At 53.9% G+C, this 57256-nt stretch carries 50 protein-coding genes, 4 tRNA genes, 2 rRNA genes and 3 pseudogenes (3 of these 59 cut by a window edge); 12 read left to right on the top strand and 47 right to left on the bottom strand.

Features of this window, described 5'->3' with window-relative positions; all coding sequences use genetic code 11:
• From CWI35_RS18380 to CWI35_RS17795, 8 genes and pseudogenes are all read right to left on the bottom strand, one after another.
• On the bottom strand, nucleotides 1–37 hold the 5' end (the start) of the coding sequence (locus CWI35_RS18380; protein WP_011231615.1) for a hypothetical protein. It extends 101 nt beyond the left edge of the window; 37 of the gene's 138 nt are visible here — the first part of the coding sequence; its start codon is at nucleotides 35–37; its stop codon lies off the left edge, out of view.
• Between the two features lie 101 nt (nucleotides 38–138).
• Complete coding sequence (locus CWI35_RS17825) at nucleotides 139–504, bottom strand: VOC family protein (protein WP_014196160.1); 366 nt, start codon at nucleotides 502–504, stop codon at nucleotides 139–141.
• On the bottom strand, nucleotides 501–1283 hold the full coding sequence (locus CWI35_RS17820) for a YhfC family intramembrane metalloprotease (protein WP_119877973.1): 783 nt from the start codon (nucleotides 1281–1283) through the stop codon (nucleotides 501–503). Before CWI35_RS17820 ends, CWI35_RS17825 begins: the two co-directional genes overlap by 4 nt.
• A 22-nt stretch (nucleotides 1284–1305) precedes the next feature.
• A pseudogene (locus CWI35_RS17815) lies at nucleotides 1306–1530 on the bottom strand (SdpI family protein); the annotation flags it as partial.
• Nucleotides 1531–1663: 133 nt separating this feature from the next.
• Complete coding sequence (locus tag CWI35_RS17810) at nucleotides 1664–2782, bottom strand: RNA-guided endonuclease InsQ/TnpB family protein (protein WP_119877972.1); 1119 nt, start codon at nucleotides 2780–2782, stop codon at nucleotides 1664–1666.
• Nucleotides 2783–2858: 76 nt separating this feature from the next.
• Nucleotides 2859–3620 (bottom strand): annotated as a pseudogene (locus CWI35_RS17805) (carboxyl transferase domain-containing protein); the annotation flags it as partial.
• A gap of 58 nt (nucleotides 3621–3678) precedes the next feature.
• Nucleotides 3679–5346, bottom strand: a complete 1668-nt coding sequence (locus CWI35_RS17800; RefSeq protein ID WP_429895607.1) for a class I adenylate-forming enzyme family protein — start codon at nucleotides 5344–5346, stop codon at nucleotides 3679–3681.
• A gap of 237 nt (nucleotides 5347–5583) precedes the next feature.
• Nucleotides 5584–6099, bottom strand: a complete 516-nt coding sequence (locus CWI35_RS17795; protein WP_011231622.1) for a DoxX family protein — start codon at nucleotides 6097–6099, stop codon at nucleotides 5584–5586.
• 474 nt (nucleotides 6100–6573) lie between these two features.
• Here CWI35_RS17795 and hpaB point away from each other — a divergent pair, with 474 nt between their 5' ends.
• Nucleotides 6574–8019, top strand: coding sequence for a 4-hydroxyphenylacetate 3-monooxygenase, oxygenase component (gene hpaB, locus CWI35_RS17790; protein WP_119877971.1), 1446 nt, complete (start codon nucleotides 6574–6576; stop codon nucleotides 8017–8019).
• A gap of 145 nt (nucleotides 8020–8164) precedes the next feature.
• Here the strand turns inward: hpaB and CWI35_RS17785 are convergent, their stop codons facing one another.
• Entirely contained in the window at nucleotides 8165–9601 is a 1437-nt protein-coding gene (locus CWI35_RS17785) for a sodium/proline symporter (protein WP_014196165.1), read from the bottom strand.
• A 349-nt stretch (nucleotides 9602–9950) separates the two neighbouring features.
• Here CWI35_RS17785 and CWI35_RS17780 point away from each other — a divergent pair, with 349 nt between their 5' ends.
• Nucleotides 9951–11192, top strand: coding sequence for an aminopeptidase (locus CWI35_RS17780; protein ID WP_119877970.1), 1242 nt, complete (start codon nucleotides 9951–9953; stop codon nucleotides 11190–11192).
• Nucleotides 11193–11295: 103 nt separating this feature from the next.
• Here the strand turns inward: CWI35_RS17780 and CWI35_RS17775 are convergent, their stop codons facing one another.
• The 9 genes and pseudogenes from CWI35_RS17775 to CWI35_RS17730 form a co-directional block, all read right to left on the bottom strand.
• Nucleotides 11296–14109: a tetratricopeptide repeat protein gene (locus CWI35_RS17775; RefSeq protein ID WP_062898746.1), complete on the bottom strand. Its 2814-nt coding sequence runs from the start codon at nucleotides 14107–14109 to the stop codon at nucleotides 11296–11298.
• 233 nt (nucleotides 14110–14342) lie between these two features.
• Entirely contained in the window at nucleotides 14343–14627 is a 285-nt protein-coding gene (locus CWI35_RS17770; protein ID WP_014196167.1) for a hypothetical protein, read from the bottom strand.
• A 335-nt stretch (nucleotides 14628–14962) separates the two neighbouring features.
• A pseudogene (locus CWI35_RS17765) lies at nucleotides 14963–15600 on the bottom strand (LysE family translocator).
• 557 nt (nucleotides 15601–16157) lie between these two features.
• Nucleotides 16158–16234 (bottom strand) — tRNA-Arg (locus CWI35_RS17755).
• A gap of 316 nt (nucleotides 16235–16550) precedes the next feature.
• A tRNA-Gly gene (locus CWI35_RS17750) sits at nucleotides 16551–16621 on the bottom strand.
• Nucleotides 16622–16723: 102 nt separating this feature from the next.
• A tRNA-Arg gene (locus tag CWI35_RS17745) sits at nucleotides 16724–16797 on the bottom strand.
• Between the two features lie 10 nt (nucleotides 16798–16807).
• Nucleotides 16808–16879, bottom strand: a tRNA-Gly gene (locus tag CWI35_RS17740).
• A 56-nt stretch (nucleotides 16880–16935) separates the two neighbouring features.
• Nucleotides 16936–19864, bottom strand: a 23S ribosomal RNA gene (locus CWI35_RS17735).
• Between the two features lie 397 nt (nucleotides 19865–20261).
• A 16S ribosomal RNA gene (locus CWI35_RS17730) occupies nucleotides 20262–21819 on the bottom strand.
• Together the 16S and 23S rRNA genes with 4 tRNA genes alongside form the textbook arrangement of a ribosomal RNA operon.
• A gap of 707 nt (nucleotides 21820–22526) precedes the next feature.
• Here CWI35_RS17730 and CWI35_RS17725 point away from each other — a divergent pair.
• Nucleotides 22527–22817, top strand: a complete 291-nt coding sequence (locus CWI35_RS17725; protein WP_011231630.1) for a hypothetical protein — start codon at nucleotides 22527–22529, stop codon at nucleotides 22815–22817.
• Nucleotides 22818–22881: 64 nt separating this feature from the next.
• Complete coding sequence (locus CWI35_RS17720; protein WP_011231631.1) at nucleotides 22882–23325, top strand: Hsp20/alpha crystallin family protein; 444 nt, start codon at nucleotides 22882–22884, stop codon at nucleotides 23323–23325.
• Between the two features lie 16 nt (nucleotides 23326–23341).
• On the opposite strand, the gene CWI35_RS17715 is transcribed toward CWI35_RS17720, so the two are convergent.
• From CWI35_RS17715 to CWI35_RS17700, 4 genes are read right to left on the bottom strand one after another with little or no spacing between them, the layout of a single operon-like run.
• Nucleotides 23342–24364: a LacI family DNA-binding transcriptional regulator gene (locus CWI35_RS17715; RefSeq protein WP_042382431.1), complete on the bottom strand. Its 1023-nt coding sequence runs from the start codon at nucleotides 24362–24364 to the stop codon at nucleotides 23342–23344.
• Between the two features lie 56 nt (nucleotides 24365–24420).
• Nucleotides 24421–25947 (bottom strand): UDP-glucose--hexose-1-phosphate uridylyltransferase, encoded by a 1527-nt coding sequence (gene galT / locus CWI35_RS17710; RefSeq protein WP_119877969.1) that lies wholly within the window; start codon nucleotides 25945–25947, stop codon nucleotides 24421–24423.
• Nucleotides 25948–25949: 2 nt separating this feature from the next.
• Entirely contained in the window at nucleotides 25950–26936 is a 987-nt protein-coding gene (gene galE, locus CWI35_RS17705; protein WP_011231634.1) for a UDP-glucose 4-epimerase GalE, read from the bottom strand.
• On the bottom strand, nucleotides 26933–28117 hold the full coding sequence (locus CWI35_RS17700) for a galactokinase (RefSeq protein ID WP_119877968.1): 1185 nt from the start codon (nucleotides 28115–28117) through the stop codon (nucleotides 26933–26935). The genes galE and CWI35_RS17700 overlap by 4 nt, the downstream gene beginning before the upstream one ends.
• A gap of 200 nt (nucleotides 28118–28317) precedes the next feature.
• Between CWI35_RS17700 and CWI35_RS17695 the strand changes: the two genes are divergently transcribed.
• Nucleotides 28318–29100 carry an EcsC family protein gene (locus CWI35_RS17695; protein ID WP_119877967.1) on the top strand — a complete coding sequence of 261 codons (783 nt, stop codon included), beginning with the start codon at nucleotides 28318–28320 and terminating at the stop codon, nucleotides 29098–29100.
• A gap of 58 nt (nucleotides 29101–29158) precedes the next feature.
• On the opposite strand, the gene CWI35_RS17690 is transcribed toward CWI35_RS17695, so the two are convergent.
• The 7 genes from CWI35_RS17690 to CWI35_RS18730 form a co-directional block, all read right to left on the bottom strand.
• Nucleotides 29159–31348, bottom strand: a complete 2190-nt coding sequence (locus CWI35_RS17690; protein WP_119877966.1) for an alpha-galactosidase — start codon at nucleotides 31346–31348, stop codon at nucleotides 29159–29161.
• 111 nt (nucleotides 31349–31459) lie between these two features.
• On the bottom strand, nucleotides 31460–33118 hold the full coding sequence (locus CWI35_RS17685; protein ID WP_023634029.1) for a glycerol-3-phosphate dehydrogenase/oxidase: 1659 nt from the start codon (nucleotides 33116–33118) through the stop codon (nucleotides 31460–31462).
• Between the two features lie 158 nt (nucleotides 33119–33276).
• Complete coding sequence (locus CWI35_RS17680) at nucleotides 33277–33831, bottom strand: glycerol-3-phosphate responsive antiterminator (RefSeq protein WP_013144936.1); 555 nt, start codon at nucleotides 33829–33831, stop codon at nucleotides 33277–33279.
• Nucleotides 33832–33846: 15 nt separating this feature from the next.
• Nucleotides 33847–34002, bottom strand: coding sequence for a hypothetical protein (locus CWI35_RS18375; protein WP_162924034.1), 156 nt, complete (start codon nucleotides 34000–34002; stop codon nucleotides 33847–33849).
• Nucleotides 34003–34019: 17 nt separating this feature from the next.
• Nucleotides 34020–35417: a HAMP domain-containing sensor histidine kinase gene (locus CWI35_RS17675; protein ID WP_119877965.1), complete on the bottom strand. Its 1398-nt coding sequence runs from the start codon at nucleotides 35415–35417 to the stop codon at nucleotides 34020–34022.
• Nucleotides 35414–36088, bottom strand: a complete 675-nt coding sequence (locus CWI35_RS17670; RefSeq protein ID WP_011231642.1) for a response regulator transcription factor — start codon at nucleotides 36086–36088, stop codon at nucleotides 35414–35416. The genes CWI35_RS17675 and CWI35_RS17670 overlap by 4 nt, the downstream gene beginning before the upstream one ends.
• Nucleotides 36089–36255: 167 nt before the next feature.
• On the bottom strand, nucleotides 36256–36378 hold the full coding sequence (locus tag CWI35_RS18730; protein WP_011231643.1) for a hypothetical protein: 123 nt from the start codon (nucleotides 36376–36378) through the stop codon (nucleotides 36256–36258).
• A gap of 230 nt (nucleotides 36379–36608) precedes the next feature.
• Between CWI35_RS18730 and CWI35_RS17665 the strand changes: the two genes are divergently transcribed.
• Nucleotides 36609–37073 carry an Hsp20/alpha crystallin family protein gene (locus tag CWI35_RS17665; RefSeq protein ID WP_119877964.1) on the top strand — a complete coding sequence of 155 codons (465 nt, stop codon included), beginning with the start codon at nucleotides 36609–36611 and terminating at the stop codon, nucleotides 37071–37073.
• Between the two features lie 115 nt (nucleotides 37074–37188).
• Here CWI35_RS17665 and CWI35_RS18370 read toward each other — a convergent pair whose 3' ends face one another.
• Nucleotides 37189–37350: a hypothetical protein gene (locus tag CWI35_RS18370; protein ID WP_162924033.1), complete on the bottom strand. Its 162-nt coding sequence runs from the start codon at nucleotides 37348–37350 to the stop codon at nucleotides 37189–37191.
• A gap of 83 nt (nucleotides 37351–37433) precedes the next feature.
• Here CWI35_RS18370 and CWI35_RS17660 point away from each other — a divergent pair, with 83 nt between their 5' ends.
• Together CWI35_RS17660 and CWI35_RS17655 are read left to right on the top strand one after the other, a co-directional pair.
• On the top strand, nucleotides 37434–37619 hold the full coding sequence (locus CWI35_RS17660; protein ID WP_011231645.1) for a hypothetical protein: 186 nt from the start codon (nucleotides 37434–37436) through the stop codon (nucleotides 37617–37619).
• Nucleotides 37619–37873: a sigma-G-dependent sporulation-specific acid-soluble spore protein CsgA gene (locus CWI35_RS17655; RefSeq protein ID WP_011231646.1), complete on the top strand. Its 255-nt coding sequence runs from the start codon at nucleotides 37619–37621 to the stop codon at nucleotides 37871–37873. Before CWI35_RS17660 ends, CWI35_RS17655 begins: the two co-directional genes overlap by 1 nt.
• 83 nt (nucleotides 37874–37956) lie before the next feature.
• On the opposite strand, the gene CWI35_RS17650 is transcribed toward CWI35_RS17655, so the two are convergent.
• Nucleotides 37957–38304: a YppG family protein gene (locus CWI35_RS17650; RefSeq protein ID WP_011231647.1), complete on the bottom strand. Its 348-nt coding sequence runs from the start codon at nucleotides 38302–38304 to the stop codon at nucleotides 37957–37959.
• 285 nt (nucleotides 38305–38589) lie between these two features.
• On the opposite strand from CWI35_RS17650, the gene CWI35_RS17645 reads away from it, so the two are divergent.
• Nucleotides 38590–38790: a YppF family protein gene (locus CWI35_RS17645; RefSeq protein ID WP_011231648.1), complete on the top strand. Its 201-nt coding sequence runs from the start codon at nucleotides 38590–38592 to the stop codon at nucleotides 38788–38790.
• Between the two features lie 119 nt (nucleotides 38791–38909).
• Nucleotides 38910–39080 carry a hypothetical protein gene (locus CWI35_RS18365; RefSeq protein WP_013144930.1) on the top strand — a complete coding sequence of 57 codons (171 nt, stop codon included), beginning with the start codon at nucleotides 38910–38912 and terminating at the stop codon, nucleotides 39078–39080.
• An 81-nt stretch (nucleotides 39081–39161) separates the two neighbouring features.
• Here CWI35_RS18365 and CWI35_RS17640 read toward each other — a convergent pair whose 3' ends face one another.
• Both CWI35_RS17640 and CWI35_RS17635 read right to left on the bottom strand, forming a co-directional pair.
• Nucleotides 39162–39545, bottom strand: coding sequence for a YppE family protein (locus tag CWI35_RS17640; protein ID WP_015375251.1), 384 nt, complete (start codon nucleotides 39543–39545; stop codon nucleotides 39162–39164).
• A gap of 116 nt (nucleotides 39546–39661) precedes the next feature.
• On the bottom strand, nucleotides 39662–39904 hold the full coding sequence (locus CWI35_RS17635; protein ID WP_013144928.1) for a hypothetical protein: 243 nt from the start codon (nucleotides 39902–39904) through the stop codon (nucleotides 39662–39664).
• A 224-nt stretch (nucleotides 39905–40128) separates the two neighbouring features.
• Here CWI35_RS17635 and recU point away from each other — a divergent pair, with 224 nt between their 5' ends.
• Together recU and CWI35_RS17625 are read left to right on the top strand one after the other, a co-directional pair.
• Nucleotides 40129–40731 carry a Holliday junction resolvase RecU gene (recU, locus tag CWI35_RS17630; protein WP_011231652.1) on the top strand — a complete coding sequence of 201 codons (603 nt, stop codon included), beginning with the start codon at nucleotides 40129–40131 and terminating at the stop codon, nucleotides 40729–40731.
• A gap of 33 nt (nucleotides 40732–40764) precedes the next feature.
• On the top strand, nucleotides 40765–43455 hold the full coding sequence (locus tag CWI35_RS17625) for a penicillin-binding protein 1A (protein ID WP_119877963.1): 2691 nt from the start codon (nucleotides 40765–40767) through the stop codon (nucleotides 43453–43455).
• Between the two features lie 103 nt (nucleotides 43456–43558).
• Here CWI35_RS17625 and nth read toward each other — a convergent pair whose 3' ends face one another.
• A complete protein-coding gene (nth, locus tag CWI35_RS17620; RefSeq protein WP_011231654.1) occupies nucleotides 43559–44230 on the bottom strand; it encodes an endonuclease III in 672 nt (223 codons plus the stop codon).
• Between the two features lie 103 nt (nucleotides 44231–44333).
• Nucleotides 44334–45035, bottom strand: coding sequence for a DnaD domain-containing protein (locus CWI35_RS17615; RefSeq protein ID WP_011231655.1), 702 nt, complete (start codon nucleotides 45033–45035; stop codon nucleotides 44334–44336).
• Between the two features lie 67 nt (nucleotides 45036–45102).
• A complete protein-coding gene (asnS, locus tag CWI35_RS17610) occupies nucleotides 45103–46431 on the bottom strand; it encodes an asparagine--tRNA ligase (RefSeq protein WP_020278328.1) in 1329 nt (442 codons plus the stop codon).
• Nucleotides 46432–46624: 193 nt separating this feature from the next.
• The gene (locus CWI35_RS17605; RefSeq protein ID WP_020278326.1) at nucleotides 46625–47806 is read right to left on the bottom strand and encodes a pyridoxal phosphate-dependent aminotransferase; all 1182 of its coding nucleotides are present in this window, start codon (nucleotides 47804–47806) and stop codon (nucleotides 46625–46627) included.
• Nucleotides 47807–47827: 21 nt separating this feature from the next.
• Nucleotides 47828–48304 (bottom strand): cell wall elongation regulator TseB-like domain-containing protein, encoded by a 477-nt coding sequence (locus CWI35_RS17600; protein WP_069304381.1) that lies wholly within the window; start codon nucleotides 48302–48304, stop codon nucleotides 47828–47830.
• 5 nt (nucleotides 48305–48309) lie between these two features.
• Nucleotides 48310–48480 (bottom strand): YpmA family protein, encoded by a 171-nt coding sequence (locus CWI35_RS17595; protein ID WP_011231659.1) that lies wholly within the window; start codon nucleotides 48478–48480, stop codon nucleotides 48310–48312.
• A gap of 336 nt (nucleotides 48481–48816) precedes the next feature.
• Nucleotides 48817–51546 (bottom strand): ATP-dependent DNA helicase DinG, encoded by a 2730-nt coding sequence (gene dinG, locus CWI35_RS17585; RefSeq protein ID WP_096224995.1) that lies wholly within the window; start codon nucleotides 51544–51546, stop codon nucleotides 48817–48819.
• 47 nt (nucleotides 51547–51593) lie between these two features.
• The gene (gene panD / locus CWI35_RS17580; RefSeq protein WP_013144919.1) at nucleotides 51594–51977 is read right to left on the bottom strand and encodes an aspartate 1-decarboxylase; all 384 of its coding nucleotides are present in this window, start codon (nucleotides 51975–51977) and stop codon (nucleotides 51594–51596) included.
• Nucleotides 51959–52861 carry a pantoate--beta-alanine ligase gene (panC, locus tag CWI35_RS17575; RefSeq protein ID WP_014196191.1) on the bottom strand — a complete coding sequence of 301 codons (903 nt, stop codon included), beginning with the start codon at nucleotides 52859–52861 and terminating at the stop codon, nucleotides 51959–51961. The genes panD and panC overlap by 19 nt, the downstream gene beginning before the upstream one ends.
• Nucleotides 52858–53697, bottom strand: a complete 840-nt coding sequence (gene panB / locus CWI35_RS17570) for a 3-methyl-2-oxobutanoate hydroxymethyltransferase (RefSeq protein WP_011231664.1) — start codon at nucleotides 53695–53697, stop codon at nucleotides 52858–52860. Before panB ends, panC begins: the two co-directional genes overlap by 4 nt.
• A 266-nt stretch (nucleotides 53698–53963) precedes the next feature.
• A complete protein-coding gene (locus CWI35_RS17560) occupies nucleotides 53964–54953 on the bottom strand; it encodes a bifunctional biotin--[acetyl-CoA-carboxylase] synthetase/biotin operon repressor (RefSeq protein ID WP_014196192.1) in 990 nt (329 codons plus the stop codon).
• Nucleotides 54911–56125: a CCA tRNA nucleotidyltransferase gene (locus CWI35_RS17555; protein ID WP_014196193.1), complete on the bottom strand. Its 1215-nt coding sequence runs from the start codon at nucleotides 56123–56125 to the stop codon at nucleotides 54911–54913. Before CWI35_RS17555 ends, CWI35_RS17560 begins: the two co-directional genes overlap by 43 nt.
• Nucleotides 56122–57256, bottom strand: the 3' portion of a protein-coding gene (bshA, locus tag CWI35_RS17550; protein ID WP_011231667.1) for an N-acetyl-alpha-D-glucosaminyl L-malate synthase BshA. Its footprint extends 2 nt past the window's final position; the window shows 1135 of its 1137 coding nt (coding positions 3–1137); the start codon is cut by the window's right edge — 1 of its three bases falls inside, at nucleotide 57256; it ends in the stop codon at nucleotides 56122–56124. Before bshA ends, CWI35_RS17555 begins: the two co-directional genes overlap by 4 nt.
• Nucleotides 57255–57256, bottom strand: partial view of a bacillithiol biosynthesis deacetylase BshB1 gene (gene bshB1, locus CWI35_RS17545; RefSeq protein WP_014196194.1) — a 2-nt sliver only. Its footprint extends 709 nt past the window's final position; only 2 of the gene's 711 nt are visible here; the start codon falls outside the window, past its right edge; only part of the stop codon is in view: it crosses the right edge, with 2 bases visible at nucleotides 57255–57256. The genes bshA and bshB1 overlap by 4 nt, the downstream gene beginning before the upstream one ends.

Below are 57256 nucleotides of genomic sequence, written 5' to 3'. Positions count from 1 at the left end.
ATTTGTCGTTGCGCTTGTTGTTCGCTTTTCTCTCCATCTCGATTCCTCCTTCGTCTCTAGCATGCCCTGAATGACAAGAGGTTACTATCGCGAAGGAGCAAAAGAGCACTGCCCGATCGGACGGCTTATGAAACGATCTTATCCTTTTTCTAACAACTCGATCCGATTGTGAAACGGATCGCGAAAGGAAAACCGCTTCACCCCTGGGATCGGTTTTTCGTCTTGCGTCACGACGCCTTGTGATTCCAAATAGCGGCGCGCGGCTTCGACATCTTCCACTTCAAACGCCGGGTGGCTTTTGCTGTTGTAGCCGTCGCGGTTTTCTGCTCCGATATGGAGCTCGATATCGCCGACTTTGTACCAAAGTCCACCGTTTCCTTTCAGCGATTCCGGCTTTTCGATTTCTTGAAAACCAAGCACACCGGTGTAAAAGGCGCGCGCTTCGTCTTCGGCGCCAAACGGAATGCAAATTTGCACATGGTCAAGCCGTTTTACACGAATCATCGTTCCTCTCCCCCCTGTCCGAATGCCGGTTTGATCCGGCGGATGAACGAAACCGCAGCAACCGCCCAAATGAGCAGCACTCCCTCGACCACCCAAATGTTTTTGACCACTTTCGCTTGATAAAGCGCGGGCAAGACGTCCATCGCCGTGTGAAGCAAAATCGCGTACAGGACATAACGGAACTGCCGCTGGCGCACGCCGAGCAAAACGAGGAGCGACAGCGCCACGTGCACCGCCAAAGCAAACAGCCGTTCCAAGCCGCCTAACACGTACATCGCAAACGGCGTGTGCAACACTTGCTCCTTGATCAGCTCCGCCTGTCCTGCCGGAAGCGATGGGGCGATCGTTTTGTCGAATGATCCGGATTGAATCAGGCTCGCAAGCAAGATGACGTTGACCGCGCCAACCACCCCGAGCAATACCGCTTCCGTCCCGCCGTGCCCAAGCCCGAATGATAAACCATCGCCATATCCGCGATGTTGCTTTAGCAGCCAACGGAACCCGACATAGCGGCCAAGTTCTTCAAACACGCCAGCGGCAAGCGCCGCGTACAGGACAAAGAGCCAAACGCTGCCTGTTCCTTTTAACGCCGGCCGGCCCGGTTCGAGCACAGCGATGTGCAGCGCTTTTTCCAATACTTGTGAGAAAACGAGAAACACAACTGCCCCGACGCCGAGCGCTTTCCATGAAAGCCATCCTTTTTTTCTTCCGTACCATGCGAGACCAACTGGAACAAACAATGAAATGGCGAGCTGCACCGCCGCACCGATCACTCCCACGTCCTCTCCCCCTCCCGCTTATTTAGGAACGGTTGCGCTGTTCTTGCTGCTCATAAAGAAACGATCGAACGATGAGATACAAATTGCCGACAACGATGATGACGACAAACAAAACAGCCCTCATCTCTCCGCGCCAAAACGCGGTGAGCATCGACAAAATCCCCATCGCGGTAAATACTTTGCCGCCAAGACGGTGCGTTTTATGCCAAACCGTCTCACTCGCTAATGTCCACGGTGTGCGAATGCCAGTCAACTACCCCCACTTCGCTAACGCTTGAAGTGGGGGCTTGCAACTCCCCAGAAGTGCGAGCGGACTTCGTCCTCCTTCCTTGACTTGGGGTTGCATTAGGGGCCGGTTGACAACTACCCAACGACGCAGGTCATGCCTGTGTCGTTCCTTCAACGATGTACTCTATTCCTTTTCGTTGAAGGTTCATAGCACCAATGCGGTCATCGTTTGAGGTGTATCCGCATGTTCGGCAACAAAAGGTGTGTGTACGCTTGTTTCGATTGGCTTTTTCCGTATGACCACACTTTGGACATGTCAAAGAGGTGTAATGCGGAGCAACCACCATCACTTTTGACCCATGCAAACGTGCCTTATACTCTAACATTTGACGGAACTGATAGAACGCCCACGATACGGTTTCATATCGGTCATGGATACGTACACGTTCTGTTTTTTCACGAATGCCTGTTAAATCTTCTAATACAAAAAGGGTACGTTCTCCATATTGACGAACGAGTGCCTTCGTGACAGCATGGTTCACATCCGTCATCCAACGGTTTTCTCGTTGTCCGATTGTTTTCAACTTCCGACGCGCAGAAGCCGTCCCTTTTTGCTGGAGGGTTTTTCGCATTCGTTTGTACTTGGCACGCATATGCTTGATTTTTCGTCCGTTAAAAAAGATAGTTTTCCCTTGCGAATCATAAGCTACTGCAAGAAAGTTAACCCCTACATCGACACCGACCACTTGGCGAATGTTGTGTTCATCTACGGTTGGAATTGTTTTGGTCATGGGGATGTGCAAAAAGAATTTGTTATGCTTGTAGACGAGTTTGGCTGTGCCAAACGTCCATGAGCCATCAAAATATGGTTCCATGCCTTTTGGTTCGAATGACACTTTGATTCGTCCTTCTAGCGTATTGACAGAAAATAACCCTTGAACAATGGAGTAATCTCGATTCCAAACGAGATCATATTCAGGCTTTTTAAAGCGAACCAATGTCCATTCGTGACCATTGCTTTTTAGGGAGCGGTATCTAGCGATCACCGTTTTAATCACAGATTGCGCCATTTGCGAACGCAAAGCGTAGTTTGATCGAAGTAGACGATAGGTCATGTCGTGTAACTTGGCTTGTGCAAGCACTTTTGTGTCAAAAATCACAACAGACACAGCGTTGCACGCTTGTCGATAAGCGGAAAGGGTGGCTTTCAATACTTCTGCTTGTTCCGCTGTTGGGTAAATTTTTATTTTGGCTGTTAACGTCATGTCCATTTGTCTCACCTCTCTTTCACTAAAAGTGATACAAAAACACAAAAAAAGCGATTCCTCCCCCACTTACTCCCTTTGGTCGTTGAAGTGGGGGTCTCCTCGCCAAAGACGATGAAAAAAACCTTTTTAGTTGCTCGATGCATTCTGCCTCTGTCTCGCCATCGGCGTCAATTTGCCCTGTATACTGGTAATGAATGTCTACGCCCCCAAGCTCTTCTGGAGAAACGCGCTGCCCGTTGGCCAATTCAAGCATGCGCGGCCCAGCGATCGCCATGCATGTCCCCTTCAGCTGCGTGACAAAGTCGCAGCTGACCGCCGTCCATGTCGGCCCACCGTAGCTGTCCCCCAAAATCGCCGCCATCGTCGGCACTTTCCGGTGGTGGGTGAGCAGCTCGCGTGGAAACAATTTGTCGCTGATCCCGTCCGACCCCATCCCGTCCGGCATGCGCAACCCGCCGCCTTCATGGAGGAAAAACATCGGCAAGCCATTGCGCACAGCCAACGCATGCATTTGCCGCGACTTGCGCAAATGAACGCTCCCCTCCGTTCCAGCAAGCACCGTTTTATCCCCGGCGATGATGACCGCCGGGCGGCCATTCACTTTACCGATGCCGGCGACGAGCCCGTCTCCATACGTCGTTTCTTCCAAACCGGGTTGGTCGGACGCGTTCAGCTGTCCGAACTCGACAAAAGTTTTGGCATCCACAAGCAGGTCGATCCGCTCTCTGGCCGTCAGGAGCCCTTTCGCGTGCTGCTTGGCGATTTTCTCTTCTCCGCCGCCTAGCGCGGCGCGCGCTTTTTTCGCCATCAGTTCGTCTGTTAATTGCCGCAAATGTTTCATCGCGATCCCCCTTTGGCAGAAAAAGGCGGGGCGGCCCGCATCAAACCCCGCCGCTATGTTATTCTCTTGGCAGCAGCTTTCGCAATACTTTGCCTGACGGCGTCGCCGGCAATTCATCAATGAACTCGATATAACGCGGATACTTGAACGCCGCCATATGCGTTTTCGCCCATTCGATCAAGTCAGACGGCGCCACCCTTCCTTTGTACGAATCATGGAGAACGACAAACGCTTTCGGCACTTCCCCTTTCATCGGGTCAGGCACGCCGATGACCGCACATTGCTTGACGGCCGGATGTTCGTTCAACAGTGCCTCGACGTCTTCCGGAAAGACGCTGTAGCCGGACACTTTAATCATTTCTTTCAACCGCCCTTGGAAATACAAATAGCCGTCTTCATCGACATACCCGATATCGCCAGTGTACACCCACCCATCTTTCAGCGTCTCGCTCGTCGCGTCATCGCGGCGGAAGTAGCCTTGAAAAACCCCCGGATTTTTGACGACAATTTCCCCCGACTGTCCGGGCCCAAGCTCCCGTTTCGTTTCCGGATCGATGATGCGAATGTCCGTCTCATACGTCGGGATGCCGCACGAGCCAAATTTCACACGGTCATCCGGCATAAACGTGTCACACGTATGCGTCTCGCTCAGCCCGTAGGCGGCTTCGTACAACAGGCAGCCGCCGGTCGCTTCCGCCCACCGCTCGACAAGGTCTTTCGTCACCGGCAGACCGAAGCTCGTCGCCAAGTTGCGTTTTAAACTTGACAAGTCGGCAGAGGTGGTTGACAGCACTTGCAAAATGGCCGCATTCATCGGCGCGATGCTGTACCATGCCGTGACTTTGTACGTTTCGATGGCTTTGATCGTCGCCATCGGATCAAAGCGGGTAAACAGCACGCATGGATGTCCCGTGTACACCGGCGTATTCAGTCCCATCACCATGCCGGCAATATGGCAAAGCGGGGAATGGGCCATAAGCTGTTCGCGTTTTTCCGTCAGCCGGTTCGCTTGGGCGGATGCGGCCGTCTTAAATAGCGCATTGCCATAGGTGAGCATCGCTCCTTTCGGCCGACCGGTCGTACCCGATGTAAAAATGATCAACCCGACATCGTTCCATAAGTCAATAGAAGCGGTCTCATCAAGCGGCGGATAGGCGGCGATGATGGCCGCAAAATCGTCCGCGGCGCTCATCGCCTCTTTCGGTTGCACAAGCTCGGCGCAAAGCGGGATGCCCCCTGCCGGATCGGCATAATCGCCGTAGTGGCACGTTACGATAAACGACAGAGGCGCTGTTTGTTGTTCAGCTTGTTGAATGCGGGATAATCCTTCTTCCCCAGCGATGATGCCGACAAGCGGCACTTCAGCGAAAAAATAGGCGAGCTCCGATTCCCGGTACATCGGGTTGAGCGGGACGACGACGCCGCCTAACTGCTGGATGGCGAAGTGGGCGATGATGTATTGCGGACAGTTTTGCATGTACAAGGCGACATAGCTCCCTTTCCTCACCCCTTTTTCCCGCAAATAGCGGGCAAACCGGCGGACGTGATCCAGCAATGTTCCCCAAGTGACCACCTTGTTGTAGAAGATGTACGCCGGCTCGTTTCCCTCGCGTTCGCCGCGATGGCGCAAATAATGATAGAGCGGCTGTTCGCCGAGCACGTAGCGGAGCTCCTTCGGCAGCCCGCTCGGCCAATACGGGGGCGTTTGGTTCACCTGTTTCACCATCCTTCGACAGAATACTGAATAGTCAGTATTTTTCGCTTAGAAAACGCTTTCTCCCAATTGTTCATGTCCTCTGCTTCATCCATATGAAATAATTTCGCCGTCATTCGCCGATTTCCTTTTTTGAACGACCCATCATTTTCACCGCCATGGCAAACGGCCGCCCCCTTCCACGTTGGAGAAGGAGCAGCCGTTAGGAAAAGGAGGAAAGCCGGAGCAGCTTACGCGGCTTGACGGCGGTCATTTATGCGCTGCGGCCGGGCGATGTGGACGATGCGTTTTATCCGTCCACCAATGGCGGAGATATGGCAGCACCCAATGATCGAAACCGTAGCGTCCGGCATTGGCTCCGGCGACGAGGATGAAGACGGTGAGCAGCACCATTTGCGGGTTCGTGCTCGTCGTGCCCGAGAACATGAAGGCGAAGTTCATGACAGCTCCCATGAGTGCGGCAAAAGTCGTAAACAATCCGAGAATGAGCGCGATCCCGACGAGAAATTCACCCCATGGCACGAGGAAGTTGAACAATCCGACATTCGGCAGTGCTACGTTTTCGATAAAGCCCGCCCACCAGCTTTGCACAGCCGGGTGTTCGCCCGTGGCATTCGCCAGCGCCCCTTTTAAAAATCCTGAGGCATCAAAACCGTTCGTCAGTTTTTCCCACCCCGCCGTCATCCATTCATACCCTAAATACAACCTTAACACCACCATCAACGCCGACGCCGTGATGTGTTCGCGCAACCATTTGACAACCATTTTGTTCCTCCCCTTTCATTTTGGAAGATCTTCCTTACACTTTTATCGTACTCCTTTTTCCGCTAAATGAAATGGATTTGTTCACTATTTCACAATATGTTCGAAAAGTTGTGGCGAAATGGCGAATTGCTGCTGCTCGCAAAATATAAACGACCCCCGCGTTTCATGAGGGGGCAACAGCGGCCGTCGAAGCAGTACGGGTGGACGTTGAACGGCTGGCCATTCCGTACCGTTCATTGCCCGCTGCCAGTTACGTCACCGTCAGTGTTAGAGCCGCCATAACCATCCCGTAGCCGGATGAACACGCTAAGACGCTTTTTTTCCCTTGCCAATCAGGCGCTTTACCGAGCTAAACAAAACGGGCGCAACCGAGTAGAAGTGGCCTGCTTTGTTCATGAGCGAATCTCCTCCCCTTTTTCTTAGGTGTGCATACAATGGCCATAAACGGTTTGGCGGAAAAAGGGGATGATAATGATGGCCATTATTCGCGGAGACCAATATATCGAGCGAATCGACAACCTTCAATCCAATATATGGATTAACGGCCAACAGGTGAGAGGAAAGTTGTCGGAACACCCGGCTTTTGCCAGCGTGATGCGAAGCCAAGCCCGCTTATATGACGCCCAGCACAATCCAAACAAACAGCCGGTGCTGACGTTCCGCACATCGACGGGGGAACTGGCCGGCGCGGCGTTTTTGCGGCCGACGACAAAAGACGATCTCGAACACCGGCGCCTGGCGTTCCAAGAATGGGCGCGCTTGACAGCGGGGATGATGGGTCGATCTCCCGACTACATGAACACCGCCGTGATGGCGCTCGCTTCCGCGGCCGACTTTTTCGGACAGCAGCACCCGTCCTACGCCGAACATATCGAACGCCTCTATGAGCGGGCGATCAACAACGACTTGTCGTTTACCCATACGTTTGTCAATCCGCAAGTGAACCGTTCCCTCGGCTATATGGAAGAAGACGGCGAGCCGATCGCCGCCAAAGTGATCCGCGAAACGACAGACGGACTCGTCATCAAAGGCGCGCGCCTGCTCGCCAACCAAGGCGGCATGACTGACGAACTTCTCGTTTTGCCAGCCGGCGGGACGCTTCTTGGCGATGAATACATGTACGCGTTTTCGATTCCGAGCAACACGCCGGGGTTGAAGTTCATCTGCCGCCCTTCTTTTGCTGCTGGCGCCTCTTCGTTTGACGCCCCGCTCAGCGCGCACTTTGATGAAATCGACGCCATTGTTGTATTTGACGATGTGCTCGTTCCATGGGATCGGGTATTTTTCTACAAAGACGCATGGGTGGCCAAAGAACTAGATGAAGAAACCCATTTGGCGATCATGCTGCTGCACCAAGTGCTGGCGCGGCGCATCGTGAAAACCAAGTTTTTCCTTGGAACGGTGGAGCTGCTCAGCGAGGCCATCCAAATTGGCGGATACCAGCATGTGCAAGAAAAAATCGGGGAAATCGCCGCCGCCCTTGAAGCGCTTCGGGCGATGCTTCTCGCTGCCGAGCTCCAAGCGAAACCGGACCGGCGCGGCACCATGGTGCCCGATCCTGCCCCGCTTTACGCCGCTGCCTTTTTATACCCGCGCTTGTACCCGCGTTTTGTCGACATCGTTCAGCTGCTTGGCGCCAGCGGGCTTGTTTGTCTGCCAACGGAAGCGGATTTCTCCTCTCCGCTCCGCCCGGATTTGGAGCGGTATTTGCAGGCAGCGACGCTTCCGGCCGAACAGCGGGTGCAGCTATTCCGCTTCGCCTGGGATTTGGCGATGAGCGCCTTCGGGACGCGGCAGACGCTGTACGAACGGTTTTTCTTCGGCGATCCTGCCCGGTTTGCGACAACCTTTTACCATCGTTACGACCGGGAGGCATGCGCCCAAATGGTGCGACGGTTTTTGGACAGCGAACAACGTTGACAAAACGGCAACCAACACAGCACCAGGCCGGCATAAACGCCCGCCTTTTCTTCAAAGAGGCTGGATATCATCAAGCGTTCCGTCTAGAAAAAAGGTGTCCCGCCTCTTTCGGGACACCCTCATGCTAACGCATTGACGTGATCGATCACATCGTCCGCTGACGATCAGGAAACAACAAGCTGAACAGCACCCCGGCCACCAGCGCAATGGCAAACGTCGTAAACCGTGAACTGATGATAGCCTCAAGCGGCGAGGAAATCCAGATGACCGTGCTGACAAAACCGGCAACAATGGTCGCGATGGCGCCGATTCCGGAATATCTTTTCCAGAAGAAAGAAAGCAAAATCGCCGGCGACAGCGTGCAGCCGATTCCAGCCCACGCCCAGCTGACAATGAAATACACAAGCGATTCGGATGTCATCGCCAGCACCAAGCCAAGCAACCCGGCGATGACCACCACCGCGCGGGAAAGGGCGACAAGCTGCCTTTCCGACAGGCGGAGGCGCAGCGAGCGGCGGACAATATCTTCGCTGATGGAGCTCGTGATCACGAGCAGCTGCGAATCGGCCGTTGTCACGATGGCGGCCAAAATGCCGGATAACAGCAGCCCGGCCAACCATGGCGGCAACAAGTCCAACACCATTTTCGGCAGCACGGTCTCGACATCGGTGAATGATTGTCCTTGGTAAAGGGCAATCGCCGCAAGGCCGATCAAAAACGCTCCGCCATACGCCAATAATGTCCAAACGATCGCCACTGTTTTGGCCGTTTTCGCCTCGCGGGCGTCTTTCAACGCCATGAAGCGGACGCTCAGTTGCGGCTGTCCGCCAAGATAGCCGAAAAACCAGGCAAAATTGTTAAACAGCAATAGCCCGAGCGCAAATCCAGTGACTCCCCCCGTCCATGAATCGAGGCCCGGTTTTGCGTGATGGAGCGCTTCACTGATCGACAAGCCACCACTGTAAATTTCCACCACTGCCACGATAGGCAAAATCACGAGCGTCGCCAGCATGAGCACACTTTGAATCATATCCGTCCAGACGACGCTGACAAATCCGCCGGTGTATGACAAGATAATGACAATCGCCACGCTGATGACCATGCCAAGCGCTGGGTCGATATGGAAAACGGTAAACAATGTCTTGCCCGCTCCGGCAATTTGTGCGCTGAAATAAAACATCATAAAGCTAAAAATAAGGACGGTCGCAAGCCATAAAATCGTTTGCCCATGCGCGCCGAACCGTTTCGCTAAATAGCCGGGCAAGGTCAGCGCACCGTACCGCTCCGCCTCTTGGCGAAACCGGTCAGCCAAAAAAAGCCAGGCGCCGATAATGCCGATCACAATGCCCACCGCCACCCAAATCGCGGAAAGACCGCTCGCAAACACAAACCCCGTGTAGCCAAGCAACAGCCACGCCGATTCCCCTGTCGCCCGTTCGGAAAACGCGAGCGCCCAACCGGGAAGTTTTTTTCCGCCAAGCAAAAAGTCGGAATGGCTCATCTCCTTTTTCCCATACCAATAGCCAAGCGCTGCCATCACAAGACAATACAGCACGAGTTCCGCCAAGATGATGCCATTCATCGCTGTTCCTCCCTGTTTGGTATGGTTTTGCACAGGCGCACACCTCATCTGTCAGTCCGTCCCTCTCTTTTTGCTCCGCCATCCCACCCCCTTTTCATAAAAATGGCACTATCATCAGGCTGCGACGATAGTGCCGGTGACAACGAAGTTTGTTGCTCTTCACCATGGAACCTTCTTTACTCTTTACATATGTGTCAACCCATCCTGTTATTCCAACATGAGGCGCGTCCTACATCGGAACGTTTCGCTCTCGTCCGGACAGCATCCACATGTAAAGCTCCCTAAGTTGCGAGGCGGCGGGAATTATAATAAAGTGGAGATGAGTCAGTCCAAAAAAGGAGTGAGGAAGATGAACCGTTGGGAGAAGGAATTGGACAAATACGCCGAACTGGCGGTGAAAGTCGGGGTGAACATTCAGCCCGGGCAGACGCTGTTCGTCAACGCCCCGCTCGAGGCGGCGCCGCTCGTCCGCAAAATCGCCAAAACGGCGTACGAAACCGGGGCAAAGCATGTGTATGTCGAGTGGAACGACGAGGCGCTTACATACATTAAATTTCACCACGCCCCCGAGGAAGCGTTTTCCGAATATCCGATGTGGCGGGCAAGAGCGATGGAAGAACTCGCCGAACAAGGCGCTGCCTTTTTATCCATTTACGCCCCGAATCCGGACTTGTTAAAAGACGTCGATCCAAAGCGGATCGCGACCGCCAATAAAACAGCGGCGCAAGCGCTCGCCAACTATCGGAGCGCCATTATGGCCGACCGGAACTGCTGGTCGCTCATTTCCGTCCCCACACCGGCGTGGGCGCAAAAAGTATTTGGCGATCTGCGCGATGAAGAAGCCATCGACAAATTATGGGAAGCGATTTTCCGCATCACCCGCATCGACCAAGACGATCCGATCGCTGCCTGGCGCGAACATAACGATCGGCTCGCCCGCATCGTCGATTACTTAAACAACAAGCAATACAAACAGCTCGTTTACGAAGCGCCCGGCACCAATCTCACGGTCGAACTCGTCGACGGGCACGTCTGGCACGGCGGCGCGGCGACGAGTCAAAGCGGCGTGCGCTTCAATCCCAACATCCCGACCGAAGAAGTGTTTACCATGCCGCATAAAGACGGCGTCAACGGCACGGTGCGCAACACGAAGCCGCTCAATTACAACGGCAACGTGATCGATGGGTTTACGCTCACGTTCAAAGACGGTCAAGTCGTCGACTTCAGCGCCGAACAAGGATATGAGACGCTTAAGCATTTGCTTGACACCGATGACGGGGCGCGCCGCCTCGGGGAAGTCGCCCTCGTGCCGCACCAATCGCCGGTGTCGCTGTCCAATCTCATTTTTTACAACACGCTGTTTGACGAAAACGCCGCTTGCCATTTGGCGCTCGGCAAGGCGTATCCGACCAATATCGAGAACGGCGCTTCATTGTCCAAAGACGAACTCGACCGTCGCGGCGTCAACGACAGCCTCGTCCACGTCGACTTTATGATCGGCTCAGCTGATCTGAACATTGACGGCGTGACGAAAGACGGGAAGCGAGAGCCGATTTTCCGCAGCGGCAACTGGGCATTCGAACTGGCGTAATCGGTTTCGCCAGCTCTAAACAATAAGGCTGCGCCAAACGAGCGGCCAGACCCGACCGTTGGCGCAGCCTTATTCCGTTCAAGCACGGTTTCACACGGAACGATCAGACCGAACCGATGGGGTTGTTTTCATCCTGCCGCAAGTGCACAGCGGCAGATGCCGCCTGCGCCAGCTGCTCGCATTGCCGCAAACGAATGCCAAAGAGCACGAGCGGGTCGCGGTACGCCTCAGGGTTTTTGCGCATATGTTTGAGCTCGCCTTCCTGGGCAGCGATCTCCAGCTCCAGCCGTTTCAACGTTTCATCGAGCGCCGTCAATGGCGCATGGAAAAATTGAGTGACATCACGCTCAAGCGATTTGGCAAACCATTCAAACGGCAGCAACAACTGCTGGATGATCGCCTCCACCACCTCAGCGTAATCTTGCGTCTGGATCAACTGCTTATACTTTTGCGCCAGCATCGCCTTGTTTTGCGCAAAGGCACCGAGCAGTTTGCCCGCCCCTTTCAACAGCAGCTGGCTTGGCGTTCTCCGCAAGAAAACGTTCACCTTGTCAATTTGCACCCCGTTGATCAACCGATCCGTATCGCGCCGCCAATCGGCGAGAAGGCGAAAATCGCATTCGAGCTTGAGCCGTTCCTGGCCGAACATGGCGTTAAACCCTTCGCCCATTTCATGCAAAAACACCTGGCATTCGTTGAATTCGTCTTCCGTCGCTGCAATCCACTGTTCCATGGCGCGGCGCAGCTTTGGCAGCGCCTCTTCATCAAGGTAAGCGCGAAGCCGTTCGTTCGCTTTGTCGTTCAGTTCAAGATGCAAGCGGGAAAAATCCCTGTCTTCGCTCACAAGATCCGCCATGCTGCGCAACAGATCGGGAATCGCCGTCAACAGCTCGCCCCGCATTTCCGCCAAGACGGTGTGGAACGACTTTGCCGTTTTGGCCGTTTTCTCCTCTTGCAGGTCGCCAAGCTGATGAATGGCGCCGCTGAGTTTAGCCGCCATTTCTTTTTTCCATACGACCAGCTCCGCCAGTCGACTTTCCGCCTCGGCTCGCTGCCGGAACAAATGAGCGATGAACTGGCGGATCGTCGTTAAAATCGCTTCCTCGCGGCGGACAGGGGACACGCATCGGCGCATCTCCTCAAGCCAGCCGACGAGGGCTTGCTGCTGCTTGCGGCTTGGCGCATGCGGCGAATAGACCATGACATTGGCTTCCGGAACGATCGTACGAACGTGCGCTTCCACTTCCTCAACGATTCTCGCCGTCTCCTCTTCATCCACCATCCCGTCGCCCGGAGGAAGCAAAACGTACATCGGCGCAGACGGCGCCCGCTCGCGAAGCTGCAGCATCAACTGTTCATCGGCGCTAGAAAACGGATCCTCGCCGTTGAGAAGAAAAAGAATGCTGTCAGCAAGCGAAAACGACACAAGCGCTTCATGGTCGGATGAAGCGCGCCCGCCGAGCGGGCCGATATCCAACAAGACAATCCCTTGCGGCACGAGTGAAAACGGCGCCGTGCATTCAATGACAGCGTCATCGGAGAATCGGCTTCCGCGGCCGCCCGTTGCCTGTTGAAATTCGTCAATGCTCGAAAAAACGGTAAACTGGTCGTCGCTGATTTTCGCGACTTCCATCTCCCCGCCGTTTCTCCACGCAAGCACCGGCGCAGATGGCGCCGCCAACGCTGCCTCGCCGACCAACGTCCGCAAAAACGCCAACCGCTCATGGCGCGACGCCCCAGCGACCAAAACGAAATGCGTCCGCGAATCAGACAGCTGCCGCACGAACCAGCGGAAGCGGAAATGCGAGCCCGCCCGCTGCTCTTCCGCCCAATCGGCAATTTCTTCAAATAGCGACACACCCGCTTCCCCAGCTTGCCGTTTCGCATGGACGAGCCGCTTAGCGGCGTCGTTGACCGTCTCTTCTTCAAACGCCTCAGGAAATTTCTCACTCCACGCCAACAAGGCAGCCGCGGCCACCGCTGTCTCCGGACCGTCGGCTAAACTCACCCAGCTTTTGACAAGCGGTGGCACCACTTCCACCAACTCTTTCAATCGGTACGGGCCTTTCATCAATCCTGCATAGGCTTCCCCTAAAAGGCCAGGAATTCGCTTCCAGTCGTAGTCGCGGCCGATCGACAACTCATCATAGAGGCGATTCCACTCCGCGAGCCACGAAAAATAGAGGTCACCATCCCGATAACCGTTCCATAGCGCCTGCACAAGCCGTTCAAACTTCACCCGATCCGTTTCGTACAACAGCGCCAGGCAGCGTGAAAACCGCGCAGGCGCCATCGTTCGCGCATGTCCTTGTTCCACATAACCGGTCAAGATGTCCGCCCAGCGGCGCGCCGACGTCCGCACCGCCTCTCCTAAAGCAAGCTCGACGGCGCTTTCCCAATCACCTTGCTCCTCGAAAAAGGCGCGCGCCCATTCGGTCATGTTCGGATAATCCGGATACAACGTCACACCGCGCTTAATCATATCATCCGCTTTCGCGTTTTCCCCCAACTCACGGTAGAGCGAAAACAGGCGCAAAATGATTTCCGCATGCAACGTTTCGCTTTCCGTCTCAATCGAACGGTACAGCTCCTCGGCCAGCTCGAGCCGTCCAAGCTCATAGTAGCTGTCGGCGATATTTTTTTGCGCCCACGGGCGCAAATCGTCGTGATGGACTTGTTCCCATTTCAAGATCGCCGCTTCGTAGTCGCGGCGGTGGAAATACACTTCCCCTTGGGCAAAGCGAATCGACGACAAATCAGCGCCATCCCGATGCGCCGTGAAAAACATATCGCCAAGCGCGCTGACAACGTCGCGTTCCCCCGCCTCGACGAGCGTCTCGTAAAATGTTTTATGAACAAGTTGCTGTTCAAACCCCATGTCGATCACCTGACTCGTATATTTGCCATGCATGTTCATTGTATGGCACGTTTTCTAATTTTATTTCTATCCTATACATTTTAACAAACTTTCGCCGCCATGAACGTTTCAATTTGTTTTCATTTGCGAGACAAAATTCGACCCAATATGCGATGAGGCCAACCAAAGGAACTTTCAATGGTGGTTACGGCCACGAACCACTTTGTTCTTTTACGTCTACAAATGCTAAAAAGACGAGGGAAAATAAAAAAGCACGTAACCATTCGAGTAGGTTAAGTGCTTCTCGTCGACAATTTCTTAATCGTTTGATATTTTTCCTCTACTTTGTTCCTCAGCTCTTCTTCTCCGATATACTCATCGTCGTCCTCTCTATGAAGAGGGTTAGGCTCATACCAGTCGCACGCTTCCGAAATATCATCAAACGCGTCGATGTACTTTTCGTCTAAATCTCCATCATCGAAATAAGATGCATATATAGCAGGAAAATCATAAGAAAATTGCTCTGGCGGCAAATTTCCTTCAAGATCGTCTTCGATGCACTGCAACAAATCATCCATCGATTTCCCTCCAATCTTTTTTTGGATTCTTTCTAGAAAGCTGGTGATTTAGTGAAGAAGGTTGATGGCCCACCTATTTTTCAATTAGAGAAACTTTGACAAACGGGCTTGCGATTCTGATCCAACGCCGTTGATTTGCCCGCAACGCCCCGTTTTTCACCGGGCTTCTAGTAACAATACTAACAATTTCGCCAGTATCATTAGCTTGTATGACAGCTATACCGTCTTTAAAATACACCGTTGTTCGCATATCTAGCGTGGCCAAAAGTATGGGAAATTCAAACAGAACACAATCAAGTAATCGTATTGATCGAGGTATCTTTTGATGCCAAAAATTATATCATATGTAGCAACGTTTTAAAGGCTCTATATCCAAAGCTTATACCAAATCCAATCAAAGAAATCCCTGCAGCAACAGATAACCATTTTAGCCACTTTTGACTTATCATTTTTCTTCCCAAATGTACAGAGAGTGCTACTGTAAAATCCCATAATGCGATCCCCAGAAATATCGCACTACTTTTAGCAAGTGCATGATACCTTTCAATAGAATTCAATTCCATCGCTAATACAGATCCATAGATGCTAACCCAAAAAACAATATTAAGTGGATTCGATATAGCTATAAAGAAGCCAGAAAGATATGATTTGAATAAACCTTCTTTGTTAACCTCTCCGGTTATTTCAACCTTTTTAAATGCCTCCTTTATGCTATCATAACCCAAATAACACAAAATGAAGAAACCAGAAAACCACATGATGAGCTGTACAACAGATTTTGTTAAAAAACGGATAAGCCAAAAAAGATGGCAAACATTAGTACTATATCCGCTGACATTCCTCCCAATCCGACAACCCATGAATGAAAAAATCCGTACTTTATTCCCCGCTTCACCATTTCTATGTTAATAGGACCAATCGGAATTGATAAAGATAAGCCAAGAAGAACCGAAGCAAAAAAACTACTTAGCATATATTCATCTCTCCTTTTTTAATGGACACCTCATTTCGACCTGATCTAGAGCAATTCCTGTCTTAGTTAACATAGAACCACCTCCCAAAATTACTTAATATTTCCTTCAATACAAATAATAACACTAATCATTTTTTTATTCAATATTTATAATTATAATACAAATATAATTAACATTCTCTTCATAATATCTTAATGTAAATTAGCACATTATTTCAGAATCCCTTTTTCAAATTATTTCAGGAGGATTCGGAAATCATGTGCAAAATTTTTACGGATTATTCTGGATTTTGCACATTCTTTCGGAACGTTTGCACGCTCTTTCAAATGAAGATTTCTACTCTCACATCATAGACGAGAAGGAACAAAAAGAATCGCGGCAGGTAGATCAAACCATGATGGAACTCTATAATGCCCTGTGATCACCGTGCAAAATTCGTGCAAAATTTTTTCGGATCCTATCGTTTTTTTCGGGATTCCCAAAAAATGAAAAACGACCGCAAACGCGATCGTATCAAGGGTTTTGAGGATTTTAACCGGAACGAATCGTATGTAAGTGGCGTCCCAGGAGAGACTCGAACTCCCGACCGACGGCTTAGAAGGCCGCTGCTCTATCCTACTGAGCTACTGGGACATAGTAATCATGATGACACTCTCATTATTCCGCTGCCCCTTCCTCTACAAGCCGATTCGAAGAAGCCCGATGCGTCGGGGCAACTCGCAGTTGTTTCAAAGAAGCTATTGCTCGTTGCTCTATCCTACTGAGCTGCTGGGACATAATCAACAGGACACCCCAACATTCCCGCTGTCCCTTCCTCTACAAGCCTACTCAAGGAAGCTTGGTGCATCAGGACAACTCGTAGCCATTTCGAAGATGACTTTGCTCGTTGCCCTATCCAGCTGAGCTGCTGGAACAATATCCATACGATATTCACGATAAAATAAAGGAAAGCGGGTGATGGGAATCGAACCCACGACTTCAGCTTGGGAAGCTGAGGTTTTACCATTAAACTACACCCGCATGATCAATATCATTAGGACTTGTCTTAGAAACGACTGCAATAAAAATATAATCGCTAATTGTTTTTTTTGTCAATATCTTTTTTTGAAGTTAGTTAATAAACGCGCTCGAGAGGATTCGAACCCCTAACCTTCTGATCCGTAGTCAGATGCTCTATCCAATTGAGCTACGAGCGCATGATGGAAAAGCGGAAGACGGGACTCGAACCCGCGACCCCCACCTTGGCAAGGTGGTGTTCTACCACTGAACTACTTCCGCATCATGAGAAGAATTCATTCCTTCAAAACTAGATAACCGTCGGAAGAAGCCGCTTATAGGTCAAGCCCTCGATCGATTAGTATCCGTCAGCTCCACGTGTCGCCACGCTTCCACCTCGGACCTATCGACCTCGTCATCTTCGAGGGATCTTACCCGCTTTGCGCGGTGGGAAATCTCATCTTGAGGGGGGCTTCACGCTTAGATGCTTTCAGCGCTTATCCCGTCCGCACATAGCTACCCAGCGGTGCCCCTGGCGGGACAACTGGTACACCAGCGGTGCGTCCATCCCGGTCCTCTCGTACTAAGGACAGCTCCTCTCAAATTTCCTCCGCCCGCGACGGATAGGGACCGAACTGTCTCACGACGTTCTGAACCCAGCTCGCGTACCGCTTTAATGGGCGAACAGCCCAACCCTTGGGACCGACTACAGCCCCAGGATGCGATGAGCCGACATCGAGGTGCCAAACCTCCCCGTCGATGTGGACTCTTGGGGGAGATCAGCCTGTTATCCCCGGGGTAGCTTTTATCCGTTGAGCGATGGCCCTTCCATGCGGAACCACCGGATCACTAAGCCCGACTTTCGTCCCTGCTCGACCTGTCCGTCTCGCAGTCAAGCTCCCTTGTGCCTTTGCACTCTCCGAATGATTTCCAACCATTCTGAGGGAACCTTTGGGCGCCTCCGTTACCTTTTGGGAGGCGACCGCCCCAGTCAAACTGCCCACCTGACACTGTCTCCCACCCCGCTAAGGGGTGCGGGTTAGAATTTCAATACCGCCAGGGTGGTATCCCACCGTCGCCTCCACCGAAGCTGGCGCTCCGGCTTCCCAGGCTCCCACCTATCCTGTACAAGCGATACCAAAATTCCATATCAGGCTGCAGTAAAGCTCCACGGGGTCTTTCCGTCCTGTCGCGGGTAACCTGCATCTTCACAGGTAGTATAATTTCACCGGGTCTCTCGTTGAGACAGCGCCCAAGTCGTTACACCTTTCGTGCGGGTCGGAACTTACCCGACAAGGAATTTCGCTACCTTAGGACCGTTATAGTTACGGCCGCCGTTTACTGGGGCTTCGGTTCGCACCTTCGCTTCCGCTAAGCGCTCCCCTTAACCTTCCAGCACCGGGCAGGTGTCAGCCCCTATACGTCGCCTTTCGGCTTCGCAGAGACCTGTGTTTTTGATAAACAGTCGCTTGGGCCTTTTCACTGCGGCTCTTCAGGGCTCTTCACCCCAAAGAGCACCCCTTCTCCCGAAGTTACGGGGTCATTTTGCCGAGTTCCTTAACGAGAGTTCTCCCGCGCGCCTTAGGATTCTCTCCTCGCCTACCTGTGTCGGTTTGCGGTACGGGCACCTCTTCCCTCGCTAGAGGCTTTTCTTGGCAGTGTGAAATCGGGGACTTCCGGATCAATCCGTCGCCGTCACCGCTTGGCCTTATGATCCGCGGATTTGCCTGCGGATCAGCCTCACGGCTTGGACAGGCTCTTCCAGCCGCCTGCTCGCCCTATCCTCCTGCGTCCCCCCATCGCTCAAACGGGAAGAAGGTGGTACAGGAATCTCAACCTGTTGTCCATCACCTACGCCTTTCGGCCTCGGCTTAGGTCCCGACTAACCCTGAGCGGACGAACCTTCCTCAGGAACCCTTAGGCTTTCGGCGCAGAGGATTCTCACCTCTGTTTTCGCTACTCATACCGGCATTCTCACTTCTAAGCGCTCCACCAGTCCTTCCGGTCTGGCTTCTCTGCCCTTAGAACGCTCCCCTACCGATGACCAACGGTCATCCCGCAGCTTCGGCGGCACGTTTAGCCCCGGTACATTTTCGGCGCAGAGTCACTCGACCAGTGAGCTATTACGCACTCTTTAAATGGTGGCTGCTTCTAAGCCAACATCCTGGTTGTCTCGGCAACTCCACATCCTTTTCCACTGAACGTGCACTTCGGGGCCTTAGCTGGCGGTCTGGGCTGTTCCCCTCTCGACCACGGATCTTATCACTCGCGGTCTGACTCCCGGGCATAAGTCGTTGGCATTCGGAGTTTGACTGGGTTCGGTAACCCGTTTTGGGCCCCTAGCCCAATCAGTGCTCTACCTCCAAGACTCTCAAACCCGAGGCTAGCCCTAAAGCTATTTCGGGGAGAACCAGCTATCTCCAAGTTCGATTGGCATTTCACCCCTACCCACACCTCATCCCCGCACTTTTCAACGTGCGTGGGTTCGGGCCTCCAGCCGGTGTTACCCGGCCTTCACCCTGGACATGGGTAGATCACCTGGTTTCGGGTCGAAGACGACGTACTTTTCGCCCTGTTCAGACTCGCTTTCGCTGCGGCTCCGCCTCTTCGGCTTAACCTCGCACGCCATCGTCACTCGCCGGTTCATTCTACAAAAGGCACGCCATCACGCATGAACGCGCTCTGACTACTTGTAGGCACACGGTTTCAGGTTCTCTTTCACTCCCCTTCCGGGGTGCTTTTCACCTTTCCCTCACGGTACTGGTGCACTATCGGTCACTAGGGAGTATTTAGCCTTGGGAGATGGTCCTCCCTGCTTCCGACGGGATTCCTCGTGTCCCGCCGTACTCAGGATCCGCTCGGGAGGGAACGAAGTTTCGACTACAGGGCTCTCACCTTCTCTGGCCGGCCGTTCCAGACCGGTTCGTCTACCCCGTCCCTTTCTCACTCCCATCGTGAGCGGTCCTACAACCCCAAGAGGACATGCCTCTTGGTTTGGGCTGTTCCCGTTTCGCTCGCCGCTACTCAGGGAATCGCGGTTGCTTTCTTCTCCTCCGGGTACTAAGATGTTTCAGTTCCCCGGGTGTGCCCTCCATGCCCTATGGATTCAGGCATGGATACTGCCCCATTACGGACAGTGGGTTCCCCCATTCGGACATCTCCGGATCAACGCTTGCTTACAGCTCCCCGAAGCGTTTCGGCGTTTGCCCCGTCCTTCATCGGCTCCTAGTGCCAAGGCATCCACCGTGCGCCCTTTCCAGCTTAACCTATTGCGCTCTCGGCTTCTTCCTTTGCTTTATCGGTTATCTAGTTTTCAAGGAACGAGACTACTTCATTGAATTCACTTCTCTGCAGTCTTGCGTCGAGGAATCCAGCTTCTCTGAATTCACTTGTAGACGCAGACGCAAAACACTTGAAGGAATCCTCATTCCTTCAAAACTGAACGAAACAGAAGCGCGTTTTGCTTTGAATAACGACTGATGTCTAGCTCCAGCGCCTGGCTCTCTTCTGCCAAATAACCTTCCCCCCTCGGGGTGCAAGCACCCCAACGGGTGAAGAACATTTGGCTTCGAGATCGCCAGGATGGCGATATTTCGCCGTTGCCCGCAGGACGCGGGCTGCCTTTAGGCGAAATTACGGCGCTTCCGCTTTTCTTCGTCCTTAGAAAGGAGGTGATCCAGCCGCACCTTCCGGTACGGCTACCTTGTTACGACTTCACCCCAATCACTTGCCCCACCTTCGGCGGCTGGCTCCCTTGCGGGTTGCCTCACCGACTTCGGGTGTTGCAAGCTCTCGTGGTGTGACGGGCGGTGTGTACAAGGCCCGGGAACGTATTCACCGCGGCATGCTGATCCGCGATTACTAGCGATTCCGGCTTCATGCAGGCGAGTTGCAGCCTGCAATCCGAACTGAGAGCGGCTTTTTGGGATTCGCTCCCCCTCGCGGGTTCGCAGCCCTTTGTACCGCCCATTGTAGCACGTGTGTAGCCCAGGTCATAAGGGGCATGATGATTTGACGTCATCCCCACCTTCCTCCGACTTGTCGCCGGCAGTCCCTCTAGAGTGCCCACCTTCGTGCTGGCAACTAGAGGCGAGGGTTGCGCTCGTTGCGGGACTTAACCCAACATCTCACGACACGAGCTGACGACAACCATGCACCACCTGTCACCCTGTCCCCCCGAAGGGGGAACGCCCAATCTCTTGGGTTGTCAGGGGATGTCAAGACCTGGTAAGGTTCTTCGCGTTGCTTCGAATTAAACCACATGCTCCACCGCTTGTGCGGGCCCCCGTCAATTCCTTTGAGTTTCAGCCTTGCGGCCGTACTCCCCAGGCGGAGTGCTTATCGCGTTAGCTGCAGCACTAAAGGGTGTGACCCCTCTAACACTTAGCACTCATCGTTTACGGCGTGGACTACCAGGGTATCTAATCCTGTTTGCTCCCCACGCTTTCGCGCCTCAGCGTCAGTTGCAGGCCAGAGAGCCGCCTTCGCCACTGGTGTTCCTCCACATCTCTACGCATTTCACCGCTACACGTGGAATTCCGCTCTCCTCTCCTGCACTCAAGTCCCCCAGTTTCCAATGACCCTCCACGGTTGAGCCGTGGGCTTTCACATCAGACTTAAGGGACCGCCTGCGCGCGCTTTACGCCCAATAATTCCGGACAACGCTCGCCCCCTACGTATTACCGCGGCTGCTGGCACGTAGTTAGCCGGGGCTTCCTCGTGAGGTACCGTCACCGCGCCGCCCTCTTCGAACGGCGCTCCTTCGTCCCTCACAACAGAGCTTTACGACCCGAAGGCCTTCTTCGCTCACGCGGCGTCGCTCCGTCAGGCTTTCGCCCATTGCGGAAGATTCCCTACTGCTGCCTCCCGTAGGAGTCTGGGCCGTGTCTCAGTCCCAGTGTGGCCGGTCACCCTCTCAGGCCGGCTACGCATCGTCGCCTTGGTGAGCCGTTACCTCACCAACTAGCTAATGCGCCGCGGGCCCATCCGCAAGTGACAGCCAAAGGCCGCCTTTCAACCAAAGACCATGCGGTCTTCGGTGTTATCCGGTATTAGCTCCGGTTTCCCGGAGTTATCCCGGTCTTGCGGGCAGGTTGCCCACGTGTTACTCACCCGTCCGCCGCTGACCAAACCAGAGCAAGCTCCGATTTGGTCCGCTCGACTTGCATGTATTAGGCACGCCGCCAGCGTTCGTCCTGAGCCAGGATCAAACTCTCCAAAGAAAGTTGATTGGCTTTTCGCATTGTCCAGCTTCAGCCCGCCGCCGCTCGGGGTCAAATAACCTTCGCCTTCGGGATTGTAAATCCCTGCAGGCGAAGAACATTTGCCCATCGCGGCGACCCGCGGGCCTCAGCTTTTCCGTATTGTCCAGCTTCGGCCAAAGCGGCCTTCGCTTTTCTTTCGCGCTTCGTTTCGTTCAGTTTTCAAGGAACGACAGTTACTATTATAAACAATCTTTCAAAAATGTCAACTACTGATTCTCTTCTAATTATTACCGCGTCATTTCGTCGCGGCAATTATTCATTATACGCAGTGTTAACTATTTGTCAATAGTTTTTTTATTTCATGATTGTTCGATCGTTGCACTCCGACATTCCGTCGAAGCGGCGATTTTTATTTTATACACTATCTCACCTTATGTCAACTACTTTTTTAGGTTGAACGCTCTCCCACCTACGCTAACGCTTAGAGGTGGGAGATTCTTGGGAACACCCGCCCCACGGCAGGCTGTCAACCAAGCCATCCCCGTGCGTCCCACGGTTGGGCTGCCTTACAACGACAGCAAACGAAACCAGCCCCCACTATCTACATTCGACTTGGCCTCCCGAATCGCTTCGACTGCTGTATGATATAATTTCTTAAAAAGAATATGTTGCAAGGAGCAGACCTCGAGGATCGCTATGTATATTTTTTAAGGAGGGAAACAGCCGTGACCTATCCATTTTCTGCACTGCTTGACGGCTACCGCCGACTTTGGCCGAACCGATCGCTGGCGGCCGGACCGCTTGATGAACAAGAAAGCCAAACTCTTTTGTATGAAACGATAAGGCAAGAGTTGCGCGATGAATGGACGCATCCGCGCGTGCGGCAATCGTCCGAAGTGAAGTTTTATTACGCCGTTAAGCGGGTGGCCGCTTCTGACTTGCCGGATGGCATGAAAGTAGCACTCATTCAAGCGTATTTGACGGTGATGGAACAATTGCAAGCCAATCATACATAAAACAGACGAATCCGGTTCACACTACTGAGCGAAAAAACATTTCTTGTTAAGGAGGATGGCAGTTATGGCGTTAATTCCGTATGACCCGTTCCGGCACTTGGAATCGATTCGCCGGGATATGAACCGCTTTTTTGCTAGTGATTTTCCATCGCTGTTCACTCATATGGATGAGCAGCACTGGATGCCGCGCATCGACATGCATGAAACGGCCAACGAATACGTCGTTTCGTGCGATTTACCGGGGCTGGAGCGGAAAGAGGATGTGCACATTGACGTGCAGAACAACATGTTGACCATCAGCGGCACGATTCAACGCCACCACGATGTAAGAGAAGAACAAATGCACCGGCGCGAACGCTTCTTTGGTCGCTTCCAGCGTTCGATCACCCTGCCGGCGGATGCGGCGACGGAAAACATTCGCGCGACGTACAAAAACGGCGTGCTTGACATTCATATCCCGAAAACAACGACAGGAACGAAAAAACGCGTTGATATCGAGTTCCATTAATGCAGAAGGGAGCGGCTTATCGACCGCTCCCCTTTTCGTTGCCCTCGCTGCTTGAGCGGATGACGAGCTCTGTCGGCACGACGACCTTTTTGCAAATCGCTCGTTTCGTCGTCAACCGTTCGATGAGCAGCTCAACCGCTGTTTCACCCATAAATTCTGTGTATACTTTCACCGTCGAAAGCGGCGGGTGAAGAAATGCTGCCGTCGGAATATCATTGAATCCGACAATCGCCGCCTCTTCCGGAACAGCGATCCCGGCTTCATGCAGCGCACGCAGGGCGCCAATCGCCATCGAATCACTGGCAATGAAAAACGCCGTCGGCAAGTCGCCGCCTGAAACAGCTTCTTTCATCAGCCGATAGCCATCTTCAGCAGTGAAGGCACCGATCCATACATAGCGGGAATCATACAGCCCTTTGACATACAAATATTCGTAAAACGCCGCTTCGCGCTCATCGCGGATCGGCGTTTCCCCGTCGACATATTCACGGCCGCCGATATAGCCAATTTTCGTATGCCCCAACCGAAGCAAATAATCAAGCACTGTCACCGTCGCTTGACGCAAGTCGATGACGACTGAATCAAACCGATGCTCATCAGGCGAACAGTCGACAAACACAATTTGTTTGGCCCCGGCGGCAAAAACCTCGACTTCCTTCGGCCCGAATTTTCCGACGGCGATGATGCCATCGAGCGCCTCCATCCGTTCGATCGGATAGGCGCCGTGCTGTTTAAACAATTTGACGAGTTCGATGCCGCGGTCAAAACACTCTTTTTCCACTCCGAGGCGAATCGCCATATAATAGGGGTCATCGATTTCCTGGCGCTCCGAATACCAGTGAATGAGCCCGAAGCGAAACGATTCGCGCGCTTGCTGGCTTCGTTCCCGCAATGTTTTGTAGTTCAGCTCTTGGGCGACTTCAAAAATGCGCCTTCTCGTTTCATCGGAAACGGACAGCGTCGTATCGTAATTAAGCACGCGCGACACCGTCGCGACCGAAACGCCGACTTTTTCCGCGATTTCTTTTAACGTAGCCATAGTCTGTTTGCAATCCCTTCCTTATGTTTCATATGAAACGCGTTTTTTCGCCGCATTTAAACAAGAGACGACATGCGCTCCACAGCGTGCTGCATAAAGCGGCGAAACGCGTCCTTCCCTCGCTTGTCCCGCTTAAACACCCCGGCATGTTCCAACACGGTCACAAACCGTTGCCCGACTTCGTGCCGCAAAATGTCATGGACGTTGTCCTTCGTGATGTCCGGATAGGCCGAGTAAATGGCTTCGCACCAATCCCAATGTTTATGCATCGACTCGTCCCAGTCTTCTTTTTTTGTCCGATGCACGAGATAATCGGCCAGCGTCTCCAGTTCCACGGCAAGCCGTGCCGGCAGCACCGCCAGCCCCATCACTTCGATCAAGCCGATATTTTCTTTTTTAATATGATGCAATTCTTCATGCGGATGGAAAATGCCGTACGGATGTTCCGCTGATGTCCGATTGTTGCGCAAAACAATGTCCAACTCAAACAAATCGCCGCGCCGCCGGGCGATCGGGGTGATCGTGTTATGCGGAACATCGCCGCTGTAGGCCATAATCTCGACACTTGAGTCGCTGTACGTCCGCCATGTTTCATACAAAAAGGCAGCCGCATCCAACACGTCCTCTTTTGGTCCAGTCAAACGGATGACGGACATCGGCCAGCGCACTATGCCGGCTGTGACCGACGGAAACGATGGAAGCGGGATACACTCTTCGATCTCCGCCTTTTCCATCGCAAACGTATAGCACCCGCCCTGGAAATGGTCATGCACTAAAATCGAGCCGCCGACAATCGGCAAATCGGCGTTCGAGCCAATGAAATAGTGCGGGAACTTTTCGACGAAATCGAGCAAACGCTCAAGCGTCTTCCGCTCCATTTTCATCGGCACATGTTCGGCGTGGAAGACGATGCAATGTTCATTATAGTACACGTAGGGAGAATATTGGAAATACCACTGTTCATCCAATAACGTGATCGGGATGACACGGTGATTGGAACGGGCTGGATGACGCCACGTTCCTTCATACCCTTCGTTTTCTTTGCATAATACACATTTTGGATACGAGGATGACGGCATCTCTTTTAATTTGGCGATTTCCTTCGGGTCTTTTTCCGGCTTCGCCAAGTTAATGGTGATATCCAATTCTCCATAGATGGTTGACACTTTCCAGTGCTGATTGTTGGCGATGCGCGCCGTTTGAATGTAATTGGACGCTTGGCTCAGCGAATAAAACCAGTCCGTCGCCTCCTGCGGGTCGCGGCGGTATCGCTCGTAAAAGGCGCGGATCACTTCCGACGGCCGCGGCATGACGCAGTCCATCAGTCTCGCATTCCATATATCGCGCTCGGTCGTTGTATTCGTTTCCAACAATCCTTGTTCGTACGCCCAATCAATCATAGCGTCCAATATGGGAGCGGGCGAGGCCAAGGGAACGTCCTTGACCTCGGCCGGCTGCCATTCCGTGAGTCGGAGCGTTGCCAGCAGGCGGTTGCGCGCGTACACAACATCTTCCGGCGCTAAAAGGCCGCGTTGCTCGGCATAACGGATCAGTTGTTCAATCGCCGCAAAAATCGTTTCCATGTTTACACACCCCGATATCCGTTTGGCCGCGCTTGATGCCATTCCCATGCCGACGCGACGATATCCGTAATGGACGGGTATTTCGGCTCCCAGCCGAGCTCGCGCTTTGCTTTTTCCGATGAAGCGACAAGTCTCGCCGGATCGCCCGGGCGCCGCGCCACGACGCGGGCGGGGATCGGGTGTCCGGTCACTTGCCGAGCCGCTTCGATCACTTCTTTGACGCTAAATCCATTTCCGTTGCCTAAATTGTATACATCGCTGTCTGCCCCGCTCCGCAATTTCTCGAGCGCCAGCCAATGGGCATCGACGAGATCAAGCACATGAATGTAGTCGCGGATGCACGTGCCGTCGGGCGTGTCGTAGTCATCGCCGAAAATGTAGATTTCCTCGCGCTGGCCAAGCGGCACTTTTAAAATCAATGGAATCAGATGCGTCTCCGGGTTGTGGTCCTCACCGATTGTCGTGCCGTACGCCCCGGCGACATTAAAGTAGCGGAGCGAAATCGAGCGGATGCCATAGGCGCGGTCCGCCCATTTCATCATTTTTTCCATCGCCAGCTTCGTTTCTCCATACGCGTTCGTCGGTTCCGTCGGGTCGGTTTCGACGATCGGGATTTGTTTCGGCTCCCCATACACCGCGGCGGTTGAAGAAAAGACGATTTGCTTGACGCCAAATTCTCTCATCACTTCAAGCAGCACTTGTGTGCCGTACACATTGTTGTCGTAATATTTCAGCGGCTCTTCCATGCTTTCGCCGACCAATGAGTTCGCCGCAAAATGAATGACCGCCTCAATGTCGTGCTGGCGAAACACCTCGCGCAAAAAATCGCGGTCGCGAATATCGCCTTGGCAAAACACCGCATCAGGGTGAACCGCCTCCCGGTGCCCCGTCTGCAAGTTATCCACCACGACCACGCGCTCCCCTTTTTCAAGCAGACGGTACACCGCATGGCTGCCGATATACCCTGCCCCTCCGCAAACCAAAATCATCGGCTCATCTCCTCCAGTTCCGTGAGTTCTCTCGCCCCGTCACCAACTTCAACGACATAAAAGCTTGCTTCATAACCGATTTTTTCGGCATACGCGTTTCCGACCCGTTCAATGAAATCTTGAACGCATGCCTTTTTCACAATGTTCACCGTGCAGCCGCCAAATCCTGCTCCGGTCATGCGCGCCCCGACCGTTCCTTCGTGCGACCATGCCGCTTCAACGAGCGTGTCGAGTTCAACACCTGTCACTTCGTAATCATTGCGCAGCGACAAATGCGACTGTTTCATCAACTCGCCAAAGCGGATCAGGTCTCCGCGCTCAAGCGCCCGGGCGGCTTCAAGAGTCCGCTCGTTTTCCGTCACCGCATGGCGGGCCCGTTTTTGTTCAAGCGGGGAAAGAAGATGTTCATAACGGGCCAGCTCTGCGCTTGTCAGCTCGCCGAGCGAGGCGATGTTCCGCACGCTTTGCAGCTTCGCAAGAGCCGCCTCGCACGTCGCCCGCCGCTCGTTGTACGCCGAGTCCGCCAAGCCGCGCTTTTTGTTTGTGTTCGCGATGACAATCGAACAATCGTTGAGCACGAGCGGCAAATAGCGGTACTCGAGCGTCTGGCAGTTCAATAGAATGGCGCAATCTTGTTTCCCCATGCCGACGACAAACTGATCCATAATGCCGCAATGGACGCCAACGTATTTATTTTCTACGTTTTGGCTCATTTTCACAAGTTCCAGCTGGTCAAGCCCGCGCCTGAACAGTTCGTTGAGCATCACCGCGGTCACAAGCTCAATCGACGCCGATGACGACAGCCCGGCGCCGTTCGGGATCGTGCCGTAATACAAAATATCCAATCCGGTCTCAAGCGGGCCAAGCGCTTGAAACGCAGCCAAGATTCCTTTCGGGTAGTTCGCCCAACCGTGTTCGCGACGATAAGACAAGTCGTCGTAAGAGACCGTGACCACTCCCGCTTCCGGGAAGTTTTGCGAATAAAAGCGGACAAATGGCTCTTTCGTCTGCCGAACAAGCGCATACGTGCCGATCGCAAGCGCGCACGGCAGCACATGCCCGCCGTTGTAATCCGTATGCTCACCGATCAAATTGACGCGGCCGGGGGCGAAGAAAGTGCGGATGCCTTCGCCTAAGCCGCCGAAAAGTTCGATAAATTGTTGTTTTAAGGTTGTAATCATGAAAGAGCCTCCTTAAGATCATCTTATAATAAATATTTTAGTTAAAATTTTACTATTCGTCAATGAAAAACTCCTACTTTGATGTTTGTTCATGACTGCAGGCTTCTTGTCAGAAACAAAATGCCCTCCTTGTCCGTATAATTCGTTAAAATCAACCTATCCTAAACATTAACATTTAAGAAGGAACAGGAGGCCCAAACATGGACGCCAAACTGCAGCTACAAAAAGAGTTAAAGCAAATCGAACACTGGGAACACTCCCAAAAAGACCTATGGTTTTGGGAAAAGCTCGGCCGCTTGCCGTTTCAAGTGCTCGATAAGCTGACGCCAAAAGTCGTCCATCGAAAACTCGGACAGCTGCTTGATGAGCTGGGCAGCTATATTCAAAGCGGCGGGCAATACTTAGTGAATGAAGGAAAGGTATTGGACAAGCTTGGCGTATCGTCGCTTGCCGAAGTGCCGCACTTGCCGCTTGAGACGATGGACCGCGTCTGCGATGAATTGATCGATGCGCGCGTCACGTTCGCCCAGCTGCAAGGGGCGGCAACTGGAATTGGCGGGGCGCTGACGCTGGCGGTAGACATTCCAGCGCTTCTCGGCTTAGCGCTGAAAACGCTGCAAGAGATCGCCATCGTGTACGGATATGACCCGAAGGAAAAAGAGGAGCGCGTGTTCGTCGTCAAATGCCTGCAGTTTGCCGCGGCGGACATCGTCGGGAAAAAAGCGATTTTGGACGAACTTTCGTCGTTCTCCAATGAACGCGGGCGCGTCTTTTCCGAACTGCAAGGCTGGCGGGAAGTGATGATGACGTTCCGCGACCAATACGGGTGGAAAAAGCTGTTTCAAGCCGTTCCGATCATCGGTGTCATTTTCGGTTCGCTGTTTAACAAATCGTTTATGGAAGACATCGCCGAAACCGGGAAGATGCTCTATCGGAAGCGTCGCATCATCGAGAAGCTCAAACAGTTTGAACCCGGCATCTAAGACACCGGGTTCAATTCGTTTATGACTGGTGCATAGACTCGAGCGACAGCATCCCTTCTTATCGTTGAACAGCTTTCAATCGCCACATCATGCTGATAAAATCGCCAGAGCGGTACGGCAAGGCCACTCCGGCATACATCAGCTCGTCGCCGCCGTAAACGCCAAGTCCCTCGATTTCGTAGTCTTGATTCGGGTCAAGCCCTTTTAAGCGCAGGTATGACAGCGGCGCGTTCGCTTCGGCCAGAACGCGGAAGTAGGCGACGAGCGCTTCCGAGCGGTCGGCAGAGACGAACATCCACGCCGCCTCGTTGCCTTCAAACGGGCTTAGCAGTCGATAAAACGTGCCGAACTGGACGAGGCGGCGTACGTCCTTGTAAAACGCGACTTGTTGCTTAATCATTTGTTTTTCTGTTTCCGTCAATTTCGTGATATCGAGCTCATAGCCGAAGTTGCCTGACATCGCGACATGGCCGCGCGTCTTGAGCGACGCCACCCGCCCGACTTGGTGGTTCGGCACCGCCGAGACGTGGGCGCCCATCGCACTAATCGGATAGACGAGGCTCGTGCCGTATTGAATTTTCAGGCGTGAGACGGCATCGGTATTGTCGCTCGTCCATGTTTGCGGCATATAATACAGCATCCCCGGGTCAAACCGCCCCCCGCCTCCTGAGCAGCTTTCAAACAAAATGTGCGGAAAGCGCGAGGTCATCTCGTCCATGACGCGGTACAGTCCAAGCATATAGCGGTGCGCCGTTTCGCGTTGGCGCTCAGGCGGCAGGGCAGCCGAGCCGATTTCCGTCATATGGCGGTTCATGTCCCATTTCACGTACGTGATCGGCGCGCTTGCGAGGACGTTCGAGATCGTCTCGATGATATAGTCGCAAACGTCTTCGCGGGAATAATCGAGCACAAGCTGGTTCCGCCCTTCAGAGCGCGGACGGTTCGGCACATGGAGACACCAGTCGGGATGCTTCCGGTACAGCTCGCTGTTTGGCGACACCATTTCCGGCTCGACCCATAAGCCGAACTGGAGTCCAAGTTCGTTTACTTGTTTTGCCAGCCCGTCCAAGCCGTTCGGAAGCTTGCGCCGGTTGACGATCCAATCGCCGAGCGACCGGCGGTCGTCATCGCGCTCGCCAAACCAGCCATCGTCAAGCACAAACAGTTCGATGCCTAGTTTCGCTGCCGTTTTCGCAATGTTGACGAGTTTTTCTTCGTTAAAATCGAAGTACGTTGCTTCCCAGTTGTTGATCAAAATCGGGCGTTCGCGGTCGCGGAATGCGCCGCGCGCCAGGCGGGTGCGGTACAGTTCGTGGTAGGTTTGCGACATCCCGTTCAACCCTTGGTCGGAGTAAACCATGACCACTTCCGGCGTTTGGAACGACTCACCCGGCTGAAGCAGCCATGTGAAATCAAACGGGTTGATTCCCATCGAGACACGGGCGGTGTGAAACTGGTCGACCTCGACTTGGGCGAGGAAATTGCCGCTGTACACAAAGCTGAACCCGTATACTTCGCCTTGGTGTTCATCGGCGTTTTTGGCGACGAGCGCGATAAATGGGTTTTGTTGGTGGCTGCTCGCGCCGCGGCGGCTTTCCGCCGCTTGCACGCCGGTCACAAGCGGGCGGCGCTCGATCCAGCGCTCGCGCCCCCACGCTCCGGGGAGATGGATCCAATCATAGTCAGCAGTTGGGAAATCAACGCTCATACTGAGCGCACGCAGCAGTTTCAACCGCTCGCCGCCTTTGTTTTCAAAACGGGCCGCGCGCGTGATGACGTTCCATTTTTCATACGCCGTATACTGCAACGTGACCTCTAGACCGATCAGCGCATCTCCAAGGACAATTTCGAGCGTCTCCGCTTCCTGTTCATGCTCCACGTATGTCGCCGGCAGTCCGTTAAGTCTAGGCTTCCCTTTGTAAATGCGGTGCGTTTTGTAGCGCAAATCGGTCACGGTCGAGCCGTTCTCAAGCTGCACTTGATACGCCGGAGAACGAAAATCGGTATTCCCATAGGCTGGATATTCTTGCGGCAGCGTATCGAGCGAAAACGTGCGGTCGGATGGGGCGAGATTGGGGGAAAACGCGCGGTCCAGCCGCGAAAACCTCCGCTCCCCCCGAACATCGCGCACCGCTTTTCCCCAATAGATATGAGCCAAATAGCCGGAGCGGAAAAGCTGCATCACGTAGCTTGCCTTGCCCGCCCGCAAATGAAACTGCTTCGTTTGCGGATTGTATGTAACCGCCATCCTCTTCCCTCACTTTGATTTTTTATTTAAATTTTACTTAATTTTTACGAAAAGATCCATCAAAAAAGCGCCTGGATTCAGGCGCTCATCATTTCCTTCATGATCATTGGTTCACTTCGCTCCTTCCTCTGCCAACACCGCTCGTCGCAGTTCCTTGTCGAGTTCTTTCTCATACACGTCCCGCTCTTCCCCCGTCCACCCCAAATACCGCGCCATAAACGCAACAACCGCCTCTTTCTCCCGCCGGACAGAATCGATGTCAAATAACAGCGCTCCGGTGCGGCGGATGAAGTAGTCGACCGGTTTGGCCGCCATTTCTTCCTCCATGGCGTAGACGAGGCGGATGAACGTTTCGCGCGTTAAGCCAGACGAACGGTCGTATTGCTGGCTTAAAGCAAACAGCTGGTCGACATTTGTGCCGTATTGTCTCGCCAGCCGCGCTCCCGCTTCTTTCGTCAATCCATAGCGCACCGCTTCGTCCGCTTTTTCGGCGATGAAGGCAGGGAGGCGGTGCGAGCCGCCGACATCGCCGCCGGAGATCGGCAATTGTTTCGTCTGGCATGGACGGAACGTTTTCCGCTCTTCTTTTTCGAGCTGCTTAGCGACGAGGTCGACGACGGTCTCGGCCATTTTCCGGTAGCCGGTCAGCTTGCCGCCGGCGATCGTAATGAGGCCGGATGGCGATGTCCAAATCTCGTCTTTGCGGGAAATTTCCGACGGGTTTTTCCCTTCTTCATAAATGAGCGGACGGACGCCAGCCCAGCTCGACTCGACATCGTCGGCAGTGACGCCGACGGACGGGAACATGTAGTGAATCGCCTGCAATAAGTAATCACGGTCTTCTTCGGTCATGGCCGGATGAGCGGGATCATCGTCATAAAATGTATCGGTCGTGCCGACATACGTTTTCCCATCCCGCGGAATGGCAAACACCATCCGGCCGTCCGGGGTGTCAAAATAGACTGCCTGCTTGAGCGGAAAACGCTTTTGATCGATGACGATATGGACGCCTTTTGTCAGCCGAAGCCGCTTGCCGGTTTTCGATCCGTCTTTGTCGCGCAGCGCATCAACCCACGGTCCGGCGGCATTGACGACTTTTTTGGCGCGGATGTCATACACTCGTCCGCCGATCAGGTCGCGGCAGCGGGCGCCGATCGCGCGGCCGCGCTCGTCGTACAAAAACTGTTCGGCTTTTACGTAGTTGACGGCGTCGGCGCCAAGCTCGACCGCTTTTTTGATCACTTCGATCGTCAGGCGGGCATCGTCGGTCCGATACTCGACGTAATAGCCGCCGCCGATCAGGCCGTCGCGCTTTAAGAGCGGCTCTTTTTCCAACGTCTGCCGGGCATCAAGCATCGTGCGCCGCTCGCTTGGCTTGACGCCAGCCAGCCGGTCATACAGCCAAAGGCCGACCGACGTGCTCCATTTGCCAAACGTCCCGCCGCGATAAATGGGCAGCAGCATCCACTCCGGTGTGGTGACGTGCGGGCCGTTTTCATACACAATCGCCCGTTCGCGCCCGACTTCCGCGACAAGCTTCACCTCGAACTGCTTCAAGTAGCGCAAGCCGCCGTGAACGAGCTTCGTCGACCGGCTTGACGTGCCGGCGGCAAAATCTTGCATCTCGACAAGCGCGACCGTCATGCCGCGCGAGACGGCATCCAGGGCGATGCCAGAGCCGGTGATCCCTCCACCGATGATCAGAAGATCATATTGTTTTTCGCTCATCGCTTGAAGAACATCGCTCCGATGTTTGCTTGAGAACGCCATGCATGATTCCTCCTTTGAAAAAGACAAAAAGAGACCATTGCAAACACGATAAGCCTTTCGCCTACCATGCATGCATGGTCTCTCCCTGTCTCCTGACTGATGATTAACTTGTTACCTTTATTGTAGCAGACTGCGGCCGATTTGACCAGCTCAACGCATTATCCATTGTAGTGGCGCCATAATGTTTCGTTTGACGTGGTCACCGCCGCCGCCCCAGCTGCAAGCGCCCGCTCGACATCATCGACCGTGCGGATGAGCCCGCCGGCGTAAATCGGTTTTCCGGTCCGTTCTTTCACTTCGCGGATGATGTGCGGCATGGCGCCCGGGATGACTTCAATGCAATCCGGATTCGTTTTGGCGATCAGCTGGTAGCTTTTCTCTAAAGCGTGGGAATCGAGCAAAAAGATGCGTTGCACGGCCAAGACACGCTTTTGGCGCGCCTTCATAATGACGCCCGCTTTCGTGGAAATGAGGCCATGAGGGCGGAACTCTTGGCAAAGGTATTCCGCCGCATGTTCATCATGACTCAGCCCTTGCACCAAGTCGACGTGAATGATCAACTCCTTGCCATGCCGGCGCGCATAGGCAAAGATGCTTTTTAACTGGGCAATATGCACCTCAAGCAACACGCCGACCGTGTAACCGCTTGACAAAAAGGCGTCAAATTGCTTCATCGTTTTAATGGCCGGAATGATGCGCTGTTTCGCTTCCATTTTCTTTTCTTCGATTCATCCTCTCATTTTGTCGATCTCATCTAAGCATGACAGTGACATCATCGTCCGCGGTTTGCATGTCGCGATTTTCACCCCGCGCTTGCGGAATTTTTCAACGAGGTGATGAATCCCTTTTTTGCTTGCCGCCTCTTCCTCATGGGGATGTCCCATTGCCTCACGCTCCTCTCCTATTCCGCTTTCGGAATGGCGAGCTCCACCGTCGTTCCTTTCCCAACTTCGCTTTCCAACGCAATTTGCCCGCCGTACTTATCGATGATCTCCTTGGCGATCGAAAGGCCGAGCCCGGCGCCGCCTTGTTCGCGGCTGCGCGCCTTGTCGACGCGGTAAAAGCGCAAAAAAACGTTTTTCAGCTCTTCTTTCGGAATGCCGATGCCATAATCACGGATGGACACGATGACAAACGGCCCTTCCTCGCGCAAGGAAATCGCGATTTGTTTCACTCGCTGAGAATATTTTACCGCATTGTCAAGCAAAATGAACAGCAATTGTTCAAAATGATGTTTCGCCATCGCCGCGCGCGCAATCGGCTTATCCGGCTGGTCAATCAGAAATTGGAAATCCGGGTGCAAGACGCGGAAATTTTTGACGACTTGTCCGACAGCCGCCGCGGCATCCATCGGCGCGACCTCATCCGGCACCGTGATCGCCTCGGCGCGCGACAAGTCAAGAAGCTCGAGAACGAGCCGCTTCAGCCGCTCCGCTTCTTTCACCGCCGCCTCGAGCGATTCTTCTAAAATCTCTGGATTGTGCTTCCCCCACCGTTGCAGCAACGAAAGATGGCCTTGCAAAATGGCAAGCGGCGTGCGCAGTTCATGGGACGCATCCTCGACAAATTGCCGCTGCATGGCGAACGACCGCTCAATTTCATCCATCATGCCGTTGAACATCACCATCAGTTCCGCAATTTCATCGCGCGCCGGAGGCACATCAATGCGCCGTTTCAGCCCGTTGTTTTTGATGTCGGCCATCGTTTTGGCCAGCGTTTGCAACGGCCGGACGAAGCTTTGCGCCACGAACCGGCCGGCGACAGCGCTTGCGGCCATGGCCAAAAAGCCGATCGCCGTCATGATGAGAAAGAGCGTGTTGGTCACTTGCTGGAACCTCGCCAGCCGGCGGGCGATTTCGATCGTTCCATGCAAGTTGCTGATATGAATCGGCTGACGGAGCAGCAAAAACCGTTCATTGTTGATGAAATGCTCATCCATTTTCCGCTTGTCGGGCATCTCGCTCGGCGATAGCGACACCGCTGCCCCATTTGAAACGGAGACGATGACGTTTCCTTTCTCATCCGTGACGCGAATGAGTTGGTATCGTTCATTCAACCTTTCCAAAAACGCGCGGCTGCGGCGAATCCCTTCCCATGATAGATTACGTTTTTCCGCGTAATAGGTTTCAATTTCCGCCACCGTTTGTTCCATCGTTTTTTCTTCTTCCTTCAGCAGCCATTGTTTCACCACATGATATTGCAAAAACGTAAACACAAAATACGTAATGAAAATCGCCCCGGCAGACAAAACGGTCAGCTTCCCTTTCAGCGAAAGCCGGCGAATCGCCTCCCTCTTCATGGCCGCATCACATATCCCGTGCCGCGCACCGTTTGGATATACCGCTCTTTATCGTGTTCGTCAAGCTTTTGCCGCAAGTAGCGGACATAGACGTCAACGACGTTCGTCTCGACTTCGGCGTCAAATCCCCACACTTTATCAAGGAGCGCATCACGCGTCAAGACGACATTGATGTTTTGCATAAAGGCGACGAGCAAGTCGTATTCCCGCTTCGTCAGCTCAATAAATTCGTCTCCTTTTTTCACGGTGCGCGCCTGCACGTCAACGACTAAATCTTTAAACGTCAACACTTGGGCGTTCGCTTCCGGATGAACGCGGCGGAACAAGGCGCGGATGCGGGCGAGCAGCTCTTCAATGGCAAACGGTTTGACGATGTAGTCATCGGCCCCGTTATCGAGCCCCATGACGCGGTCAAACACGCTGTCGCGCGCTGTGATCATGATGATCGGCGTCGATTTCGCCGCCCGGATGCGGCGGCATACTTCCATGCCATTTAAACGCGGCAGCATCACATCAAGCAAAATGAGATCCCACTGCTCCGAAAGAGCGAGCTCGAGCCCTTCGCGTCCATCGGCGCATACATGCACGTCAAAGCCTTCGTGCTTTAAATCAAGCTCCAAAAACCGGGCGAGCCCGGCTTCATCTTCAATCAATAAAATACGTCCGTTCATCAGCTGCTCCTCCTCCATTGCGGCTGTTTGCTTTCATTTTATACATCTTTCACTATACACAACAAATCATCCACCGCCAACGGGCAGCCAGCAGTCAAAAAAGGAATGGGGCGCCTGTTAGGGACGCCCTCAAAAATGAATCGGCAAAAAGCGGCGCAGGCAGCTGTTTATGAATGGCGGTCAACGATCCAATCAACAATGGCTTGAACGATTTCAAACACTTGATAAGAAAGAAGCGACACGGCTGTTCCCGAAAAAAACAATGTCACCAGCCAATGAACCCAATGCATCGCGCCATCCCTCCTCCCGCCGCCGGGCAACCGACAGCGTTATTGATGTGCATCTCATGGATGGTGGTGTCATTATATTCCATCCGGGTTAAAACAAGATGAAAACTCTCTAAAAAAGTATGAAGTAGCTTTTTTTGCGCTCTGTACATACATTGACAGTGAATCGCTTTGCCAATCGGCAGCGTCCCGACAGAACCATTTCGCTGTTTTGAAAAAAGGAGGAGAGCGCAATGAATGAATCGTTTCAACCACCAGCCAATGGGGGAGGCCATCACCCGTTCCATCATTTGCGGAAAATGATGAATCAATGGTTTGATGAACGGCCGCTGCAAAAACTGTTTGAAACGCTCGATGACTATTTCGCACAAACGTTTGCTGCCGCGTACATTCCGATCGAGGTGAAAGAGACGAAGCACGATTACCAAATCATTGTCCGGCTGCCTGACATCAAAAGGGAACAAATCAGCTTGCAATGGCAGGAAGACGGTTTGCAGCTCATCATCGACCACCATGAATGGATTGAATCGTCAGACAGCCACGGCCATGTATACGAACGCCGCCACGCACGGCGGCGCGTGGCGCGGCTGATTCCGTTTCCGTATCCGGTCGCTGAGCATGAGGTGAAAGCCTCGTTTCAAAATGGGACGCTCACCATCCAGCTGCCGCAAAAACGGAAATATATCGATATCGATTGAAGACGATCCAGCCTGTGTGTGCGTTCAAAAACCATTTTGGCAACGGCCAGCGCCGCGCTTGGGCGTGAAACAAGCCGTTCCCTGCATGGGAAGCGGCTTGTTTCTTGTCCATCTTCTATTGTTTATGGAGTGAATTTCCAGAACGTTCGCCCTCTTCCGGCGTTCCTTTTTTGATCACCCATTCGTTGGCGATTTCCTCACGGTTGTTCGTGTATTTGTTTTTCCGCTTCCAGTTGTCGTTGCGGTCTGTCACCGCCGCCCCCTTATGGTTTGCCATTCGCTTGCCTTGCCGCGGCCAACACGATGCATACATACTTTCTCGGCTGACAAGCTACGCTACTGATAGGAGGTGCAAAACGAATGGCGAAACTGCCCGATTTCAAACAATTGAACGACCGACTGATCAACGAGCCGTCTGATGAGCCGATGCTTGTCATCAAAACAAACCTCGACCCGGACCGCGTGACGGAAGAAAATCCGTACGTCCAAGGCCGCACAAACACAAGCAAAGAGTTTGTCTCTTTTTTCGAAGGGGGCGGACGATGATGGAACAAACACTCGCTTACTTGCGCGAAGTGCTGTCCAACTATTTGGATCACCACGGCGACACCCCAAAACGCATTTACAAAAAACTGATCAGCAAACCATACCGAGGCGAAGGGGAATTTGTCCGCGACTTGACGCAAGAAGAAAGCGCCTTTTTGGATCGCATTTTGCCCCATGAAATCCGCTATGCGATGGATGAGCGCGATTATGAGCGCGTGTATCAGCTCAATGAAGTGTATGAATTGCTCATTTGACAACGTGAAAACCGCTCCCCGTGCAAACGGCGGAGCGGTTTCCCTTTTTCAAGCGCGCTCGACCGTCGCGCCATGACGCGGTTTCATTTTTTAAACGTACCGAGCAATCCTTTCAACACGCCATTCACTTGATTGACCGTATTGATCATTTGCCCCACGGTACTCATCATTTTGTTGATATCGTACGTTCCGTCGCTGTTTTTAAACTGGGCGAGAAACGACGGGCGCGGCGGCGGCAAAAGCGGCCCCGGCTTTGGGTATGACGCCGGATGGGGAGGCGGGGCGGCATGGGTGGACGGAAAAAAGGGCCAGTGCCCCGGCGCCGATGGAAAAGATGAACCTCCATAGTGGAAGTAAGGATGATAATGGCTGCCTAAGCCATACGGACCATACGTGGGCGGTGGTAAAACCGGGCGCGAGTAACGATGCATATTCCTTCTCCCCCATTGTTGGTGTCCATTCCCCCTTGCCTAGAAAGCGGCGCGTACAGGCAAGATGCGGCCGTGCGCTGTTTCGCACGCAAACGAACAACATTCATGCTGATGAGCCACCAACCTTCCAGGCCGAAGAGGTGGGCTGCCACTAGTATATGTGACGGCGCCCGATGGCGTGTACGGACATGTCATCTCTTGTCGGAAGTTTTAATTTTCCGAAATCATTCTTTCTTCCTATTTTCATGGTACGATGTAAAAAAGGGGGAAGGGGGAAAAGCATCAATGAACGTGACGGAGTTAAAGCATAAGTTTATGGCGGTCAAACATTGCGAACCGGCTGAGGCGAACGAACTGCTTGATTTTGCCCGCCGTCTGTATTTGCGCGGGGAAATTTCGCTCGCCGAGTACCGCGATCTCGTGCGTGAGCTCGAAAAAGCCGGCGCCTCTCAGCCGGATGAAGCAGGGGAATACGCTGGGCTGTAGGACGATGAGGGAGCTTTTCCCTTCTTTTTTTTGCCCCTGTTCCTCAAGACGCATAAAAAACGATGTTTCTTCCCACCCTAAAGAGGCAAGAGGAATTGTCGTACAAGGGGGGATTGGCGATGGGTCGAGGCGTCCACTTTAACCATAAATTGAAAGGCCATGACCATGAAAAGCCGAAACATGGAAAACCAGCGCCGCCCAAGCATACGGAGCGGGTCGAATACGAGATCAACACCGTCGCTACTGCAGAAGGCGGCCCTGTCTCGATCACAACAGGCAAAGACACATAAAACAAAAAAGGGGGCTAATCCAAAACGCACTCGCGTTTTGGGTCAGCCCCTTTTTCCGTGCGGCCGCTTTCTCCTGCCCCGTCAAAACCTCTCCTTGCCTGCTTCGCTCGTGTCGTCAAGCCGTTCCTTGACAAGCGCCAGCGTATAAGCGACGGCCTGGCTGTATTGCTTGATGCGGCGCTCAGGAACGGATGGATAAAAGGCCTCAACGCACAGCTTCGCCATATGGTCGGCGGCGGCCTCAATTTGCCGCTCATGGACATATTTCGGCCGCGCATGGCGGACCCAGCGGGAAGCGGCGTCCTTCCACCGTTCGGCAACGGCCTGCACCTCTTCGGCCATCGGTTTCACGTCGCCAAAAAAATCCGGCTCCTCGTTCTGCTCGCGGGCGCGCCGGGCGATCAAAAGCAACTGTTCGTTGTATTGTTGCAGCCGCTTCGTCAACGCCTTAAGCTCTTTTTCCATGGCGCCTCCTCCTTTATCCATGCCGGCAAATCCGGTTTGCCCTGTGCCCTATGGCCCGGAGAACGGATGCGTTTTGCCGCGATGCGCTTCTGTTTGATGATACCATATCAGCCGGCTTACACGAAATACAATTTCGACGAAAGCGGAAGTGCAGCGCTCTGCTTCTCCTTCTCAAGCCGCTGTTCCACGCCGGCGATCTGCCCTTCAAGGCGCCCGAGCTGCGCTTGATTTTGCGCATAACGCTCTTCGATGACATCGGCGATCACTTTTTCCATTTTCGCATCGACCTGCTCGATGAGTGCAACTATTTCCTGCAGCTGCTTTTCGATCTCCTCTTTTTTCACGAGCCGTTTTTCCATTCCCTCTCCCCCATTTCTCGCATGATGATATTCCATTCGCGGCGGGAAGGACGACTCCTGCTGCGGCGACAAAAGTAGAACGAATTCGGCAAAGAAAGTGGCAAGCAGCCGCCATTCGACATTGACCTCCTTCGCTTGCCTTCAGTCGAAAGGAGGAAAAGAAAAAGAGCGCATATGACCGGAGCGTATGGTATAATAAAAACCATTCAAAGGAGATGAACGCGATGGCACTCAAATACCCGAGCGGAAAAGAGTATCGCGGAAACAAGCCGAACGCCGCGCGCCGGCCGGCGGCCGATTATGCCAATCGCGGCATGACGCTCGAAGACGACTTAAACGCGACGAATGAATATTACCGGGAACGCGGCATCGCGGTCATCCATAAAAAGCCGACCCCGGTGCAAATCGTGCGCGTCGACTATCCGAAACGGAGCGCCGCCGTCATTACCGAAGCCTACTTCCGGCAAGCGTCGACGACCGACTACAACGGTGTGTACCGCGGCAAGTACATTGACTTTGAGGCGAAAGAGACAAAAAACAAAACGGCGTTTCCGCTGAAAAATTTCCACGCTCATCAAATCCGCCATATGGAGCAAGTCGTCGCCCACGGCGGCATTTGTTTTGCGATTTTGCGTTTTTCTTTGCTCAATGAAACGTATTTGCTTGACGCCTCTCATTTGATCGCTTGGTGGAACAAACAGGAAGCCGGCGGACGAAAGTCGATTCCGAAACAAGAGATCGAACGGCATGGACATTCCATTCCGCTTGGCTACCAGCCGAGAATTGATTATATTAGTGTAGTAGACAACGTGTACTTCACCCGTTGAAGTGAAAACTTGTAAGAAAGGCAGGATTTGCTTATGTCTGGTGAATATCGTTCTCGCGTAGAACGAAAGCAGGCAGCGAAACAAACGAAACAGAAGAAAGCGAAAACGAAACGAGGAAGATCGTGGTTAAAAACCATCGCCATTGCGATATTGCTGATGATGGTCCTTGGCGCCATCGGGGGTATTGCCACTTTCGCCTATTTCGTTAAGGACGCTCCTCCGCTGGATGAGGCCAAAATTAAAGATCCGCTTTCTTCCGTCTTGTACGATATGAATGGAAAACAAGTAGCGGAGCTTGGCGGCTACAAGCGAACGTACATTTCGTATAAAGACGTGCCGAAAGTGCTTGAAGATGCCGTCTTGGCAACAGAGGACGCCCGCTTTTATGAACACCACGGGATCGACATCGTCCGCTTGGCCGGCGCCGTCCTCGCCAACATCAAGGAAGGATTTGGTGCAGAAGGCGGCAGCACGATCACCCAGCAAGTCGTCAAAATGACGTTTCTCTCATCCAAAAAAACGCTGGAACGGAAAGCGCAAGAAGCGTGGCTCGCGCTGCAGCTTGAACAAAAATATTCGAAGCATGAAATTTTGGAAATGTACTTGAATAAAATTTATTATTCAGACGGCATTTATGGCGTCGCTCGCGCCGCCGAATATTATTTTGGCAAGACGGACTTGAAAAAGCTCACTCTTCCGGAAGCAGCCTTGCTTGCCGGCATGCCGCAAAGTCCAAACCGGTATAATCCGTATGACCATCCAGAGGCGGCAAAAAAACGGCGCGATACGGTATTGTCGCTTATGGTGAAACATGGCTTTATCAGCCAGGAAGAAGCGGAAAAAGCGAAACAAGTCCCGATTCAATCGATGCTGACAAAACGGAAAAAATCGCAAAATGATGTACCATATGACGCCTTCATTGACGAAGTAATCAAAGAAGTGACCGACAAAGCGAACGTCAACGTCTTTGAAGATGGGCTGAAAATTTATACAACGCTCGATCAAAACGTTCAAACATACGTAGAAAAGCTATTAAACTCTGACAAATACTTTACCAATAAGAAGGATTTGCAATCCGGCATCGCCGTCGTCGACACCAAAACAGGCGCCATTCGCGCGTTAGGCGGCGGTCGCCATCGCGACAATATCGAATTCGGCTTCAACTACGCAATCCAACCGGTCGGCCAGCCCGGTTCGACGATCAAGCCGATTTTGGACTACGGGCCTGCGATTGAATATTTAAAATGGTCAACCGCGCACATCCTAGTTGACGAACCGTATACGTATTCAGACGGCACGCCAATCCGCAACGCCGGCGGGGGATATATGGGGCCGATCACCTTGCGGACGGCACTGGCAAAATCACGCAACATCCCGGCATTAAAAACGTTCCAAGCCGTCGGCAAAGAACGGGCACGAGAATTCGCTAACCGACTCGGCATGGGCTTTGATGAAGTATATGAGCCTTACGCTATCGGCGGAGTATCCCGCTACGTATCGGTGCTGCAAATGGCTGGAGCGTACACTGCTTTTGGTAATAACGGCGTCTATACGAAGCCATATGCCGTGACAAAAATCGTCTTCCCGGACGGCACGGAAATGGATTTGCAACCCAAACCAAAACGAGTGATGCACGACTATACCGCCTACATGATCACGGACGTGCTGAAGTCTGTCATCCGCTCCGGAACAGGTCAATTGGCCAATGTTCCAGGACTTGAGCTCGCAGGCAAAACAGGGACGACGAACTATGGGAAAGATGGAGCAAAATTCGGCCTTGACCGGGACGATGTGCCGGACAGCTGGATTGTCGGCTATACGCCAAACTATACGGCGGCCATTTGGGTCGGCTTCAGCAAGCGAAGCAACACGGCAAAGCTTGATAAATATGAGCAGAAAATCCCGAAATATTTGCTCAGAGACATCATGTCCCACATCGATGACGGCAGTGGGGAATTCAAACAGCCGGACAGCGTCGTCAAGCTGCCGATCAAAAAAGGCACAAACCCGCCGAAGCTCGCCGGCAAATACACGCCGGAAAGCGAAATTACGTATGAATTGTTCGTGCGCGGCACTGAGCCGACGGAGACGGCGAACGACGTGCCGGAAGAACTGCCGGCGGTGAAAGGGTTGACCGCTGTGTACGACCAAGCGGCGAACGCCATCTCGGTTTCGTGGTCATACGATGAGCAAACCGATGAGACGATCTTCGAGGTGCGCGTCAAAGATGGCCAAGGTCAAACGAATACGATCACCACAAAAGACCGTTCGATCACGATTTCCAATCCGACGCCAGGATGGACGTACACAATCGCCGTGTACGCAAAAGACGGCGAACGAATGAGCAAACCGGCCATAGCCAGCGTTCATGTCCCCGGCGGAGAAGATCAAACTCCCGCGCCACAACAACCGGGGGATGACAGCCAAGGCAGCGGCGGGCAAAACGGCGGCACCGATCAAGGCAACAGCGGGAATAACGGAAACGAAAACGGTCAGGGAAACAACAATGAACAAAACGGCGGCGCAAGCGGCGGACAAGAAAATGGCAACAGCGGCGGGGCCAACCAAAACAATGGCCAAACGGATGGAACAAACAACCAAGGAACGAACAACAGCGGCCAAACGAACGGAACGAACGGTGGAACGGGTGCAAACAGCGGAACGCCGCCTGTCTCCCCGCCGTTAAAAAACGGATCCGGAGCGGGTCTTGGCACCCGTCCATAACCGTTGCATTCCCAAAAAACGGATGGCTTTTGCGCCATCCGTTTTTTCATGACCGACCGGCATGCTGCTGGCCCTTCTTCACCAAGCCCTTTCACGGCTCCGTTCACTTCTGATTTGCCGCTTTTTCCTCCCGTTTTCGCATCCGTTTTTTTCCTTCACGGCATAAATGAAGAAGAGGACATGACGGACATTGCGGAGACTGTGCCTTGCAATGGTAGCGGCCGAAAAAAATCATTCGGTGGTGGGTGATCGACCATTCTTCTTTTGGAATGATTTTCATCAGCGTCTTTTCGACTTCCAAAACCGAGTCGTCCCAGCGGCAAAAGCCGAGCCGTTTGCTGACGCGCTCGACGTGTGTATCAACCGCGATGGCCGGCACGCCGAACGCAACGGACACAACGACGTTCGCCGTCTTCCGCCCGACGCCCGGCAGCTTCATCAACTCATCGCGGTCGCGCGGCACTTCGCCGTTGTACTTGTCAATCAACATCGCGCACAGCTTTTGAATGTTTCGTGCTTTGTTCCGATATAAGCCGATTGAGCGGATATCTTGCTCGAGCTCCTCAAGCGGCACCGCAATATAATCGTGCGGCGTCCGATATTTTTCAAACAGCCGTTTCGTCACCTTGTTGACGAGCGCATCGGTGCATTGCGCCGACAAAACAACCGCAATCAGCAGCTCAAACGGATTGCGGTGCACCAGCTCGCAATGCGCATCTGGAAACATTTTGGCCATCTCATCCAAACAGTAGCGGATTTGTTGCTTTGTCAGCACCTCGTCTCCTCCTTATTGCCATATTGGCCCGAACAAAACGACGCCTTTTACCGGTTCGATTGGCCATTTTTGGACAAACAAAAACGAGAGACAGCGCCTCTCGTTACGAGTCGAGCCAATTGAAAAACGGGATCGTCTGTTTAAATTCTCCCGCCGTCTGTCTCGCGGAACGGGAGGACGGCTTGCGAAACTTTTTGCCGTAATCGTGCGCCTGTTCAATCGTGCGAATGCCGTTCTTTTTCCATTCAAACAAGATGCGATCGATGTAGCGGAAATTCAACTTCCCCGACAGCACCGCTTCGCGCAGCGCCGCTTTAATGATGGCCGGCTCATGGCCGTCTTGATCGATCCACATCGCAAGCGTTTCACACTCGAACGGGGAGAGCGGGCGGCCAAACTCCTGCTCAAAAACGGTGTATAAGCTCTCCTCTTCCTCCTGCCGGCCGAGTTCCCCCTGTTGAGCCGCCTGGGTGTACAAATGATGCACGAGCTTCTCCCAAAGCGGTTCAAGCGTATATTTTTCGTTGCGAATGCCTTGTTCATCCGTATGCTCTTCAATCGCGATCATCCCTTTTTGCAAGAGCCGACGCACCATCTCCATGCATTCCGCTGCCGAGACCGTCATTCTTTCGGCCAGCTCGGCCGGCGTCGGAAACAAGACGCCTTCTTCGAAAAACGACTGCATATGCAAAAGCAAGACGAGCTCCCCCTCGCCCAACCCAAGCTGCTTGTAGTGGCCAAGCAACAGCTTCGGGACGGCGATGCTTCCTTGCGCCAGCCATTCGGCCACCTTTTTCTTTTCCATGCCGATGCACCTCAACTATAGTATAACATGACGGCGGCGAAAAAACCCCCTTTTTGCAGGGGGTTTTTTACGGATAAAGCCGGTTGAGCAGCCGCGGGAACGGAATCGTCTCGCGCACATGTTCGACGCCGCAAATCCAAGCGACAGTGCGCTCCAAGCCGAGCCCGAACCCTGAATGCGGCACAGAACCGTATTTGCGCAAATCCAAATACCATTCATACGCTTCAAGCGGCAAATGGTGCTCTTCAAGGCGGCGCTTGAGCAGCTCATAATCGTGAATCCGTTCCGAGCCGCCAATGATTTCCCCGTATCCTTCCGGCGCAATCAAATCGGCGCATAGCACAACGTCGGGGCGGTTCGGGTCCGGCTGCATATAAAACGGCTTCAAAGAGGTCGGATAGTGGGTGATGAACACCGGTTTGTCAAAACTTTCGGCGATGGCCGTCTCATGCGGCGCACCGAAGTCATCGCCCCACTCGATGTCGGTCAATCCTTTTTCATGAAGCAGCTTGATCGCCTCATCATACGTTAGGCGCGGAAACGGCGGTTTGACCAGCTCAAGCTTCGACACGTCGCGCCCGAGCCGCCCGAGTTCAAGCCGGCAGCGCTCGAGCACCGACTGCACAAGGTAGGAGACGTACTCTTCTTGCAACCGCAAATTGTCTTCAAACTCATAAAACGCCATTTCCGGCTCCACCATCCAAAACTCGATCAAATGGCGGCGTGTTTTCGATTTTTCGGCGCGGAACGTCGGGCCGAATGAGAACACTTTGCCGAGCGCCATCGCCGCCGCTTCCATGTAGAGCTGGCCGCTTTGCGACAAATAGGCATCCTCATCAAAATATTTCGTATGAAACAGTTCGGTCGTTCCTTCCGGTGCGCTGCCAGTCAAAATCGGGGCGTCGACTTTCACAAACCCGCGGTCGTTGAAAAACTCATACGTCGCCCGGATAATTTCGTTGCGAATTTTCATGATCGCGTGCTGGCGCCGCGACCGAAGCCAAAGGTGGCGATGGTCCATCAAAAATTCGACGCCATGCTCTTTCGGCGTAATCGGATAGTCAACTGCTTCTTGAATGACTTGCAAATCGGCAACCGACAGCTCGTAGCCAAATGGGGAGCGCTCGTCGATGCGCACCGTGCCCGTCACATAGAGCGACGTTTCTTGCGTCAATGTTTTTGCGCGTTGAAACACCTCTTCCGAGACGTTCGCCTTTTCGACGACGCCTTGAATAAAGCCAGTGCCGTCGCGCAGCTGCAAAAAGACGATTTTCCCGCTTGAGCGCTTGTTCGCGAGCCAAGCGCCGATCGTCACTTGTTGTCCTACGTATTGATTCACTTCCGCAATCGTCGTCGTTTTCACGCACTGATTCCCTCCAATAATCGACACGTCCATCATTCGCTATTATACCGTTCCGTCGGCGTCACGGCAACGACCAGCCAAAGCAGCGCAAAACGATGCTGCCCCCACCAATCGCCCTTCGGCGCAGCCGCCCGGAGCCAGCCGACAGACCGACGCGGAAAAAGCGGCTTTGCGCCAAACAAAGCCGCCCTTTTCTTTCCACTCTGACACCTTGGCGCAAAGCGCCTTAGGCCCGCGCCTCCATAAACCGGCGGATGCGTTCGATCGCTGTCTCGAGCGCCTCAAGCGAGGTCGCGTACGACAAGCGGACGTAATCTGGCGCCCCAAACCCAGAACCAGGCACAAGCGCGACTTTCGCTTCCTCCAACAAGACGGCGACGAACTCGTCGACCGTGCGGCATCCGGCCATATCCGCCGCCTTTCGGGCGTTCGGGAACAAATAAAACGCTCCTTGCGGTTTGATGCAGGTGAAGCCTGGAATTTGCACAAGCTTGTTATAAATGATGTCAAGCCGCTTTTCAAACGCTTGGCGCATTTGTTCGACCGGCTCCTGCGGCCCGCTGTAGGCGGCAATGGCCGCATATTGAGCGATCGATGTCGGATTCGATGTGCTATGGCTTGCTAAATCGGTCATCGCTTGAATGATGTCTTTCGGTCCAGCCGCGTAGCCGATGCGCCACCCTGTCATCGAGTGCGATTTCGATACGCCGTTGATGATGATCGTCTGCTCCTTCAGCTCCGGCGACAGTTCGGCGATCGACACATGTTTCGCCCCGCCGTAAATCAATTTTTCATAAATTTCGTCCGAAACGATCAACACGCCATGCGCCAAGCATACTTCCCCGAGCGCTTTCAGCTCCTCGGCCGTATAAATCATGCCGGTCGGATTGCTCGGGGAGTTGATAATAACCGCCTTCGTCTTCGGGGTAATCGCCTGTTTCAGCTGATCCGGCGTCATTTTAAAGTCGTTTTCTTCCAGCCCTTCAACGTAAACCGGAACGCCGCCAGCCAGCTTCACTTGTTCCGGGTAGCTCACCCAATACGGCGTCGGAATGATGACCTCATCGCCTTCATCAAGCAGCACTTGAAAGAGCGTATAAAGCGCATGCTTCGCCCCGACACAGACGATGATTTCCGCCGGCTCGTACGAAAGCCCTTGATCACGGGCAAACTTTTTGATGATTTCCTCTTTCAGCGCCGGCAGCCCGCCTGATGGCGTATATTTCGTATGCCCTTCATTCATCGCCTTGATGGCCGCCGCGATAATGTGCTGGGGCGTGTTGAAATCCGGTTCGCCGGCCCCAAGGCCGATCACGTCGTATCCGGCCGCTTTCAGTTCCTTTGCTTTCGCCGTAATGGCCAATGTCGCCGATGGCGTCAGCGACGCCACCCGTTTTGCCAGTTTCATCGCTTCTTCCCCCTCACGTCCTCACTGTTGAAAACTGTACCTCTTCAGGAAGGCCCCATCCGCAAAGTGAAGATAATAAAACGAATACCTTCCTTGCGCATCAATATATGTCAACTCCCAAAGAGGCACGCTTTTTTCCATGCCAAGCGTCGCATCGATGATGCGCCGCGGTCGGCGGTCGCGCTGCAAAATGGCGCGCGCTTCCGCCTCGCTGATGCCGCTGTCCACGCCCTTGACGACGACACTCCCCTTTTTTTCAGGCACCCAAACGACGACCGCTTTCCCTTGTTTTGTTCTTCCGATGAATACGGTGCACGCTTCGTCGCCATAATATGTATAGACTTTCTTCACATCAGCAAGCCCGGCGGCTTCCTTCGCCCGCGCCAATGCATGTTCCACCATCAGCCGTTTGGGCGCCATCGCCTCGTCATAAATCGACCATGCCTGCCAAATGAGGAATCCAAAAAAAAGCAGAGTGAACCAACCCCACTTTTTCATCGTGATCACGTCCGATAAATCGTAAAGATGGCCTGGCGCTTGTCGTTTTCATCCAAGGCAAGGCCAAACATCAAATTGTCGCGCTTTAGCGTTCGGTTCAAGCAGTCGACAATTTTGTACAAGTCGTCGGAGTGCTGAACTTTGACGGTAGCGAGTACTTCGATTTTGCTTTCCATTTTCGTCGTTTCCTCCTGTGCGGCGCAAATTTTGTTACTTATACACGCCGGCGGCTCCGGCAACAATACAAATACAGCGAAGGTGACATCAAAGGCGTGCTTCTTCGCACCTCTGCGGCCAAGCCGACAAAGCCAAACGGCAAGGCGCAAACTGTCATCGCAGTTGTGCTTCTTTCCTATTATAGCAGGTTTGTCCGATCATTTCATAACAAATTTGCCCGCCTACACCGTCAACGCCAATTTGCTTCTTTGCCCCCGCTTCATGCGGGGTTTTTTGCCGCCTGACACCTTTAGATTGCGCCGTTTCGTCCATCTTTATGAGAAATAAAGCGCGCTTTAAGAAAGCCAAGTTTCCGCCTTGTCAAGCAGCTCAGAAAGCGCGCCTTCATGCACCGAAAGCGGCGGCAAGGAAGCGAGGAAATCCGCGCCGTACAGGGAAGACATCAGCCGCCGATCCAGCACAAATACGGCTCCTTTGTCGTCTTCAGTGCGAATGAGACGGCCAAACCCTTGCTTAAAACGAAGCACCGCCTCAGGAAGCGCCAGCTCGGAAAACGGATCGCCGCCTCCTAGGCGAATGCGCTCGCTTTTTGCCTCCATCACGGGATCGTCCGGGGGCGCAAACGGCAAGCGGGCGATGACAAGCACATCGAGCGCTGAACCTGGCAGATCGACCCCTTCCCAAAAGCTGCTCGTCCCAAACAACACCGCATGCTCAAACTGCAAAAACGTCCGCAAGAGCTTTGCCGGACTGCCGCTTTGCACCCCTTGAGCGATCAAAACAAACGGCTCGCCTTCTTCCTCCGTCTTCAACGCATCAACCGTCAGTTTCAACAGTTCATACGAAGGGAACAACACAAGCACCCGCCGTCCGAGGCGTCGGGCGATCGCAAGCACCGAAGCGGCGACCGCTTCGGCGTAATCTTCAAGCGGCACGGCAGAAACGAGCGGCATGTCCGCCGGCACGAAGAGCGCGGCCTGCTCCTCGTAACGAAACGGCGACGGAAACGAGCGGCAAAGTGGATAAAAATCCTCAAGACCGAGACGCGCCGCCATATACGTGAACCGGCCGCGGACAGTGAGCGTCGCCGACGTCAAAACGACGCTCCGTTTTTTCATAAACAGTTGATCGGCGAAAAAGTCAGCAAGGTCAACCGGCTGCGAGTAAAGGCGGACAGCGTTCGCCGCCCCTTTTTCGTCCGCTTCGATCCACCGGACGACACCCGGCTCCTTTTCGGTCAGCAAACGCACGAGCGCAGCCATTTGCCGGTTGAGAGCCGCCAAATCAGCCGACAGCAAGGCGGATGGTGGGAAATCGCCACTCGTATCAGCGGATAGAAGCGGCTTCGCTTCAGCGGATAGCGCCGCCGCCAAATCGCGCAGGCGCCAGCATAACTCCACCGCCGCCTGCCACGCCCGGCTCTGTTCGTCCGTCGGCGAAAAGCGATAGCGGCAACGTCCAGCGCGAGCCGGCTTTTTGTCCAACGCATAGCGGCGCAACAGGCGGAACAGCTCGTCCCCTTCAAACTGCAGCTCCTCAAGGCGTTGCTGGCAACGGACAAGAGCCCCATTCGGTGCGTCCTGTTCTGCTTCTACCCATTTCGCGATCGTCTGCGCGATTTTGGCGGTCAGCAGGCGAAACGACACATAGCCAATCTGCTCGCCAAAACACCGGGCGGCGGCATCTTCAAGCCGATGCGCCTCATCGATGATCAGATGGCGAAACGGCGGCAAAAGCGGCGCCGGGCCGGTCAAATCATGAAGCAAAAGCGCATGGTTGGTAATGACCACATCCGCCCGTTCGGAGCGCTCTTTCGCCCGGGCGAAAAAATGATGCCGCCCGCCGTCTTCCTCTTCGCCGATGGCAAGCGCGGACAATAGGAGACGGGCGCCGGATGACACATTCAATTCGTCCAAGTCGCCGCTGTCGGTCTCAAGCAGCCAAACGAGCACCTGGCACTTCAAGAGAGCCGCATCGTACGTGTCAGACGGCTCCGACAAAAACGAAGCGAACTTGTCAAGGGATAAGTAATTTTGCTTCCCTTTCAAAACGGCAACGCGGAGCGGAAACGGCGCGATTTGCCGCAATACCGGCCAATCGCGGCGAATGAGCTGCTCCTGCAGCTGGAGGGTATGCGTGCTGATGACGACCCGCTCTTGCTGCTCACAGGCAAAAAAAGCAGCGGGAATCAAATAGGCGAGCGATTTGCCAAGTCCGGTCCCTGCTTCAATGAGCGCGTGCTGGGACGTCGACAGCGCCTCATAAACGAGCCGCATCATCTCCCACTGCCCCGCGCGCCGCTTGTAGCCGGGAAGCGGAAGGGGCGGCTCCTGTTCGCAAAAGGCAGCGAACGAAGCCAAAGCGGGGCGCCGATCGCTCTCATCTGGCTCCGGCGCCGGTTGTTTCAACGCAATGCCGCGGTATACGGCGACAGCGCGGTCGGCCGGCGCCTTGTTCCGCTTTTTGGCGATGACCGCATCAAGGAGCAAGTAAATATCGCTTTTCAAGTGGCGGGCAAGACCGCGCAGTTGCTCAAGCGTCATAAGCGGCAGACGGGAGAGCCGCTTGAGCAAGGCAATGAACAGCTTGGCGGTCACTTCCGCATCGCTGTCCGCTTGATGCGGACGATTGTGGTGGAGGCCGAGCTGCCTCGCCAAATCGCCGAGCTTATAGCTTTCGGCAGTCGGCAACACGATGCGGGCGAGCTCGACCGTATCGATCGTCGGACCGGAAAACGGCGGCCAGCCAGCCCGTTCAAGCTCGGCCTGCAAAAACGGCAAATCAAAGTCGACGTTATGGGCGACAAAGTAAGCACCGTGCATCAAGGCGGCGATCTCGCCCGCCTTGTCAGCAAACAGCGGCGCTCCTTCGACCATCTGTTCGTTGATGTTCGTCAGCTGCTGAATGAACAGCGGAATGGGCCGTTCCGGGTTAAAAAAGCTGGCAAACCGTTCGACAATCAGGCCATCTTCGACGACCGCCATGCCGAGCTGGATGATCCGATCGCCTTTTTTCGGCCCATTTCCGGTTGTCTCCAAGTCAATGATGACAAAGCGCGTTGCCATAAACGATCACCTCAAAACGAAAAGGGGCGGAAAGCCCCTTTTTGCCCTCATAAAACCGTATGCGCCGGCTCTTCGGCGATGAGCTGCACAATCCGGTTGTTTTCGTCCATAATCGCGATTTTCGGTCGATGGGCGGCGATTTTTTCCTCTGGAACGAGCACATATGAGATGACGATAATAACGTCCCCTTTTTGCACAAGGCGGGCGGCGGCGCCGTTTAGGCAAAAGACGCCGCTGCCGCGCTCGCCGGGGATGACGTATGTTTCAAAACGGGCTCCATTATTATTGTTCACTACCTGTACTTTTTCATTAGCCACAATGCCGACGGCATCCAAAATATCTTCATCGATCGTAATGCTGCCGACGTAATCGAGATTGGCCTCTGTTACACGAGCGCGGTGAATTTTGGCGTTCATGAGCGTGCGAAACATGCTTGCTCCCCCTTTCCATCCCCTTGTTCGCCGGTTTTGGGCAACTCAATCATGATATTGTCGATCAACCGGGCGCTCGCAAATCGGACGGCGACAGCGATCAGCACTGTCCCGGCGAGCGTCTCAAGCGGCGTCAAATCCGGATATGAACATACTTCGACATAATCGATCTCAGCGTGCGTATGCGCTTCAATATGCTCTCTAACCATCCGGCGGATGGCCGCTGCGCTCCGCTCTCCTCGTTCGACGGCGGAAGCGGCCGCTTGAAGCGCTGCATACAGCGCCGGCGCCTCACTCCGTTCTTGCGGCGACAAATAGACGTTGCGCGAGCTTTTCGCCAGCCCGTCCGCCTCGCGGACCGTCGGCACCGGCACGAGCTCGATCGGAAAATTGAGATCGCGGATCAAGCCGTCGACGACCGCCACCTGTTGGGCATCTTTCATCCCAAAGTACGCGCGGTCGGGCATAACAATGTTGAACAGCTTAATGAGCACCGTCGCCACGCCGTCAAAATGGCCGGGGCGCGACCGTCCGCACAGCACGTCGGCGCGCGCTTGAACGATCGCTCGTACGGTAAGCGGCTCCGGATACATCTCGTCCGCTTCCGGATGGAACAAGACGTCGACTCCATGCTGTTCGGCGATGCGCCGGTCGCGCTCGAAATCGCGCGGATAGCGGGCAAAGTCTTCGTTCGGTCCGAACTGAAGCGGGTTGACGAAAACGCTTAGGACGACGATGTCGTTTTCCGCGCGCGCCCGATCGATGAGGGAGGTATGCCCTTCATGCAAATAGCCCATCGTCGGAACGAACCCGATCGTCTTTCCTTCACGGCGATATTGGCGCATGAGCGCCTGCATCGCTGCAATCTGATCCATCACGATCATCCTTGCTTTCCTCCGTAAAGCGCCACCCATTCTTCTTCCTTCATCGTAAACGTGTGCGCCGGCTCCGGGAACTGGCGCAGTTTGACATCAGCGACGTAGTTGGCTAACGCCTCGACGATCGTCTCTTGGATGGACGCGTATTGTTTCACAAACTTCGGCACGCGGGTGACACCGTAGCCAAGCAAATCGTGATACACGAGCACTTGACCGTCGACTTCCGCCCCAGCGCCGATGCCGATGACGGGAATGGTGAGTTCCCGGGCCATGGCCGCCCCGAGCTGCTTCGGAACACACTCTAAGACAAGGGCGATCGCTCCCGCCTGCTCGCATTGTTTCGCATCATCGAGCAGCTTTTTCGCACTTTCGGCATCTTTGCCTTGCACTTTATAGCCGCCAAGAACGCCGACCGATTGCGGCGTCAACCCGAGATGGGCAACGACCGGCACGCCGGCTTTCGTCAGCGCGGCAATCATGTCGACGACTTCATCCGCCCCTTCGACTTTAACGGCGTTCGCCCCTGACTCTTGCATGATGCGGCGGGCGTTTTGCAGCGCCTCTTCTTTGGACGCATGGTACGACATAAACGGCATATCGGTGACAATAAACGTGTTCGGCGCACCGCGGCGAACCGCCTTCGTATGGTGGATCATATCATCGACCGTCACCGGGATCGTTGAATCATACCCGAGCACAACCATGCCGAGCGAATCGCCGACCAAAATCATGTCGACGCCGGCTTGCTCGGCAAGCTTCGCGGACGGAAAATCGTAGGCGGTCACCATCACGATCGGCTCGCCCGCCTGCTTCATGTGGAAAAAATCGGTTTTCGCTTTCATTTTCGTTCCCTCCTCTTTGACTGCAGAGGAGATGAACCGCCCGAAACAAAACGTCCTTCTTTCCCGCCTTGAGAAAGAAGGACGCCATAAAACCGCCGTCGGTTTCGTTCATCCCTCTGTCCTAGTCCTTCAAAAAAGGATCAAGGCAGATCATTTCCTTCACCTATTCGTGCTGTCGGCCTCGGTGCAGTTCTTCTTGCGAAAGATACTGCCCTTTTCCTCGCTTTGTATTTTAACAAAATTGTTACAATTTTTCTAGTGGCAAATTAGAACTGAATATCGGCAGAATGGATGTAATGGATGTTCTTTTGCTCATCTTCAAGGATGAGCAGCCCGTCGTCAGTGATGCCGCGGGCGATGCCGCGAATCACGCCGTTCAGCGTTCTCGCTGTCACCGGCTTGCCGATCGAAACGGCGTACCCTTCCCAAAGAAGCTTAATCGGACGGAAGCCATGCGCCAAATATTGCTCATACAGCCGCTCAAGCCGGAACAAAATTTCTTGAATGAGCGGGGCGCGCTTTACGGGCCCGCCCTTTTCAATGGCCAGCGATGTCGCGATGGCCCGGATATCCTCCGGAAACTGCTCGATCGTTTGGTTGACGTTGATGCCGATGCCGATGATGACCGAATGGACGCGGTCAGGGTCGGCTTGCAGCTCCGTTAAAATGCCGACGCACTTTCTGCCGTCAAGCAAAATGTCATTCGGCCATTTAATGTCTGGGACAAGCCCGGTCACTTCCTGAATCGCCTGGCTGACGGCCACCGCGGCAAGCAGTGTCAGCTGCGGCGCCCGCTGCGGCGGGATGGCCGGCCGCAAAATGAGGCTCATCCAAATGCCCGTCCCTTTTGGGGAAAACCATTTCCGATCCAAACGCCCGCGCCCAGCCTTTTGCTCTTCCGCGACGACGAGCGTTCCTTCCGGCGCCCCTTCATACGCGAGCCTTGCCGCAATGCGCTGCGTCGAATCGACTTCGTCAAAAAAGTGGATCGTGTGGCCAAGTTTTTCCGTTTTTAAGCCGAGCTGGATTTCGTTGGCCGTCACTTTATCCGGCGTGCTGATAATCCGGTAGCCAAGGCGGCGCACTGCTTCGAGTTCAAATCCTTCTTTGCGCAGCTCCTCGATATGCTTCCATACCGCCGCCCGCGAACAGCCGAGCTGTTCGCTGATTTTTTGCCCGGACAAAAACTCGCCGTTCGCTTCGGCAAACAACTCTAACAGTTTTTTTCGTGTGTCCGATTGCGCTCCATGAGCCATGCGTAAATCCGCTCCTTCTCATTTTCGACTTCGCTGCTGACGACCGCCCGCCAGATGGCATCCAGCGTCTCTTTCACCCACGGACCGGCCGGTTTTCCAGCCCAGCGAATGACGTCTTTCCCGTTGACGGCAAGCTCCCCTTTCGTTTTGATCGGCAGCGCCGCAAAGCGGCGGCGGAGCTCCTCATGATGAGGTTCAGACGGCGCGCCGCAAAGCGCGGCGCGCACCGCTTCAACCGATAGCGCTCGCTCGAGGCCGGCCAAAAACAACTGTTCGTTCGTCCACGCCTCCGGTCTAGGGACATCATCGAGCGCCGCCAAAATGGCGCCAGCTTCATCGATTACTTTGTTGGGAAGCTTCCAGGCGCGCAAAAACGGACGAATGTCTTTGACATCAAGCGCGCGGCAAAGAAGCGCCCAGCGCTCTTCACGCTTTGTAAGCCACGGCCAGCGAAAGGCGGCGGCCGAGCGCAGCAGCTGCTCTTTTTCGGCCAGCCCAGGCAAATAAGCGAACAGCCCGGTATCGGCCAACAGCGGCAGCGCTTCGGCAACGAACGGACCGGCGAGCAGTTTTTCCATTTCCATGGTCATCCGTTCGACAGAAATGTGGGCCATAAGCGGTGCGTTTTGGACGATCGCCCGCTTCGTGTCCTCAGCAAGGGCAAATCCAAGTTGGCTGACGAAGCGAACAGCCCGCATCATGCGGAGCGCATCTTCGCGAAACCGTTCGTCCGCCGCCCCGACCGTGCAAATGAGCCGCCGCTCGATCGCCTCTTGTCCGCCAAACGGATCAATGATCGTTCCGCGTTCATCCATGGCGATGGCGTTCATCGTGAAATCGCGGCGCTTTAAGTCTTCCTCAAGCGAACGAACGAACGTCACCGACTCCGGACGGCGATGGTCTTCATAATCGCCGTCCGTGCGGAATGTCGTCACTTCGTACGCCGTTCCTTCATGCACGACGACGACCGTGCCGTGTTTCGAACCGACGTCGATCGTTTTCGGAAACAAGCGCATCACTTCTTCCGGCAGAGCGCTTGTCGCGATATCGACGTCGCCGATCGCACGCCCGATCAACAAGTCGCGCACCGCGCCGCCGACAAAATACGCCTCATAGCCATGCCGCTTCAATTGTCGGATAATGCCGAGCGCCTGTTCAAACGGCGGTTTCATCGTTTCACCTTCCTTGCCGCAAGCGAAGCGTACAGCTGTTCATACTGGCCGACGATGTCGGCCGAGCGGAACTTGCGCTCGACCGTTTGCACCGCCTGTCTTGCCATCTCAGCGTGCAACCGGCAGTCTGTCAACAGCGCCATCGCCTGTCTTGCCGCCTCTTTGACATCGCCAAGCGGGCATAAAAACCCGGTTTTCCCATCCTCAATCACTTCCGGAATCCCGCCGATGGCCGTGCCGATGCACGGAACGCCGCACGCCATCGCTTCAAGCAATACGAGCCCAAAGCTTTCTTTTTCCGACAAAAGCATCATCACATCACTGATCGAATACAGCTCTTCGAGTTTATCCTGTTTTCCTAAAAAGCGGACATCATCTTGCAGCCCAAGCTCTTTCACAAGCCGGCAGACGACGGTCATTTCCGGACCGTCGCCGACAAGCAAGAGCTTGGCTGGCACGTGCCGGCGCACGATGGCAAACGCTCTCACTACATCAGGCACACGCTTCACTTTCCGGAAATTCGAGACATGGATCACAACTCGTTCATCGTCGCGAATGCCGTACTCGCGCCGTAAATGGCCCGCTTCCCGGCGACGGTAGACGCGTTCATCGACAAAATTGTAGACGGTATGGATCGTCGCTTGCACATCGAGCAGTTCATACGTCTGCCGGGCAAGGGCGTCAGACACCGCCGTAACGATATCCGACTGCTCGATGCCAAATTTGATCATATCGGAAAGCGACGGATCATAGCCTAACACGGTGATATCCGTGCCGTGCAGCGTCGTGATGATCGGCAGCTCGCCGACCATTTGCCGCGCCAACACCGCACAGACGGCATGAGGAACGGCGTAATGGGCATGAAGCACATCGAGCCGTTCCCGCTTTGCCACCTCAGCAATTTTGCTTGCCAATGCCAAATCGTACGGCGGGTATTGAAAGACGGAATATTGGTTGACACTGACTTCATGATAATAAATGTTGCCGTACACTTTATTCAAACGAAACGGCATGCTCGATGAGATAAAGTGAATCTCATGCCCCCGCTCCGCCAGCAGCTTGCCAAGCTCAGTGGCGACCACTCCGGAGCCCCCGACCGTCGGATAGCAAACAATCCCGATTTTCAGCTTC

Source organism: [Bacillus] caldolyticus, from assembly GCF_003595605.1.
Taxonomy (GTDB): domain Bacteria; phylum Bacillota; class Bacilli; order Bacillales; family Anoxybacillaceae; genus Geobacillus; species Geobacillus thermoleovorans.
The sequence above is the reverse complement of the archived record's forward strand: the minus strand, read 5'-3'. Positions and strand labels throughout refer to the sequence as shown.

Bases quoted from the DNA above. Each gene is read 5' to 3' on its own strand.
- CWI35_RS17825 (WP_014196160.1), bottom strand. From the start codon at position 504: ATGATTCGTGTAAAACGGCTTGACCATGTGCAAATTTGCATTCCGTTT.
- CWI35_RS17810 (WP_119877972.1), bottom strand. From the start codon at position 2,782: ATGGACATGACGTTAACAGCCAAAATAAAAATTTACCCAACAGCGGAA.
- CWI35_RS17800 (WP_429895607.1), bottom strand. From the start codon at position 5,346: ATGGTGAAACAGGTGAACCAAACGCCCCCGTATTGGCCGAGCGGGCTG.
- CWI35_RS17795 (WP_011231622.1), bottom strand. From the start codon at position 6,099: ATGGTTGTCAAATGGTTGCGCGAACACATCACGGCGTCGGCGTTGATG.
- hpaB (WP_119877971.1), top strand. From the start codon at position 6,574: ATGGCCATTATTCGCGGAGACCAATATATCGAGCGAATCGACAACCTT.
- CWI35_RS17785 (WP_014196165.1), bottom strand. From the start codon at position 9,601: ATGAATGGCATCATCTTGGCGGAACTCGTGCTGTATTGTCTTGTGATG.
- CWI35_RS17780 (WP_119877970.1), top strand. From the start codon at position 9,951: ATGAACCGTTGGGAGAAGGAATTGGACAAATACGCCGAACTGGCGGTG.
- CWI35_RS17775 (WP_062898746.1), bottom strand. From the start codon at position 14,109: ATGAACATGCATGGCAAATATACGAGTCAGGTGATCGACATGGGGTTT.
- CWI35_RS17770 (WP_014196167.1), bottom strand. From the start codon at position 14,627: ATGGATGATTTGTTGCAGTGCATCGAAGACGATCTTGAAGGAAATTTG.
- CWI35_RS17720 (WP_011231631.1), top strand. From the start codon at position 22,882: ATGGCGTTAATTCCGTATGACCCGTTCCGGCACTTGGAATCGATTCGC.
- CWI35_RS17715 (WP_042382431.1), bottom strand. From the start codon at position 24,364: ATGGCTACGTTAAAAGAAATCGCGGAAAAAGTCGGCGTTTCGGTCGCG.
- galT (WP_119877969.1), bottom strand. From the start codon at position 25,947: ATGGAAACGATTTTTGCGGCGATTGAACAACTGATCCGTTATGCCGAG.
- galE (WP_011231634.1), bottom strand. From the start codon at position 26,936: ATGATTTTGGTTTGCGGAGGGGCAGGGTATATCGGCAGCCATGCGGTG.
- CWI35_RS17700 (WP_119877968.1), bottom strand. From the start codon at position 28,117: ATGATTACAACCTTAAAACAACAATTTATCGAACTTTTCGGCGGCTTA.
- CWI35_RS17695 (WP_119877967.1), top strand. From the start codon at position 28,318: ATGGACGCCAAACTGCAGCTACAAAAAGAGTTAAAGCAAATCGAACAC.
- CWI35_RS17690 (WP_119877966.1), bottom strand. From the start codon at position 31,348: ATGGCGGTTACATACAATCCGCAAACGAAGCAGTTTCATTTGCGGGCG.
- CWI35_RS17685 (WP_023634029.1), bottom strand. From the start codon at position 33,118: ATGGCGTTCTCAAGCAAACATCGGAGCGATGTTCTTCAAGCGATGAGC.
- CWI35_RS17680 (WP_013144936.1), bottom strand. From the start codon at position 33,831: ATGGAAGCGAAACAGCGCATCATTCCGGCCATTAAAACGATGAAGCAA.
- CWI35_RS18375 (WP_162924034.1), bottom strand. From the start codon at position 34,002: ATGGGACATCCCCATGAGGAAGAGGCGGCAAGCAAAAAAGGGATTCAT.
- CWI35_RS17675 (WP_119877965.1), bottom strand. From the start codon at position 35,417: ATGAAGAGGGAGGCGATTCGCCGGCTTTCGCTGAAAGGGAAGCTGACC.
- CWI35_RS17670 (WP_011231642.1), bottom strand. From the start codon at position 36,088: ATGAACGGACGTATTTTATTGATTGAAGATGAAGCCGGGCTCGCCCGG.
- CWI35_RS18730 (WP_011231643.1), bottom strand. From the start codon at position 36,378: ATGCATTGGGTTCATTGGCTGGTGACATTGTTTTTTTCGGGAACAGCC.
- CWI35_RS17665 (WP_119877964.1), top strand. From the start codon at position 36,609: ATGAATGAATCGTTTCAACCACCAGCCAATGGGGGAGGCCATCACCCG.
- CWI35_RS18370 (WP_162924033.1), bottom strand. From the start codon at position 37,350: ATGGCAAACCATAAGGGGGCGGCGGTGACAGACCGCAACGACAACTGG.
- CWI35_RS17660 (WP_011231645.1), top strand. From the start codon at position 37,434: ATGGCGAAACTGCCCGATTTCAAACAATTGAACGACCGACTGATCAAC.
- CWI35_RS17655 (WP_011231646.1), top strand. From the start codon at position 37,619: ATGGAACAAACACTCGCTTACTTGCGCGAAGTGCTGTCCAACTATTTG.
- CWI35_RS17650 (WP_011231647.1), bottom strand. From the start codon at position 38,304: ATGCATCGTTACTCGCGCCCGGTTTTACCACCGCCCACGTATGGTCCG.
- CWI35_RS17645 (WP_011231648.1), top strand. From the start codon at position 38,590: ATGAACGTGACGGAGTTAAAGCATAAGTTTATGGCGGTCAAACATTGC.
- CWI35_RS18365 (WP_013144930.1), top strand. From the start codon at position 38,910: ATGGGTCGAGGCGTCCACTTTAACCATAAATTGAAAGGCCATGACCAT.
- CWI35_RS17640 (WP_015375251.1), bottom strand. From the start codon at position 39,545: ATGGAAAAAGAGCTTAAGGCGTTGACGAAGCGGCTGCAACAATACAAC.
- CWI35_RS17635 (WP_013144928.1), bottom strand. From the start codon at position 39,904: ATGGAAAAACGGCTCGTGAAAAAAGAGGAGATCGAAAAGCAGCTGCAG.
- recU (WP_011231652.1), top strand. From the start codon at position 40,129: ATGGCACTCAAATACCCGAGCGGAAAAGAGTATCGCGGAAACAAGCCG.
- CWI35_RS17625 (WP_119877963.1), top strand. From the start codon at position 40,765: ATGTCTGGTGAATATCGTTCTCGCGTAGAACGAAAGCAGGCAGCGAAA.
- CWI35_RS17615 (WP_011231655.1), bottom strand. From the start codon at position 45,035: ATGGAAAAGAAAAAGGTGGCCGAATGGCTGGCGCAAGGAAGCATCGCC.
- asnS (WP_020278328.1), bottom strand. From the start codon at position 46,431: ATGGACGTGTCGATTATTGGAGGGAATCAGTGCGTGAAAACGACGACG.
- CWI35_RS17605 (WP_020278326.1), bottom strand. From the start codon at position 47,806: ATGAAACTGGCAAAACGGGTGGCGTCGCTGACGCCATCGGCGACATTG.
- CWI35_RS17600 (WP_069304381.1), bottom strand. From the start codon at position 48,304: ATGAAAAAGTGGGGTTGGTTCACTCTGCTTTTTTTTGGATTCCTCATT.
- CWI35_RS17595 (WP_011231659.1), bottom strand. From the start codon at position 48,480: ATGGAAAGCAAAATCGAAGTACTCGCTACCGTCAAAGTTCAGCACTCC.
- dinG (WP_096224995.1), bottom strand. From the start codon at position 51,546: ATGGCAACGCGCTTTGTCATCATTGACTTGGAGACAACCGGAAATGGG.
- panD (WP_013144919.1), bottom strand. From the start codon at position 51,977: ATGTTTCGCACGCTCATGAACGCCAAAATTCACCGCGCTCGTGTAACA.
- panC (WP_014196191.1), bottom strand. From the start codon at position 52,861: ATGATCGTGATGGATCAGATTGCAGCGATGCAGGCGCTCATGCGCCAA.
- panB (WP_011231664.1), bottom strand. From the start codon at position 53,697: ATGAAAGCGAAAACCGATTTTTTCCACATGAAGCAGGCGGGCGAGCCG.
- CWI35_RS17560 (WP_014196192.1), bottom strand. From the start codon at position 54,953: ATGGCTCATGGAGCGCAATCGGACACACGAAAAAAACTGTTAGAGTTG.
- CWI35_RS17555 (WP_014196193.1), bottom strand. From the start codon at position 56,125: ATGAAACCGCCGTTTGAACAGGCGCTCGGCATTATCCGACAATTGAAG.